Annotated in this window: 44 protein-coding genes and 5 pseudogenes (1 of these 49 running past the window's edge); 21 read left to right on the forward strand and 28 right to left on the reverse strand. The window is 64.5% G+C overall.

The features are described from left to right. Together CWO91_RS00005 and CWO91_RS00010 are read left to right on the forward strand one after the other, a co-directional pair. A pseudogene (locus tag CWO91_RS00005) lies at positions 1-448 on the forward strand (acetyl-CoA C-acyltransferase); the annotation flags it as partial. Positions 449-470: 22 nt separating this feature from the next. Then, positions 471-1,475: an NAD(P)H-dependent flavin oxidoreductase gene (locus CWO91_RS00010; protein WP_130211693.1), complete on the forward strand. Its 1,005-nt coding sequence runs from the start codon at positions 471-473 to the stop codon at positions 1,473-1,475. Between the two features lie 128 nt (positions 1,476-1,603). Here the strand turns inward: CWO91_RS00010 and CWO91_RS00015 are convergent, their stop codons facing one another. Further along, positions 1,604-1,783: a CsbD family protein gene (locus tag CWO91_RS00015; protein WP_130211694.1), complete on the reverse strand. Its 180-nt coding sequence runs from the start codon at positions 1,781-1,783 to the stop codon at positions 1,604-1,606. Positions 1,784-1,928: 145 nt separating this feature from the next. Then, complete coding sequence (locus CWO91_RS00020; RefSeq protein WP_130211695.1) at positions 1,929-3,527, reverse strand: alpha-amylase family glycosyl hydrolase; 1,599 nt, start codon at positions 3,525-3,527, stop codon at positions 1,929-1,931. 328 nt (positions 3,528-3,855) lie between these two features. Here CWO91_RS00020 and CWO91_RS00025 point away from each other — a divergent pair, with 328 nt between their 5' ends. Continuing rightward, complete coding sequence (locus CWO91_RS00025; RefSeq protein ID WP_130211696.1) at positions 3,856-4,632, forward strand: SDR family NAD(P)-dependent oxidoreductase; 777 nt, start codon at positions 3,856-3,858, stop codon at positions 4,630-4,632. A gap of 109 nt (positions 4,633-4,741) precedes the next feature. Here the strand turns inward: CWO91_RS00025 and CWO91_RS42585 are convergent, their stop codons facing one another. From CWO91_RS42585 to zigA, 3 genes are all read right to left on the reverse strand, one after another. Beyond that, positions 4,742-5,008 (reverse strand): helix-turn-helix domain-containing protein, encoded by a 267-nt coding sequence (locus CWO91_RS42585; protein ID WP_165405149.1) that lies wholly within the window; start codon positions 5,006-5,008, stop codon positions 4,742-4,744. A gap of 112 nt (positions 5,009-5,120) precedes the next feature. Then, complete coding sequence (locus CWO91_RS43940; RefSeq protein ID WP_130211698.1) at positions 5,121-5,309, reverse strand: hypothetical protein; 189 nt, start codon at positions 5,307-5,309, stop codon at positions 5,121-5,123. An 11-nt stretch (positions 5,310-5,320) separates the two neighbouring features. Then, positions 5,321-6,526, reverse strand: a complete 1,206-nt coding sequence (gene zigA, locus CWO91_RS00040; protein ID WP_130211699.1) for a zinc metallochaperone GTPase ZigA — start codon at positions 6,524-6,526, stop codon at positions 5,321-5,323. A 116-nt stretch (positions 6,527-6,642) separates the two neighbouring features. Here zigA and CWO91_RS00045 point away from each other — a divergent pair, with 116 nt between their 5' ends. Further along, the gene (locus tag CWO91_RS00045) at positions 6,643-6,831 is read left to right on the forward strand and encodes a hypothetical protein (RefSeq protein ID WP_130211700.1); all 189 of its coding nucleotides are present in this window, start codon (positions 6,643-6,645) and stop codon (positions 6,829-6,831) included. A 69-nt stretch (positions 6,832-6,900) separates the two neighbouring features. Here the strand turns inward: CWO91_RS00045 and CWO91_RS00050 are convergent, their stop codons facing one another. The 5 genes and pseudogenes from CWO91_RS00050 to dctP all read right to left on the reverse strand — a co-directional run bounded on the left by CWO91_RS00050 (position 6,901) and on the right by dctP (position 12,781). Next, positions 6,901-8,433, reverse strand: a complete 1,533-nt coding sequence (locus CWO91_RS00050) for a malonate--CoA ligase (RefSeq protein WP_130211701.1) — start codon at positions 8,431-8,433, stop codon at positions 6,901-6,903. Then, positions 8,430-9,839, reverse strand: a complete 1,410-nt coding sequence (locus CWO91_RS00055) for a malonyl-CoA decarboxylase (protein WP_130211702.1) — start codon at positions 9,837-9,839, stop codon at positions 8,430-8,432. Before CWO91_RS00055 ends, CWO91_RS00050 begins: the two co-directional genes overlap by 4 nt. 31 nt (positions 9,840-9,870) lie before the next feature. Then, a pseudogene (locus CWO91_RS00060) lies at positions 9,871-11,211 on the reverse strand (TRAP transporter large permease); the annotation flags it as partial. Further along, positions 11,208-11,765, reverse strand: a complete 558-nt coding sequence (locus tag CWO91_RS00065) for a TRAP transporter small permease (RefSeq protein WP_130211703.1) — start codon at positions 11,763-11,765, stop codon at positions 11,208-11,210. The gene CWO91_RS00065 and the pseudogene CWO91_RS00060, both read right to left, overlap by 4 nt. Then, the gene (gene dctP / locus CWO91_RS00070) at positions 11,762-12,781 is read right to left on the reverse strand and encodes a TRAP transporter substrate-binding protein DctP (protein WP_130211704.1); all 1,020 of its coding nucleotides are present in this window, start codon (positions 12,779-12,781) and stop codon (positions 11,762-11,764) included. Before dctP ends, CWO91_RS00065 begins: the two co-directional genes overlap by 4 nt. 123 nt (positions 12,782-12,904) lie before the next feature. Between dctP and CWO91_RS00075 the strand changes: the two genes are divergently transcribed. Further along, positions 12,905-13,591, forward strand: a complete 687-nt coding sequence (locus CWO91_RS00075) for a GntR family transcriptional regulator (protein ID WP_130211705.1) — start codon at positions 12,905-12,907, stop codon at positions 13,589-13,591. Between the two features lie 57 nt (positions 13,592-13,648). Here the strand turns inward: CWO91_RS00075 and CWO91_RS00080 are convergent, their stop codons facing one another. Continuing rightward, the gene (locus CWO91_RS00080; RefSeq protein ID WP_130211706.1) at positions 13,649-14,047 is read right to left on the reverse strand and encodes an alpha/beta fold hydrolase; all 399 of its coding nucleotides are present in this window, start codon (positions 14,045-14,047) and stop codon (positions 13,649-13,651) included. Positions 14,048-14,099: 52 nt separating this feature from the next. After that, on the reverse strand, positions 14,100-14,849 hold the full coding sequence (locus CWO91_RS00085) for an AraC family transcriptional regulator (RefSeq protein WP_245471078.1): 750 nt from the start codon (positions 14,847-14,849) through the stop codon (positions 14,100-14,102). Between the two features lie 206 nt (positions 14,850-15,055). Between CWO91_RS00085 and CWO91_RS00090 the strand changes: the two genes are divergently transcribed. The 6 genes from CWO91_RS00090 (at position 15,056) to acdA (ending at position 20,932) form a co-directional block, all read left to right on the forward strand. After that, on the forward strand, positions 15,056-16,375 hold the full coding sequence (locus tag CWO91_RS00090) for a tetratricopeptide repeat protein (RefSeq protein ID WP_130211708.1): 1,320 nt from the start codon (positions 15,056-15,058) through the stop codon (positions 16,373-16,375). Next, entirely contained in the window at positions 16,376-17,602 is a 1,227-nt protein-coding gene (locus tag CWO91_RS00095) for an MFS transporter (protein ID WP_130211709.1), read from the forward strand. Positions 17,603-17,691: 89 nt separating this feature from the next. Beyond that, a complete protein-coding gene (locus CWO91_RS00100; protein WP_130211710.1) occupies positions 17,692-18,369 on the forward strand; it encodes a cupin domain-containing protein in 678 nt (225 codons plus the stop codon). A gap of 104 nt (positions 18,370-18,473) precedes the next feature. After that, positions 18,474-19,130 carry an acrylate utilization transcriptional regulator AcuR gene (gene acuR / locus CWO91_RS00105; RefSeq protein ID WP_130211711.1) on the forward strand — a complete coding sequence of 219 codons (657 nt, stop codon included), beginning with the start codon at positions 18,474-18,476 and terminating at the stop codon, positions 19,128-19,130. 34 nt (positions 19,131-19,164) lie between these two features. Beyond that, entirely contained in the window at positions 19,165-19,737 is a 573-nt protein-coding gene (locus CWO91_RS00110; RefSeq protein ID WP_130211712.1) for a peroxidase-related enzyme, read from the forward strand. Positions 19,738-19,753: 16 nt separating this feature from the next. Next, on the forward strand, positions 19,754-20,932 hold the full coding sequence (acdA, locus tag CWO91_RS00115; RefSeq protein WP_130211713.1) for a 3-sulfinopropanoyl-CoA desulfinase: 1,179 nt from the start codon (positions 19,754-19,756) through the stop codon (positions 20,930-20,932). Positions 20,933-21,277: 345 nt separating this feature from the next. Here acdA and CWO91_RS00120 read toward each other — a convergent pair whose 3' ends face one another. Beyond that, positions 21,278-21,628 carry a RidA family protein gene (locus CWO91_RS00120; protein WP_130211714.1) on the reverse strand — a complete coding sequence of 117 codons (351 nt, stop codon included), beginning with the start codon at positions 21,626-21,628 and terminating at the stop codon, positions 21,278-21,280. Between the two features lie 241 nt (positions 21,629-21,869). Between CWO91_RS00120 and CWO91_RS00125 the strand changes: the two genes are divergently transcribed. Further along, positions 21,870-24,191, forward strand: a complete 2,322-nt coding sequence (locus tag CWO91_RS00125; RefSeq protein ID WP_165405150.1) for a molybdopterin guanine dinucleotide-containing S/N-oxide reductase — start codon at positions 21,870-21,872, stop codon at positions 24,189-24,191. A 362-nt stretch (positions 24,192-24,553) separates the two neighbouring features. Here the strand turns inward: CWO91_RS00125 and CWO91_RS00130 are convergent, their stop codons facing one another. The 3 genes from CWO91_RS00130 to CWO91_RS00140 all read right to left on the reverse strand — a co-directional run bounded on the left by CWO91_RS00130 (position 24,554) and on the right by CWO91_RS00140 (position 29,470). Then, positions 24,554-25,537, reverse strand: a complete 984-nt coding sequence (locus tag CWO91_RS00130; protein WP_130211716.1) for a helix-turn-helix domain-containing protein — start codon at positions 25,535-25,537, stop codon at positions 24,554-24,556. Positions 25,538-25,801: 264 nt separating this feature from the next. Beyond that, positions 25,802-26,509 (reverse strand): hypothetical protein, encoded by a 708-nt coding sequence (locus tag CWO91_RS00135; protein WP_130211717.1) that lies wholly within the window; start codon positions 26,507-26,509, stop codon positions 25,802-25,804. A gap of 117 nt (positions 26,510-26,626) precedes the next feature. Further along, complete coding sequence (locus CWO91_RS00140) at positions 26,627-29,470, reverse strand: ATP-binding protein (RefSeq protein ID WP_130211718.1); 2,844 nt, start codon at positions 29,468-29,470, stop codon at positions 26,627-26,629. 322 nt (positions 29,471-29,792) lie between these two features. Here CWO91_RS00140 and CWO91_RS00145 point away from each other — a divergent pair, with 322 nt between their 5' ends. The 3 genes from CWO91_RS00145 (at position 29,793) to msrA (ending at position 31,774) form a co-directional block, all read left to right on the forward strand. After that, on the forward strand, positions 29,793-30,482 hold the full coding sequence (locus CWO91_RS00145) for a VOC family protein (protein WP_130211719.1): 690 nt from the start codon (positions 29,793-29,795) through the stop codon (positions 30,480-30,482). Positions 30,483-30,656: 174 nt separating this feature from the next. Next, positions 30,657-31,079, forward strand: coding sequence for an OsmC family protein (locus CWO91_RS00150; RefSeq protein ID WP_130211720.1), 423 nt, complete (start codon positions 30,657-30,659; stop codon positions 31,077-31,079). 179 nt (positions 31,080-31,258) lie between these two features. After that, complete coding sequence (gene msrA, locus CWO91_RS00155; protein WP_130211721.1) at positions 31,259-31,774, forward strand: peptide-methionine (S)-S-oxide reductase MsrA; 516 nt, start codon at positions 31,259-31,261, stop codon at positions 31,772-31,774. A 29-nt stretch (positions 31,775-31,803) separates the two neighbouring features. Here the strand turns inward: msrA and CWO91_RS00160 are convergent, their stop codons facing one another. Then, positions 31,804-34,575 carry an ATP-binding protein gene (locus CWO91_RS00160; protein ID WP_433995539.1) on the reverse strand — a complete coding sequence of 924 codons (2,772 nt, stop codon included), beginning with the start codon at positions 34,573-34,575 and terminating at the stop codon, positions 31,804-31,806. 364 nt (positions 34,576-34,939) lie between these two features. Here CWO91_RS00160 and CWO91_RS00165 point away from each other — a divergent pair, with 364 nt between their 5' ends. Continuing rightward, on the forward strand, positions 34,940-35,929 hold the full coding sequence (locus CWO91_RS00165; RefSeq protein WP_130211723.1) for a Bug family tripartite tricarboxylate transporter substrate binding protein: 990 nt from the start codon (positions 34,940-34,942) through the stop codon (positions 35,927-35,929). A 6-nt stretch (positions 35,930-35,935) separates the two neighbouring features. Here the strand turns inward: CWO91_RS00165 and CWO91_RS00170 are convergent, their stop codons facing one another. After that, the gene (locus CWO91_RS00170; RefSeq protein WP_130211724.1) at positions 35,936-37,096 is read right to left on the reverse strand and encodes an MFS transporter; all 1,161 of its coding nucleotides are present in this window, start codon (positions 37,094-37,096) and stop codon (positions 35,936-35,938) included. Positions 37,097-38,876: 1,780 nt separating this feature from the next. On the opposite strand from CWO91_RS00170, the gene bamA reads away from it, so the two are divergent. Together bamA and CWO91_RS00190 are read left to right on the forward strand one after the other, a co-directional pair. Next, a complete protein-coding gene (gene bamA, locus CWO91_RS00185; protein ID WP_130211726.1) occupies positions 38,877-41,390 on the forward strand; it encodes an outer membrane protein assembly factor BamA in 2,514 nt (837 codons plus the stop codon). Positions 41,391-41,582: 192 nt separating this feature from the next. Next, positions 41,583-42,515: a helix-turn-helix domain-containing protein gene (locus tag CWO91_RS00190; protein ID WP_130211727.1), complete on the forward strand. Its 933-nt coding sequence runs from the start codon at positions 41,583-41,585 to the stop codon at positions 42,513-42,515. A 28-nt stretch (positions 42,516-42,543) separates the two neighbouring features. On the opposite strand, the gene CWO91_RS00195 is transcribed toward CWO91_RS00190, so the two are convergent. The 7 genes and pseudogenes from CWO91_RS00195 to CWO91_RS00225 all read right to left on the reverse strand — a co-directional run bounded on the left by CWO91_RS00195 (position 42,544) and on the right by CWO91_RS00225 (position 49,587). Continuing rightward, positions 42,544-43,470, reverse strand: a complete 927-nt coding sequence (locus tag CWO91_RS00195; RefSeq protein WP_130211728.1) for a catalase family peroxidase — start codon at positions 43,468-43,470, stop codon at positions 42,544-42,546. Positions 43,471-43,601: 131 nt separating this feature from the next. Next, positions 43,602-44,833: pseudogene (locus CWO91_RS00200) on the reverse strand (Zn-dependent hydrolase). Further along, on the reverse strand, positions 44,826-45,611 hold the full coding sequence (locus CWO91_RS00205; RefSeq protein WP_164939435.1) for an ABC transporter ATP-binding protein: 786 nt from the start codon (positions 45,609-45,611) through the stop codon (positions 44,826-44,828). Before CWO91_RS00205 ends, CWO91_RS00200 begins: the two are co-directional and overlap by 8 nt. Beyond that, on the reverse strand, positions 45,608-46,381 hold the full coding sequence (locus CWO91_RS00210) for an ABC transporter permease (RefSeq protein ID WP_130211796.1): 774 nt from the start codon (positions 46,379-46,381) through the stop codon (positions 45,608-45,610). The genes CWO91_RS00205 and CWO91_RS00210 overlap by 4 nt, the downstream gene beginning before the upstream one ends. A gap of 71 nt (positions 46,382-46,452) precedes the next feature. After that, on the reverse strand, positions 46,453-47,397 hold the full coding sequence (locus tag CWO91_RS00215; RefSeq protein ID WP_130211729.1) for an ABC transporter substrate-binding protein: 945 nt from the start codon (positions 47,395-47,397) through the stop codon (positions 46,453-46,455). A gap of 106 nt (positions 47,398-47,503) precedes the next feature. Further along, positions 47,504-48,232, reverse strand: coding sequence for a histidine utilization repressor (gene hutC / locus CWO91_RS00220; RefSeq protein WP_130211730.1), 729 nt, complete (start codon positions 48,230-48,232; stop codon positions 47,504-47,506). Then, on the reverse strand, positions 48,229-49,587 hold the full coding sequence (locus tag CWO91_RS00225) for a formimidoylglutamate deiminase (protein WP_130211731.1): 1,359 nt from the start codon (positions 49,585-49,587) through the stop codon (positions 48,229-48,231). Before CWO91_RS00225 ends, hutC begins: the two co-directional genes overlap by 4 nt. A gap of 81 nt (positions 49,588-49,668) precedes the next feature. Between CWO91_RS00225 and hutI the strand changes: the two genes are divergently transcribed. The 3 genes and pseudogenes from hutI to hutU all read left to right on the forward strand — a co-directional run bounded on the left by hutI (position 49,669) and on the right by hutU (position 54,117). Then, positions 49,669-50,883, forward strand: coding sequence for an imidazolonepropionase (gene hutI / locus CWO91_RS00230; RefSeq protein ID WP_130211732.1), 1,215 nt, complete (start codon positions 49,669-49,671; stop codon positions 50,881-50,883). Beyond that, a pseudogene (gene hutH, locus CWO91_RS00235) lies at positions 50,868-52,437 on the forward strand (histidine ammonia-lyase). The gene hutI and the pseudogene hutH overlap by 16 nt, the downstream one beginning before the upstream one ends. A gap of 9 nt (positions 52,438-52,446) precedes the next feature. Further along, entirely contained in the window at positions 52,447-54,117 is a 1,671-nt protein-coding gene (gene hutU / locus CWO91_RS00240; RefSeq protein ID WP_130211733.1) for a urocanate hydratase, read from the forward strand. A gap of 7 nt (positions 54,118-54,124) precedes the next feature. Here the strand turns inward: hutU and CWO91_RS00245 are convergent. The 3 genes and pseudogenes from CWO91_RS00245 to CWO91_RS00255 all read right to left on the reverse strand — a co-directional run. Beyond that, a pseudogene (locus CWO91_RS00245) lies at positions 54,125-56,093 on the reverse strand (putative bifunctional diguanylate cyclase/phosphodiesterase). Between the two features lie 271 nt (positions 56,094-56,364). Next, positions 56,365-56,640: a TonB-dependent receptor plug domain-containing protein gene (locus CWO91_RS00250; protein ID WP_130211734.1), complete on the reverse strand. Its 276-nt coding sequence runs from the start codon at positions 56,638-56,640 to the stop codon at positions 56,365-56,367. A 63-nt stretch (positions 56,641-56,703) separates the two neighbouring features. Further along, on the reverse strand, positions 56,704-57,671 hold the 3' portion of the coding sequence (locus CWO91_RS00255; protein WP_165405151.1) for a hypothetical protein. 274 nt of this gene lie beyond the right edge of the window; only the last 968 of its 1,242 coding nucleotides appear in the window; its start codon lies off the right edge, out of view; it ends in the stop codon at positions 56,704-56,706.

A 57,671-nucleotide genomic window follows, 5' to 3' on the forward strand; every position in this document is an offset into this window, starting at 1 on the left:
TGCCAGCCAGCTTTCGGACGGCGCTTCGGCCTGCGTCATCATGAGCGACAAGATCGCGGCGAGGAAGGGCCTCAAGCCGCTCGGCATCTTCCGCGGCTTCGTCGCCGCCGGCGTCGAACCCGACGAGATGGGCGTCGGTCCGGTCGCCGCGATCCCGCGACTGCTCAAGCGCCATGGCCTGAAGATCGACGACATCGATCTCTGGGAGCTGAACGAGGCCTACGCGGTCCAGGTGATCTATTGCCGCGACAAGCTCGGCATTGACCCTGACAAGCTCAACGTCAATGGCGGCTCGATTGCGATCGGCCATCCCTACGGCATGACCGGGGCGCGGCTCACCGGTCACCTCCTGATCGAGGGGCGGCGGCGCAAGGCCAAGTACGGCGTGGTGACCATGTGCATCGGTGGTGGCATGGGCGCGGCGGGACTGTTTGAAATCATCCACTGAGCGGAAACGCGGGAGATCATTCGTGAAGACAGCGATCACTGAACTGTTCGGCATCGAGCATCCGATCATCCAGGGCGGCATGCACTATGTGGGGTTCGCCGAACTCGCCGCGGCGGTATCGAATGCCGGTGGCTTGGGGATCATCACGGGCCTGACGCAACGGACGCCGGAACTGCTGGCCAAGGAGATCGCGCGCTGCCGCGACATGACGGATAAGCCAATCGGGGTGAACCTGACCTTTCTGCCCACCTTCAGCGCGCCGCCCTATCCGGAGTACATCGCAGCGATCAGAGAGGGCGGCGTCAAGATCGTCGAAACCGCCGGGCGCAGCCCCGAACAATACATGCCGGCTCTGAAGGCCGGCGGCATCAAGGTGATCCACAAATGCACCTCCGTGCGTCATTCGCTGAAGGCCGAGCAGATCGGCTGCGATGCCGTCAGCGTCGACGGTTTTGAATGCGGCGGCCATCCGGGCGAGGATGACATGCCAAACATGATCCTGTTGCCGCGTGCGGCCGAGGAACTGAAGATCCCGTTTGTTGCCTCTGGCGGCATGGCGGACGCGCGCAGCCTGGTTGCGGCGCTGGCGATGGGGGCCGCCGGCATGAACATGGGTACGCGCTTCATCGCCACCAAAGAGGCGCCGGTGCATGAGAACGTCAAGAATGCGCTGGTTCAGGCCTCGGAGCTCGATACCCGACTCGTCATGCGCGCGCTCCGCAACACCGAGCGGGTCCTCAACAACAAGGGCGTCGAAGATTTGCTCGAGATCGAGCGAGAGAAAGGTAGAAGCCTCAAGATCGACGACATCCATGACCAGGTGGCGGGCGTCTATCCGAAGGTGATGATCGACGGCGATATGGACGCGGGCGCTTGGAGTTGCGGCATGGTCGTGGGACTCATTCGCGATATTCCGACCGTGAAGGAACTGGTCGACCGTATCATGGCGGATGCCGAGCGACTGATCAGGGGCAGGCTTACGGGATTCCTGGACGCCGACAGCACGGCCGCCCTAAAGGTCGCATGAAGCGACGGCTAGCCGATTGGCACCTCGTAGGGCTTGTCGAGCGCGAAGTGCATCCCTCCAAAGCGGTTGCAAAACCCAGGAGAACGCCGCTTCACCTGATTGCTAAAGCGCCGGTTGCGACGGCGGCTTCACGTTAGCTGCTGGAGCTTCTTCAGCGGATTGAGTTCGCTCGGCTGGCCCTGTTCCTCGCGGCCGCGCTCCGCCTCGGCCTTGCCGTCCTCGTGAAGCTCCTGATCCCCGACGATCTCGCCGACGGCCTGTTTCGCCTTGCCGGCGATCCGCTGCTTAAGACCTTTCACCTTGCCCATGGCAGCCTCCAAGCACACGCCGCTGCCCCGGCGCCAAAGGGGATAAGCGCCGGGGCCTGCGGTTTCGTCCAAAGTGCTTCCGGCAGCAGGGGGCAGATGCCGGAGGCGTGGGTCAGACTCCCTGGCGCGCCGATGGTTCCTCCGCTCATCGCCGTGCGAGCTCGATGATCACGCCTTCATTGCCCCGAAGCAGGATCGATGCGTCCGGCCATGGCTCGCGCGGCCGGTCCAGATGTGTTGACATCAGCAGGCAGCCACGGCCGTGCCAGTGCCATCTCCGCGGCTCGGCGGCGATGTTGAGGGCGACCAGCAATTCGCCCGTGTCTGTCACGCGCTTGAAGGCGAGGACGTCGTTTTGCGATCGCAGCGGCGCGTGGCCGCCTTCGCGAAGACAGGCATGCTCGCGCCGCAGCGCGATCAGCGCGCGAAACAACGCCAGGATGGAGTGTTCGTCCCGTCTCTGCTGCGCCACGTTGGGCGCATCGCGCGGCCCCAGCGGTAGCCATGGGCTGCCTGTGGTGAATCCACCGCTCTCGCTGTCATCCCAGCGCATCGGCGCGCGCTCGGGATCGCGGCAAAGTTCATATCCCGGCACAAGCTTCTCGAAGGGATCGCGAACGCGATCGGCTGGAATGGAGACCCGTTTGCGGCCGATCTCGTCGCCCATGAAGAAAAACGGCGTTCCCCGCAGCGTCATCAACAGCATCGCGAGCACGCGCATCTGCGCCGCACCGATCTTGCTCGCGATCCGCTGCTTGTCGTGCCCGCCAATCACCCAGACCGGCCAAGCGTCCTTGGGAATGGCGTTTAGATAGGCGTCGATGGTCGCCTGGAGCGACAGCGCGTCCCATTGCGAGTCCAGCAGCGCGAAATTCAGCGGCAGGTGCAGGCGCGGTCGATCATTGCCGTAGAAGTGCCCGATCCGGTCGGTCTTGCCCTGAACTTCGCCGCACAATAGCCGGTCCGGATAGCCATCGATCACCTCACGGATGAATTCGATGCACGACATCGTCTCCGGACGGTCGTCGGTAAACGCGGACGTATGGCGTTGCGGCGGCGGCTTGTCCTTGGCTTGCGGGTTTGGTGGATTGTCGCGCAACAGATCGTCCTTGATCAGCACGGCGCTGGCATCGACGCGAAAGCCGTCGACGCCGCGATCGAGCCAGAAGCGCATGGCGTCGGCGATCGCTGCCCTCACGTCTGGATTGCGCCAGTTCAGGTCGGGCTGCTCGACCAGGAAAGAATGGTAATAATATTGCCGCCGCGCGTCACACCACTCCCAGGCGCTACCACCGAAACGGCTCAGCCAGTTATTCGGCGGCCCGCCATTCTCGGCCGGATCGGCCCAGATGTACCAATCGGACTTTGCGCTATGGCGCGAACTGCTGCTCTCGATGAACCAGACGTGGTCGTCGGCGGTGTGATTGGGGACCAAGTCGAGAATGAGCCGGATCCCATCCGCGTGCAGGGCGCTGACGAGGCGATCGAACTCGTCGAGCGTGCCGAAGCCCGGGTCGATTGAACGATAGTCGGAGATATCATAGCCGAGATCGCGAAAGGGACTGCGGTAGATCGGCGTCAGCCACACCGCATCGATGCCGAGCCATTTCAGATAGTCCAGCCGCGACATCAAGCCGGCGAGGTCGCCTTTGCCGTCGCCATTGGAATCCTGGAACGAGATCGGCGCGATTTCATAGATGACTGCGGATTGCCACCACGCGCGTTCGTCACGGGATTCGGTCATTGCCTCGATTTCACCTCGTTGCAGTTGGCCTCTTGATCAAGCTCAGGAAACGGACAGCGATGGCGCAGCTCGTGACCTTGATGATGGCGTCGCGCGGGCCTTGGATTTCCGGGTCGGTGACGCTGTCGCACCACCTCCTTGCCATGCCAAACCAGCGCCATCATCTCGGTCCTCCGCAATCAATCATGTGGCATCTAAATCCAGGCATGAACGATGGTTGCTATGCGGCGCGAAATTCTTCGCACTGCACGGGCCCCGTGCGAGAATAGGAACAGCTAGCCGGTCGAGCGATTGGGCATCATCATCCGAACCCGCGAGGATACGCCCTATGGCCGCCAATCAACTCGCCGTCGTCACCGGCGCCTCAACCGGTATCGGCCGGGAACTTGCCAGGTGCTGCGCCCAAGCAGGTTTCAATCTTGTCATCGCCGCGGACGAGGCCGCGATCGAGGGGGTGGCCGTCGACCTGCGTCGGTTTGGCGGCAGCGTGGAGCCGGTCGAGACCGATCTCGCCACCATCGAGGGCGTCGACAAGCTCTGCGCCGCAGTCGCCGACCGGCCGATCGACGCGCTGCTGGCCAATGCCGGAATTGGCCTCGGCAGGGCCTTCCTCGACCAGGATTTCCAACGCATCAGGCACGTCGTCGATACCAACATCACCGGCACGCTCTACCTGATCCATCGCGCCGGCAATGCGATGCTGCGACGCAACTCTGGGCGCATTCTCATCACGGGCTCGATCGCCGGCCCCGGCAGCTTCGAGGCGGTGTACAACGCCTCCAAAGCTTTTCTCGACTCGTTTTCCTTCGCTCTGCGCGAAGAGCTGCGCGATAGCGGCGTCACCGTCACTTGCCTGATGCCTGGCGCCACCGACACCGAATTCTTCCGCCGCGCCGACATGATGGACACCAGGGTTGGCACCGAGCAGAAGGATGGCGCCTACGAGGTCGCCAAGGCTGGCTTCGATGCAATGCTGCGCGGTGAGGCCGACATCGTCACCGGGCTGAAGAACAAGATCCAGGCGACGGTCGCCACCATCACGCCGAACGAGATGCTGGCCAAGCAGCATCGGAAGCTGGCCGAGCCTGGCACGGCGAAATCGTAGCGCGAGAGTGCGCCAACTCTCGCGGCAGGCCGTAAACGGCGCCTCTCCCTCCGGTGCCAAAAAGCCATAGCAAGCTCCGGGCCCTGGGAGACGTCTTGCAGGGAACGTATTAGCCCCTATGCATTTTCACGGCCCACTTCCGCAATAATCGCCACTGAGCCACGTCCTCGGCCAACGGGAGGACCAGCGCGCCCGCCGCGGTGAGGCTGTAGCCGCTTGGCGATCGCTCGACCAATCGTAACCCAAGGCGTCCTTCCAGTTCGGTCAGGCGCCGCTGGACGGTGGACTGGTTCACTCCCAGATGGCGTGCGGCCGCGAGCGTGCTGCCGTGATGAGCCACCGCCAGCAGGTACTTGAGATCATTCCAGTCGAACATCACAGATCCCCAACGCGCGCAGCCATTCTGCATCCTTGCGGCTCCCTTCCGCAATCGTCTTGACTGCCGCGATTCGCGCTCGACCCTCACAGCGTAACGTAAAGGATCTACATCATTCGCCTTCGAGCGCATTCCTGAGGGAATCGGATGAGCCTTGCGTGCTCTGTGCGGGGCGACCATATGGCTGCTCGTCGACCAAAGCAGTTGGCGGGAATATGCTGTCGTATATTGCGCGAGCTTCCCGAATGAGACGAATTCGCTCGAGCTCGGATTTCGGGACAAATCGAATGACGTCGCCCATGTGCGCTCCCGCTAGGCTGCTTCGTGCGCGCGCCGCCATATCGGAAACGGGTCTGCGAGCTTTGCCCATCGCGCGACGTCCATGGCAGGTTTTCCCGTGACGAGACATGCGTCCAGGCGGGCGCGGATCGCGTCTTCGTCCATGCCGGTGCCGATGAACACGATTTCCTGACGGCGATCGCCGTAGATGCTGCTCCAGTTTTGTCGAAGCTTCTTGCGCCAGAAAGGATCATCCGGCCATCGTTCTGCCGGCACGCTAGCCCACCAAAAACCAAGGGCCTGGGTGCGAATGATCGAACCCGCCTGGCTGAGTTCACCGAGCCATTGCGGCCGTGTCGCGAGCCAGAAGTGCCCCTTGGCGCGAATGACGCCAGGCCAAGGCTCCTTGATGAACCTGTCGAACTTGGCGGGGTCGAACGGTCGGCGCGCGCGATAGACGAAGTTCCTTACGCCGTATTCTTCCGTTTCCGGCACGTGATCGGCAAAGCCGTAGAGCTCCTTGTACCAGAGGGGATGCTGCTGAGCCTTTTCGAAATCGAACCGGCCGGTGTCGAGAATGCGATCGAAAGCGACCCGGCTGTGGTTGGCTTCGATCAGGTCCGCTTCCGGATTGAGGGCGCGGATGATCTTTCGCGCCGCCTCGCGCTGCTCGGGCGAGGCGTCATCAACCTTGTTCAGGACGATCACATCGGCAAATTCGATCTGCTCGACGAGGAGATCGACCAGCGTGCGCTTGTCGTTATCGAGCGCTTCACCGCGTTGCTCCAGAAAATCCTTCGACGAATAGTCCTTGAGCAGGTTCACGGCGTCGACCACGGTCACCATCGTGTCGAGGCGCGCCACGTCGGCGAGGCTTTCGCCGTCTTCGGAGCGAAAATCGAAAGTCGCAGCGACCGGCAGCGGCTCGGAGATGCCCGTCGATTCGATCAGCAAATAATCGAAGCGACCGTGTTCGGCGAGTGCGCGGACCTCCTTCAAGAGATCGTCGCGCAGCGTGCAGCAGATGCAGCCGTTCGTCATCTCGACGAGCTTCTCATCGGTCCGGGATAGATTCGCACCGCCATCGCGAACCAAATCCGCATCGATGTTCACCTCGCTCATGTCGTTGACGATCACCGCCACCTTCAGGCCGTCCCGATTGTTCAAGACGTGGTTCAGCAAAGTGGTCTTTCCAGCCCCGAGGAAGCCGGACAAGACGGTGACGGGGAGTTTCTGCATGGAGATCGAAGAGCCTTTTCAATGGGATAGGACGGCGCTTGGGGCTGGGCATTTCGGCTAGTGAATGTAATGTTATAACATTACATCTCTGAAGCCTGGCCGTCTGTCAAGGCGCTTTGGATCACCGCACGATCGGAACCACCCTGAACGCGCTGGTGCGGTCCGGGTTTAGCATCGAACTCGTCGACGAGTTCGCCCTGTCGACTGAGCAGATCAAGGAGATCCCGGCGCTCGCGGAAGAGCTGGAGCGGCCGAGGAGGCTGCTCGTGTCGTCGAGGCGATCGGGTGCCGATCCCGCCAATTGATCTGCATCATGGCGGCAGACGCGAGGCTTCGCGCTCGTTCTGCGGAGCGGACCGTTCAAGCCGTCCGTATCAACTCCCCTGGCCGGCCTTGGCCGAATAGAGTTCTGCAAAGCGCTCCCGCAGCAGGTTCTTCTGTACCTTGCCCATGGTGTTGCGCGGAAGCGTCTCGACGAAGATGATGCCCTTGGGCTGCTTGAATTTCGCCAGCCGTCGGGACAGCGCCGCGAGAATGGTGCGTTCGTCCACGGACGAGCCCGGCGACCGGACGACGGCAGCCGTGACGCCCTCGCCGAAATCGGCATGCGGCACGCCGACGACGGCACTTTCGGAGACCCCCGGGATGGCGTCGATCTCCGTCTCGATCTCCTTCGGATAGACGTTGAAGCCGCCGGTGATGATGAGATCCTTGCCGCGGCCGACGATGTGCAGATAGCCATTTGCATCGAGCTTGCCGAGGTCGCCGGTGATGAAGAAGCCGTCGCTGCGGAATTCGGCGGCGGTCTTGTCCGGCATGTTCCAGTAGCCGGCGAACACGTTCGGCCCCTTCACTTCGATCATGCCGACCTCGTCCGCGGGCAGCGCCACACCGCTTTCGGGATCGGCGATCCGAACTTCGACCGCGGGCAGGGGGCGACCCACGGAGCCCGGAATGCGCTGGCCGTCATAGGGATTGGAGGCGATCATCCCGGTCTCGGTCATGCCGTAGCGCTCCAGGATCGCGTGTCCGGTCCTCGCCTGCCAGGCGCGGTGAGTCTCGGCAAGGAGCGGCGCCGAGCCGGCGACGAACAGCCTCATGTTGGCGGTCGTGCGCTCGTTCAGCTCCGTGCTCTCGAGCAGGCGTACATAGAAGGTCGGCACGCCCATCAGCACGGTGCTGCGCGCCATCGTCGCCAAAATGCGCTCGGCGTCGAACTTCTGCATGAACAGGATGCGCCCGCGCGCGGCGAACGTGACGTTGCAGGCCACGAAGAGCCCGTGAACGTGGTAGATCGGTAGCGCGTGGATCAGCACGTCCTTGCTGGAATAGCGCCACTCTTCAACCAGCGTCAGGGCGTTCGAGGCCAGATTGCCGTGCGTCAGCATGGCGCCCTTCGAGCGGCCGGTCGTGCCGGAGGTGTAGAGAATGGCGGCGAGGTCGTCATTCCCCCTGGCTACGGTGTCGAATGCAATCGGGAAGTCCGCCGCGGAATCGGCGAGCGAGCCCTTGCCGTGGTGATCGAGCGTCTCGACCCGGCCGCCTGCTTTGGCAGTAATGGCGCGCAGGTCGGCTTCTTCTTTCGGATCGCACACGATCAATGTCGGCTGCGCGTCGCGAACGAAGTACTCGGTCTCGGCCGGTGTATAGGCGGTGTTCAGTGGCAGATAGACGGCACCGGAGCGGAGCGTTGCGAGATAGAGGGCGATGGCCTCGACGGATTTCTCGACCTTGGCAGCGACACGGTGGTTCGGCCCGATGCCGCTCCTGGCGAGGAAGTTCGCAAACTTGCCGCTGAGGGCGGCGAGTTCGGCGTAGCTTAACGTCGCGCCGTCCTCCTTCTCAATGCAGATGGACTGATCGGACTCCGCAGAGGCAAGCAGGCGGTCGTACAGGTTCCAGGTCATGACGAGATCTTCCGTTGGGAATTGGTGTGAGGGCTGGGAACGAGGTCGCGCGACGACAATCTGGCGCGGAGCGCCTTCTTCACCTTGTCGGACGCCACCACGGTGCCGGCTTCCGCAAACGCTTCGTGGTTCGCCTCGATATGGTCGAGCGCGTAGAGATAATTGACCATCAGCCCGTAGGACTGCTTCATGCCCTTGGCCGAAGCATCCCCCAGGAAATTCAGCCGCTCCAGGCGCGCGCCGTTGCCGAGATGGAAGCGGGCGACCGGATCGACCGGCTTGCCTGACGGCAGCTTCGCCTTCAGGAAGTAGTAGGCCGCAAGCGCGGTGATGGCCTCCTTCGCCTGCGCGATGTCGCCGCCGTCATCGAGCGCGGCCAGCGCGCGTCGCGTCTCCTCATCGATCGCGCCGGAGGCCTCTGTCTTGAGTTCGCGCCGCACCCAGCCGGCAAAGCCGGGAACGGGCGACAGCGTGACGAAGGTCTTCAGGTTCGGCAGCTCGCGGGCGAGATCCTGCACCACCTGCTTGATCAGGAAATTGCCGAACGAGACGCCGGCCAGGCCCTTCTGCGTGTTCGAGATCGAGTAGAACACGGCGGTGGTCGCCTCACGCGCGGTAATCGCCTGGCGCGATTTGTCGAGCAATGGGCCGATCGCGCCGGGAATCTCCTTGGTGAGTGCGACCTCGACGAAGATCAGCGGCTCGTCGACCAGCTGCGGATGAAAGAACGCGTAGCAGCGGCGATCCGGCGGCTCGAGCCGGTTGCGTAAGTCCTCCCAGTCCTGGATGGCATGGACGGCCTCATACTTGATGATCTTCTCGAGGATGTTGGCGGACGTCGTCCAATCGATTGGCCGTAGCACGAGGAAGCCTCTGTTGAACCAGGACGAGAACAGATGGACGAAATCGTCGTCGACCGGCTGGAGCTCGGGATGCTCGCGCAGCAGCGAGAGCAGCACCTCCCGCATGCGAACCAGCGACGAAGTGCCGCCGGGCGCCAGATTGAGGCGCCGGATCAACTCCTGCCGGCGCGGCTCGGCTGCGGCATGGAGCGCCTCGAGCTTGCTGCCGTCGCCCCCCTCCTTGCGCTGGTAGGCCGCTATCGCGAGCTCGATCGCGCGACGGTCGGGCCCGAACCGATCGGCGAGCGAGGCGAGGAATTTCAGCTGCTCCGGCTCGCCCGCCTGCTCGAAAGCCGCAAGCAGCGATTGCGCGATCGCAACGCCGGAGGCTTCGCCGCGCCTGGAGAGCAGCGCTTCACCCAGAAGGGCGAGATCGCGACCCTCGCCTGCCTCGCGATCCGGCTTGATGCCCAGAACCGCGCGGCCACGTTGCGTCAAGGTATCGATGAGCCCTTGCAGGAATTCGGGCGCCGTGATGCGTCCGGATCTCGTGTCGTTCAGCATCGTTCATGCCTCCTCGGTTAACGCGACGGGCGCCCATCACCAGGTTGGGCAGCCAGGTGGAGATCGAGGGCGCCAGGCAAAGCAGGACGACCGCGAACGCCATCAGGAGCACGAAGGGCAGCGTCCCCCAGATCACGTCCCGCAACGGGATGTCCGGCGCGATGTTCCTGATGACGAAGATGTTGAGTCCGACCGGCGGATGAATGAGGCCCATCTCCATCACGATCGTCATCACCACGCCGAACCAGATCAGGTCGAAGCCTGCGTCCTTGAGCGGCGGCAGGATGATCGGCGCAGTCATCAGAATGATCGAAACCGGCGGCAGGAAGAAGCCGAGCACGACCACCAGCACCAGGATCGCTGCCAATAGTACCCATCGCGACAGCTGCATCGCGACGATCGCCTGCGCCGCCGCCTGACTGATGTGGAGATAGCTCATCACGTAGGAGTAGAGCAGCGACATGCCGATGATCAGCATCAGCATGGTCGATTCCTTCAGCGTCGATTCCAGGATCGGGCCGAGATCCCGCGGGCGCCACACGCCATAGATCGAGGCGATCAGGACCAGCGCCAGGATGCCGCCGAGGCCCGCGGTTTCCGAAGGCGTGGCATAGCCGCCGTAGAGTGCGATCATGACGCCGCTGAGCAGCACGACGAAGGGGAGCACCCGCGGCAGCGCACCGAATCGCATCGCCATCGTGAAGCGCTCATTCGAAAGGATCGGATGCTGCGCAGGGTCCGCGGCATAAGCGCGCTCTGCCGCGGCGTATTCGGACTTGAATCTCAACACCGCATACGTCGCAAACAGCAGCACCAGGAGAAGGCCCGGGCCGATGCCGGCGAGGAAGAGACGCCCGAGCGACTGCTCCGCCGCGACCGCGTACAGGATCATGGTGATCGAGGGCGGCAGCAGGATGCCCAGCGTGCCGCCGGCTGCGATGACGCCCGCAGCAAAGCCGCCGGAATAGCCGCGCTTGCGCATTTCGGGAATGCCGGCCGAACCGATGGCCGAGCACGTCGCCGGAGATGATCCGGCCATCGCAGCGAACAGCGCGCAGGCGAAGACATTGGCGATGCCGAGCCCACCGGGGATGCGGCCCATCCAGACGTGCAACGCGCTGTAGAGGTCCTGTCCCGCCTTCGACTTGCCGATCGCGGCGCCCTTCAGGATGAAGAGCGGGATCGCCAGCAGCGTGATCGAGGCCATCTCCTCGTACACGTTCTGCGTCACCGTATCGAGCGATGCGGCGGGCATGAAGAAATACATGAAGATGACGGCGACGGCACCGAGCGCCAGCGCGATCGGCATGCCCGAGGCCATCACGGCGAGCGTGGCCCCGCCATACATCAGTCCGACGGCAAACGTGCTCATTTGCTCCTCCATCCGTCGACGCGCGAGGCGAGCTGAAGCGCGATCTGCACCGTCATCAGCGTCATCCCGAGCGACATCATGCTGTAGGGAATCCATAGTGGCGGGGCCCAGGTCGATCCGGACACCTGTCCGTCGACCCATGCCTCGTGGAATAGCGTCCAGGATTTCCAGGCGAAGAAGCAGCAGAACAGCAGGCTCGCCATGTCGACCACGAGCATGCGGATCGCATTGCCGCGCTTCGACAGATAGCCGGTGAGAGCCTCGATGCCGATGTGGCCGCGTCCGGCTTGCACGAACGCGGTCGACAGGAACGTGGCGCCGACCAGCAGGAACACCGCGGCCTCGTCCTGCCAATAGGTTGCCGCGTTGAAGAAGTAGCGCGCAGCCACGCTGTAGCTCAGGATCGTACTCGCGACGATGAGTGCGATCGAGCAGAGGACGACGATCGTCCTGTTGAGCAGGGTCATCGCACGATTGATCCGTCCCACTGTGGAGCCGGGTCGCGCAGCCGTCACGATGACGGAGTGGCCGAGATCGACGCCGTGCGCGCTCATGACCCGGCCTCCATGGCAAGCTTGATCAACCGGGCGCAGTTCTCGTTCTTGTTGGCGTAATCCTTCCAGGCGGTGTCGCGCGCAAGCTCCCGCCACGCCTGAACCGTCTTGTCGTCGAGATCGTGCACGCTCGCGCCGGCGGCCTGGTAGACCTTGGCCACGCGGACGTCATCGTCCATCGCCGCGGTGCGGCCGAACGCTTCCAGCTCAGCGCCGACCGAGACGATGATGTCGCGCTCCTCGCTCGAAAGCCGGTCGAACACCGCCTTCGACATCACGAGCGGCTCGAGCATGAACCAGTAGCTCTTGGCCCGGCCGGTCGTCAGATGCTTGGCGAGCTCCTCCAGACGGAACGAGGTCAGGCTGGTGGAGGAGGTGAGGGCGGCATCGCAGGCGCCGGTCTGCATCGCCGCATAGAGTTCGTTGGAGGGGAGCGACAGCACCGAGGCGCCGGCGGCCTGGAGCACGAGATCCATCTCGCGCGAGCCGCCGCGGATCTTCATGCCCTTGGCATCCGCGACCTCGACCAGCGGTCGCGCACGGCTGGCGACGCCGCCCGCCTGCCAGATCCAGGTGACGATGACGATGCCTTTGGCGGCGAGAAACTTGCTGAACTCCTGGCCGATCGGCTTGTTCTTCCAGCCGAGCCCTTCGTCGTAACCGGTGACGAGGCCCGGCATCAGGCCGATGTTCAGTTCGGGAAGATCTCCGCCGGCGTAGGAGATCGGAATGAGGCTCATGTCGAGCGCGCCTTTGCGCATCGCCGAGACCTGTGCGTTGGTCTTCATCAGCGACGAGCCCGGATAGATCTCGGCGGTCATCGCGCCCTTGCTGCGCTCCTGGATCAGGGCCGCGAAACGCCGGCAGAGCCGGTCGCGGAAATCGCCCTCGGTCGCCGTGCCGCCCGGAAACTGGTGCGAGATCTTCAGGGCCGTGGCCGCGCGCGCTTCCCCGAACCGCAGCAGCGCCGGGGCCGCGATTCCCAAGGCCAGGGCTTGGCGTCTTGAAATCCTCATTCCATACCTCCCGTTGCTAGATTGCATTTTTTATTTCTAATCTTGCATACAATTAATATATGAACTGCATGCTGTTTGTTTTGTCAAGTATATGGTATGGAATTGTGGGATCAGGTGTATGCAATGAGCCAGGCCTTCAGACTTAAGCAGTCGATCGAAGACGCTGTAATTGCAGGAGAATTCCTGCCGGGCGATCGCCTGGACGAGGCCTCGCTGGCGGAGCGATTCGGGGTGTCGCGCACCCCCATCCGGGAGGCGCTGCTTCAGCTCGGCGCCGAGGGCTTCATCGATGTTCGCCCGCGCCGCGGCGCGATCGTCAGCGTCCCGTCACCGACCAGGCTGTTCGAGATGTTCGAAACGATGGCGGAGATCGAAAGTGCTTGCGGACGCCTGGCCGCGCGTCGGCTGACCCCGGAGAACGATGCGGCAATGGAGACTGCTCATCGCGCCTGCGAGATTGCCGCGCGCGAAGGCGACAGCGAGCAGTACTACGCTGACAACCGCAATTTTCACGAAGCGATCTACCGCGCGAGCCGCAACAGTTTTCTCGCTGATCAAGCCTTTGCTCTGCACAAGCGGCTGAGCGCCTATCGCCGTATCCAGCTTCGTGCGCGCAACCGCCTGCTGCAATCGCTCCAGGAGCACGCCGGGATTCTCGAAGCGATCCGCGCCGGCGATGAGCAACTCGCGGCAACGCGACTTCACGACCATGTTCTGGTCCAGGGTGAGCGGTTCTCGGACATGGTGCTTGGCCTTGCCGCAGATCGACGATCCGACACGACCGGAAGCAGGAGCGGAACGGCGAAGTAGAGGCTGCGTCAGCGCCAGCGAGAGCGTTGCTCTCGCCGTAGCCGTAGGTCACTCCATTCAGGGTGTCCGCGCCGTGCTGCCGGTCGTGCCGCCAGCGAAGAATGCCAGGAGATGTTGAGAGGCATAGGTCGAATTCTCATCCGGCAACCAATGCCCGGTACGTGGCGCAACATCTCCGCGCACATTCGTGGCGAGTTCCTTCGCCATCTCCGTTTCGGCCCAGCCGTTGCTCTTCTCGCCGGCCAAGGCGAGGACGGGCATCGGGAGCTTCTTCTGCATGAATTGCTTGAAGTGCCGTTCATCCTCGGGAAAAGCCCGATAGAGCTCAAACCCTGCCCGAAGGCCACCGGGGGCCGCATAGGCATGCGCATAGACCGCGATGTCTTCGTCAGCAACAGGCGCTGCGAGCCTCTTCTTGTAGAAATCCGAGATGTAGGCTTGCTCGTGACCGCTCACGAGGAAGCCCGAATGCTGCTTCGCCGAAACTCCCCGCTTCAGATCTTCCTCATCAGCGAATGTCGGCGGTACGACGCTCGCCAGTTGCTCTTCGCATGTAGGCGTGCGGACTGGATCCCATTTCCGTCCGGAATGCGTAGACGAACGCGGATGCGGATCCGTAGCCCAGTTGCATCGCGGTCTCCGTGACTCCCGTGCCGCCGCTCAACAGCTCGATGGCGCGCAGCAGCCGCACCCGTCGCCGCCATGATCGCAGGCTCGAACCCATTTCCGCTTCGAACTGGCGCGTCAGTGTACGTGACGACATGCCGAGCGCCTTGGCCCAATCATCCGAACTTCGGGAATCGGCTGGATCGACGTAGAGCGCTTCGCAAAGGCGCAGCAGGCGTTCGCCGCGCGGCCACGGCAATCCCGCCGTCAGCGCGCGAGCCCTGCCGAGCTGATCGAGAATGAGTGTCGCGACACGATCGGGGTAGCCGTCGGTATCCTGGCTTCCTTCGATGGCTGCGGCCTCGACGATCAACGCCTTCAGCAGGGGAGACACGGCGAGCACTGTCGGAGCCGATGGCAGATTGCTCCCGGCGTCGACGGCAATCCACAGGCTGCGAAACTCGGCGCCGAGAAGGGAGCCCACCCGATGGCGAACGTCGCGCGGCAGCCAGACGGCCTGTTCGGGCGAGATGACGAAGGAACGATTCTCCGCGGTCACCATCAGCACGCCGTCGATGGCGTAGACCACCTGGTGCCAGTCATGCGCGTGCTCCGGAAATTCGTGCCGCGCCGGGATCGACTGGGCGCGCATGGTGATGGGGCGCGGTGGCAAGGCATCCGGCGGAGCCGATAACGGGGTCCAGGTCATGTCGTTTCCCGATTGGCCGATATTCTATATAAATTGGCAAAACGTCGAAAGACAGCCGCTTTTCGCTCTGCTAGCGCTCCAGTTCAGGGCCGGCCACACCACGGACTTCGTTCGCCGGACCGTCTCGTCCCTCGTATCAGGAGCGGAGCATGGCCGAGTGCGATAGCCGGGGCCTGCCGATGTCGACAGATTCGCCGAAAGCCGCCGGTCAATATCGCGCCGGCATCGATCTGCTTCTGTCGGCGTGGCCGGGCGCAGATGAGGCGCTGCGGCAGGCCGCGGAGCACGATCCACATTTCGCGCTGGCGCACGCCGCCCTCGCACGTCTGCACGCGATCAAGGCCGAGCCCGCGGAGGCGCGCGCAAGGACCGCGATTGCACAGGAAATCGTCGCGCGAAACGGCTCGCCGCGTGAGATTAGCCATGTGGCGGTCCTCGCGCTCGCGGTGACTGGCCAATCCGTCAAGGCGTTGGAGAGCGCGCTCGCGCATCTGGACGCGTGGCCGCGCGACGTCCTGATCCTCTCTCTGCCGCTCGGCGCGTTCGGCCTGTTCGCGTTCTCGGGGATGATCGGTCACGACCAGGCGCGCGTGGATCTCTGCGAACGCGTGGCGGATCGCTACGACGCGGATGACTGGTGGTTCCTGACCTATCGCGGCTGGTCACATGCCGAGAACGGATCGGTCTCGAGAGGTCGCGACCTCGCGCAACGTGGTCTCGAACGGCGTCGTGCCAACGCGAATGCTGCGCATGCGGTCGCGCATGCGATGTTCGAGCAGGGGGCCAAGGACGAAGCCGAAACGCTGCTCGAAGGCTGGTTGCCGGAATATGATCGGGCAGGAATGCTTTACGGTCATCTGGCCTGGCACGCGGCGCTCTCGGCGCTGGAGCGCGACGATCCGCAACACACCCTGGCGATCTACTCCAAATACGTTCGACCTTCGGCCTCCCTCGGTCTGCCGATCAACGTCGTGAGCGACACGGTTTCCTTGTTGTGGAGACTGCAGGCGTATGGCCATGAGGTGCCGTCCGGCATGTGGGAGGAGGTCGAGAGCTACGCCGGATCCCGCTATCCGAATCCCGGTCTCGCATTCGTCGAAGTACACATGGCCTTGTTGGCCGCCGCGACCGGAAAACACGCCGATGCGGCCGACCGCATCAAGGCGAATGCGCAACGTGTCGCGGACGGCGCCCTGCCGGCTGGCCCCGTCGTGGCGGCCATCGGCCGGGCGGCACTCGCGTTCGCGAACACTGACTACGCCGAATGCATGCGGATTCTCGAGCCCGTGGCCGCAGACGTCGCGCGGGTCGGCGGCAGCGGCGCCCAGAGGGAAATCATCGAAGACATGTTGTTGCTCGCTTTCATGCGAAGCGGCGATTCCGCCAAGGCACGCGATCTGCTCAATCGCCGCCTTCACCGCCGTCCGTCGCAGCGCGATGCGCGTTGGCGCGGCCAAATCGAGGTCTGAATGTCAGAAGTTGCCGTGCAAGGGCGGGTGGAGGCTCCGCCCGCGTTCCGTTTCGAGCGCAGCAATGTCGCAAGGCTCGCCGTCGCGCAGGCACTGGCCGGCGCGAATTCGACGATCGTCTACGCCACCGGCGCCGTGATCGGCGACATGCTGGCGCCGACCAAGGCGCTGGCAACTCTCCCGATCTCGATCTTCGTGGTCGGGATGGCCGCCTGCACCTTGCCCGCTGGAGCGGTCGCGCAACGTTACGGGCGACGCGCGACCTTCATGATCGGCACCGGCTGCGGTGTCCTCTCCGGTCTGATTGGATCGCTCGCGATTCTATACGCCTCGTTCGGCTTGTTCTGTGCGGCAACGTTTCTCGGCGGTATCTACGCCGCGGTGGTGCTGTCCTTTCGCTTCGCTGCCGCCGATTGTGCGGCGCCGGAGCGGCGGCCGCGCGCGCTATCGGCGGTGATGGCAGGCGGTGTCTTTGCCGGCGTGATCGGGCCGCAACTCGTCACGTATACGATGGGTCTGTGGCCGCCCCATCTCTTCGCGGCCACCTATCTGGCACAAGGCGCGGTCGCCGCGATCTCCTTATCGGTTCTCGCCGGGGTCCGTCTGCCGATGCCGATCGCGGCCGACAGGGGCAGAGGCCGTCCTCTTTCCGTGATCGCGCGCCAGCCGCGTTTCATTGCCGCGGTGGTCTGCGGTGTCGTCTCCTATCTGCTGATGAACTTCCTGATGACGGCGGCGCCGCTCGCGATGAAGTTCTGCAATCTGTCGCAGGAGTCTGCCAATCTTGGTCTGCAATGGCATGTGATCGCCATGTATGGACCGAGCTTCTGGACCGGCAGGTTGATCACCCGGTTCGGCGCATCGAGGGTGGTGGCGACCGGGCTGCTGCTCACCGCCGCCTCTTCGGCCGTCGGTCTGTTCGGCATTCAGGTCGGGCACTTCTGGGCGACGCTGATCCTGCTCGGCGTCGGCTGGAATTTTGGTTTCGTCGGAGCTTCCGCGATGGTCCTGGAGTGCCATCGCGCGGAGGAGAAGGCGCGCGTCCAGTCGCTGAACGACTTCATCGTGTTCGGCACGATGACTTTCGGCTCGTTCCTGTCGGGTGGACTGCTCTCCGCCTACGGCTGGAATACGGTCCTATGGGTCTCGTTTCCGCCTCTGTTCTTGGCCGCAGCCGCGCTGGCGCTGGCAGCTCCGCGATCGCGCTGCGGCGATGCAGCGTCGTGATATGCTCGAGCGCGCCGCGGAGGCCGTCGCACCGATGCGGTCCGGCCAGGCCCATTTCAGAATGGTGTTGACCATGAGGGAGAAGAGCCATGCGCATCAATGATAACTTGACGGTTCCGGTGATCGTCCAGGCCGGGCAGCTGCCGTGGACCCAAAGCCCGGCGGCGGGTGTCGACCGGCGCATGCTGTTCCGCATCGGCGACGAGGTCGCGCGCGCCACCTCGATCGTGCGGTACGCCCCACACAGCGCGTTTCCGCGCCATACGCATGGCGGCGGCGAAGAGATCGTCGTTCTCGATGGCGTCTTTCAGGACGAGCATGGCGATTACCCTGCGGGCAGCTACTTCCGCAATCCGCCCGGGACCTCGCATGTCCCTGCATCGGAGGCTGGCTGCACGATCTTCGTGCGCCTTTGGCAGTTCCGGGATGGCGATCGCGACCAGATCGTACGACGGCCCGCGGAAGGTCGTCAGCGCGAGCCGCGATCGGGGGCGGCGAGCGCGCTCGAACTGTTCGACGACGGATTTGAGAACGTGCGTTTCGAGAGCTGGATGCCGGGCAGTTCCGTCACGGTCGAGAATGCACGCGGGCTCGAAATGCTCGTTCTCGCCGGGAGCTTGTCGATCGGTGATCAGACGCTGCTCCCGCAAGGCTGGGTCCGCTTGCCGGCCGGACAGCCCCTGCGTGCCGTCTGCGGTGCGGACGGCGCGAACGTCTGGCTGAAGGACGCTCCCCTGCTGCATCCGGACATCTGCCAGATGCCGTGAGCGCGAGGTGATCCGCACGTCCTGGAAGGCCCGATCGACAGATGCCGGGCCGCGATGACAACGCGGCGATTGATTTTGCAAGACGATCGGTCTAATAAATCGCCATGAGAGCGATTTCGCCGTCAGCCGAACCACGTCGCCGTGGCCGTCCGCCCAAGGACCAGACACGGCCAGACGCGCCGCGCGCACGGCTGCTGCGTACCGGCGTTGCGATCCTGACCGAGAAGGGCTTCAGTGCCGTCGGGGTCGAGGAGATCCTGGACGCCGCGGAGGTGCCAAAAGGCTCATTTTACCACTACTTCGACAGCAAGGAGGCCTTTGGTCTCGCACTGATCGACGCCTATGCCGACTATTTCGCGCGCAAGCTGGACCGATGGTTCGACGACACCGAGCGTGCTCCGCTCGACTGTCTGCGTGATTTCATCGCGGACGCGCGCTCGGGCATGGCGAGACATCGCTACCGGCGCGGCTGCCTCGTCGGCAATCTCGGACAGGAGATGGGTGTTCTGCCCGAGCCGTTCCGGAAACGCCTCGTCGCCGTGTTCCGGGATTGGGAAGCGCGGACGGCCCGTTGCCTGCAGTCGGCGCAAGAGGCAGGCGAGATGTCCAGCGAGCTCGACTGCGAGGATCTCGCGCAGTTCTTCTGGATCGGCTGGGAGGGCGCGGTGTTGCGCGCCAAGCTCGAACGGCGCCCGGACGCTCTCGACGTCTTCGCCGAAGGCTTTCTTGCGATGATCCAGGCGAAAGGTGAGGGGCGATGACTGTCGTGCCAATCTCCAACGAGGAGCCAAACTCATGACCGAAACACGCGCCGTCAGCCGCTTCCCTGTCCCCGATCTCGCCGATATGCCGGACGATATCCGCAGCCGCATCCTGGCCGTGCAGGAGAAGTCCGGATTCATTCCGAATGTCTTTCTCGTGCTCGCGCACCGGCCGGAGGAGTTTCGCGCGTTCTTTGCCTATCACGATGCGCTGATGGACAAGCCCGGCAATCTGACCAAGGCCGAGCGCGAGATGATCGTCGTTGCGACCAGCAACCTCAATCAGTGCCAGTACTGTGTGGTGGCGCATGGCGCGATCTTGAGAATCCGTGCCAAGGACCCGCTGATTGCCGATCAGGTCGCCGTCAACTACCGCAAGGCCGACATCACCGATCGTCAGAAGGCGATGCTGGATTTCGCCGTTCGGGTCTCGACCGAGGCGCACAAGACGTCTGAAAGCGACTTCGCGACGCTGAAGGCGCACGGATTCACCGAAGAGGACATCTGGGACATCGCGGCGATCTCGGCCTTTTTCGGCCTGTCGAACCGGCTCGCGAACGTGACGAGCATGCGTCCGAATGCCGAATTCTATGCCATGGGCCGCTGAGAGAAGGAGCGACGCCATGGAGCTGTCATCCCGGCAATTGGCTTTGAAGGAAAGAGCCGCCGCCTTCTCGAACGGGCTGCTGCGCAAGCGCGGCGCCGAGATCGATCAATCGCGCGAGTATCCCTTCGACGTTGTCGAGGCGCTGAAAGCCGAGCGCTTCATGGGCATGACGATCCCGAAGGAATATGGCGGGCAGGGCCAGAGCTTCCTCGACACCGTGCTGGTGATCGAGGAGATGGCGCGCGCGTGCACGGTCTCGGCGCGCATCGTCGTCGAGGCCAATATGGGCGCGATCTCCACCGTCATGGCCTACGGCACCGATGCACAGCGCAGGCGCGCTGCCGATCTCGTCCTGGCGGGCGACAAGCCGGCCATCTGTATTACGGAGCCGGACGCGGGCAGCGATGCGAGCGGCATGAAGACCCGGGCCGACAAGCGCGGCAATCGCTACGTGCTCAACGGCAGCAAGCATTGGATCACCGGCGCCGGCGTGTCGCGCCTGCACCTGATCTTCGCGCGGGTCTTCGATGAGAGCGGTGAGGAGCTTGGCGTCGGCGGCTTCCTCGCCGTGCGCGGCGAGGCCGAAGGGCTGCGCATCGGCAAGCGCGAAACGACGATGGGGCTCTGCGGCATGCCCGAGGGCGAGCTCGTGTTCGAGGATCTGGAGATCTCGCCGGAGATGGTGCTGCTGCCTCCGTCGGGCTTCAAGCGCGGCTTTGCCGACCTCATCAATGCCTACAACAGCCAGCGTGTCGGCGCGGGTACTGTCGCGATGGGGATCGCTGCGGGTGCGCTGGAGCACGCCGTCGAATGGGTCAAGACACGCGAGCAGTTCGGGCGCCCGATCGGCGAATTCCAGGGGCTGCAATGGATGCTCGCCGACATGCAGACGCAGCTCACCGCATCGCGCTTGATGCTGCATGCAGCCGCCGCGTCGCGAGGCCCAGGCGGCAGCGCATTTCCCGATCCGACCCTCGCAGCCCAGGCGAAGATCTTCGCGTCCGAGGCGGCGATCAAGATCGTCAACGATGCACTTCAGATGTTCGGGGCCCGCGGCTATTCGCGCGACTTTCCGCTCGAGCGCATGGCGCGCGACGTGCGCATGTTCACGATCGGCGGCGGCACGGCGCAGGTGCTGCGCACGCTCGTCGCGAGCAAGGTTCTGGGCTGGAAGCTGCCGCAGACCCGTCATTGAGCAGGGTCATCCAGACTGCTTCAGCCAGTTCTGGGCTCGGCTCGCGGTCGGCTTGCGTCTGCGATCACTAGCTCGCGTCATCATGGCCGCTTCAGCGGCCCTGACGCGCCGACGCAGCTCTAACAGTTCGCAATATGCGGCACGAAGCGGATCGTCAGAATCGAGCGTCGGCGATTGCTTTGAAGAATTCGTCGTGCCGTAGGATGAGTATCTGATCATCTTGAACACGCTGCGTTTGATATGCGCAGAGCGTATCAGGGCATTCCCTTCGCGCAACGAAAGCCGCTCGTTAACATTGATGTCGGCGCAAAAAGTTAAGACCGGAACAAGGATGCCGTGGCACCACTAGTGTCGCGCAGCGATGGCGGTCATCTCGAGCTTGACGCCCGGGCCGAGATCGGCGACGCCGATTGCCGCGCGCGCCGGCAGATGAGCTTCCGCAAAGTGCGCCTTCCAGGCGGCGTTGAACGCGGCCTTCTCCTTCAGGTCGGTCATGTAGATGGTCACCTGCAAGACGTTGGCCAAATCGGATCCGAGGGTCTTCAGCAGCTGCGCCAACTGCCGGAGGACGTCGTTTGCCTGGCCCGACATATCGAGGCTCGTGTCCTCGGGGACGATTCCACCGATGTAAAGCACGCCATTATGCTCGACCACTTCGTGGAGCAGACCTTCGTAGGGCAAGACGCGCTTGATCATGATGAGACCGATGTTGCTGGTGAGGGGAGGGACGCATATCGCACATCTTCACCACCATTACGAGGCCCTGTGACCTACCGAGCGGCACCGTCGACATCGCCGTGAGTCTTGACCTCGCTATTCGGCGGCGTCGGGTGCAACAGAGTGCACGGGAGCCCAGCGTTTGCGTCAGCCCAGATCTCGATGACATCGGGAGGTGGATCGGTATACTGCCACCACGCACTGGAACAAGGATCAGGCGATGGACGATACGATTGGATTCCCCGACCCCGGCCTCGACCTGTCCGACGGCTTCAAGCCGCACACCTCGCATTGGGGCGTGTTTTCCGCGCGTCAAGGTAAAACCGGACTCGAGGTCAGGGCCTATGCGGGGGATCCCGATCCCAACGGCATCATCGACAATTTTCCCGGCGCGCTGCGCCATCAGGCGCGCATCGCTCAGCCGGCGATCCGCCGCGGCTGGCTCGAGCGCGGTCCCGGCCCGGACGATCGCCGCGGCCGCGATGAATTTGTCTCGGTGAGCTGGGAGAAGGCGCTCGACCTGCTCGGCGACGAGCTGGCGCGCATCCGCGACACGCGTGGCCCCGGCGCCGTGTTCGGCGGCTCCTATGGCTGGTCGAGTGCGGGCCGCTTTCATCACGCCCAGAGTCAGGTGCATCGCTTCCTCAACATCGCAATGGGCGGCTATGTGCGTTCGGTCAACACCTATTCTTCCGGCGCGTCCTCGGTGCTGCTGCCGCAGATCCTGGCGGGATACGAGGACATCACCAAGCGCAACGTCACCTGGGAGCAGATCGCGGCTGATACCGAGATCGTGCTGGCGTTCGGCGGCATGGCGCTGAAGAACTCCATGGTCGCCGGCGGATCGATCAGCAAGCATGTCGAGCGCGGTGCCATGGCGGCGGCGCGCCGGCACGGCTGCGAGTTCGTCCTGGTCAGCCCGCTGCGCGACGATCTGCCGGTTGAAGCTGGCGCTGAATGGATGAGCTGCGTGCCCGGCACCGACACCGCGCTGATGCTCGGCATCGTCCACACGCTGGTGAGCGAAGGCCTGCACGACCAGGCCTTCCTTGATCGCTACACGGAAGGCTGGCCCGTCTTCCTGCGCTATCTCACCGGCGAGAGCGATGGGCAAGCAAAGCATGCCGGGTGGGCCGCCGCGATCTCAGGCGTCGACGCGGACAACATCCGCGCGCTGGCGCGTCGCCTCGCCGGAAAGCGCGCGCTCATCACCGTCTCGCATTCGCTCCAGCGCGCCGAGCATGGTGAGCAGCCGGTGTGGATGGGCCTGGTATTGGCGGCAGCGCTCGGCCAGATCGGGCTTTCCGGCGGAGGCTATGCTTATTCGCTGGGGGCGATCGGCTATTACGGCCGCCGCGTCAACGACGTGCCGGGGCCGACGCTGGGGCAGGGCCGCAACGGCGTTGCCGATTTCATTCCGGTGGCGCGCATCGCCGACATGCTGCTCAACCCTGGAAGCACCTATCGCTATAATGGCGAGACCCGCACCTATCCGGACATCCGCCTCGTCTACTGGGCCGGCGGCAATCCCTTCCATCATCACCAGGACATCAACCGCCTGCGCAAGGCGTTCGCGAAAGTCGACACGCTGATCGTGCATGAGCTCGGCTGGACCGCGACGGCCCGGCACGCCGACATCGTGCTGCCCGCGACCATGACGCTGGAGCGCGAGGACATCGGCTATTCCAGCAACGATCCCCTGATGGTCGCGATGCACCGGATCGCCGAGCCGTTTGGGCTCGCGCGCGACGACTATGATATCTTCGCCGATCTCGCCGAACGTCTCGGCGCGCGCGAACCCTTCACGGAAGGGCGCACCTCCCGGGAGTGGCTCGAACATCTGTATGAGCCGACCCGCGCCTCGCTCGCCAAGCGTGGCCTGGAAGCGCCCAGCTTCGACGAATTCTGGCAACGCGGCAGCCTGGTCGTGCCGCAGCAGCCCGATGACGGCGGCCGGCTGCGCCGCTTCCGTGAGGATCCCGCAGGTCACGCCCTGCCGACGCCGAGCGGCCGCATCGAGATTTTCTCGGCGAAGATCGCGGGCCATGGCGATGCGGATTGTCCGGGCCATCCGGTCTGGCTCGACAAGACCGATATGCCGAGGCCCGGCGCGCCGTGCTTCCTCGTCGCCAACCAGCCAGTGACGCGGCTGCACAGCCAGCTCGATTTCGGCGGCCATTCGCTCGGCTCAAAACATCGCGGCCGTGAGATCGCGCGCATGAACCCGCGCGATGCGGCCGCGCGCGGGATCAAGGATGGCGACATCATCCGCCTCTTCAACGGCCGCGGCGCCTGCCTTGCCGCCGTCCATGTCACCGACGGCATCGCGCCCGGCGTCGTGCAGCTTCCGACCGGAGCCTGGTATGACCCGATGGATCCCGAGGACGACGCGCCGCTCTGCGTTCACGGCAATCCGAACGTGCTCACCCGCGACATCGGCACCTCATCCCTGGCGCAGGGCTGCACGGGGCAGTTGACGACGGTCGAGGTGGAGAAGTTCACGGGCAATCTGCCCCCGATCCGGGCGTTCGATCCGGTGTAGGAGACGCCGTTACGTCGTAGCGCGGATGGAGCCAATGGGTCGCGCGAACGCGCGCCCGATGAACCGAGAGGCGTCGGCGTACTGGATTCCCCGCTTCGCGGGAATGAAAGTGGCATTTGGAAGACGACGGCGATGCCCCTTGCTCCGTCATTGCGAGCGCAGCGAAGCAATCCAGAGTCTTTCCGCGGAGGCATTCTGGATTGCTTCGCGGAGCCTGTCATCGGGCCGCGCTTTGCGCGGACCCGGTGACTCGCAATGACGATGGGGAGGGAGTGTACGCTGCACTTTCCCCTTCGTACCTCGGATGCAGCAGCGTTTCTTTAGCGCTGTGCTGCACAGCCGGGGGTTATCTCGCCGCATCGCTACGCGGCTGCGCTGGCGATCCAGTGCCTATCCGACGAAGAACGCCGCCGCGAGCCTGATTCGATCTCGAGACGCTCACCCTTGCTGGCGAGGCGCCAGCGTGCCGGAGACTGGCCGCTGATGCGCTTGAAGACGGTGGAAAAATGCGCCTGCGTGCTGAAGCCGACGGCAAGCGCGATCTCTGCCAATGGCCGCTCGGTGGTCGTGAGCAGCGCCTTCGCACGTTCGATCCGGTGATTGAGAAGATATTCGCGGGGACGGTAACCGGTCGCGGCGCGGAATTGGGCCGCAAAGTGCATTCTGGACAGGCCGGCGACATTGGCGAGCTCGGACAGGCTGATGCAGCGGTCGAAATGATCGGCGATATAGTGTTCGATCCGCCGCAGCCGCCATTTCGGCAAGGCATTGACCCTGACGCGCGGCGGCTCCAACCGGGCGAGATACATCGCAAGAGTCTGGCCGAGGCAGCGCATGAACTGGTGGTCCGCGGCGTGACCACGTTCGATCAGCGCCTTGGCAAGCTCCGCAGCGAGCGGGTCGCGCAACAGGACGAGGTCATTCAGTCCTTCGGTCGCGCGGAATTGCGCCGGAAAATGATCCGTGGAGATATGAAAGTGCAGGAAAGCGCACGGCGACTGGAATTGCGCGCAGAGAGGCTTCGACGGTGCGGTGACATAGAGCGTGCCTGCAGGCATGGTGCCATCGAAAACGATCTGACGGTCCCGGCTCAGTCTTGCGCGCGTGGTCTTCAAGGCGATGCCGACGAAATAGCGATCCTCGGGCGTCGTCGTTTCGTGCGACGAAGCGCCGCGGGATTCTTCCCATCGCGAGATCGTGATGTCCTCGCTGGACGTCTCCGCGCTGCGATCGATCTGACGCCATCGGCTTTCCCGGGCGAATGCCTTTGTCGTCTGCGGAGTCTCGCGATTCCGGTTGACGGCTCGAAGATCGGCCCAGGCGTGTGCCTGCATGTCGGTGAACATCGTTCGCTCTCTCTCGTCTCATCGGCGGCTTGCGATGCGCAAGTTCGCTATGGTCCGAGAGTACGCGTGTGCGCGCCAGGACGCCCGTTAGTGGTGATTAGGAGTTGTTAGTTGTTGTGTGAGTGTGAGTCCGAGCGGTGTGACAGCTCGCCGCAGGAGACTCTACTTTATGAACGTCTCAATTCGTCGCATCGGTTGGCAATCGTCGGCGCAGTCCAGGCCTCGTTCGAGCACGTGACGTCGTTTGCCCGTGCGTATGCGTCGCTACTCGAAGACGGCGTCGAAGATCTCGACGTCCATCAGCACGGGCTTGGCGATCACGGTTCCGTCGGGCCGCAGCGTCTGCGCCCGTCGAAGCGTCGGCACCACGATGCCGCCGAAACTGTCATGGGCCCAGGAGGAATGTGCGACCTTCATCCCGAACAGATCGTGATCCGTCCGCCGTTGCAGGGCGCTCTCGTCGAAATAGAAGATCTGCTCGGGAGCGAGCGTGACCAGGCGCGGGGGGAATTGCGCCCGCAGCCGCCGCCAGGTCTGGGTGCTCTCGCGCCACGGCGTCAGCTCTTCCAGCACGACATCGGGGTCGGCGAGCAGGAATGGAGTCGTCAGATAATTCCAGATCGCGACGCCGCAGAAGAAGACGAGGTGCAGTTCGTCCGCGAGCGCAGCAGAGCCGGCCTCGGCAGACGCGAAGCTCGGGTTGCGCCAGGTCCGCAGGATCTCACCGTCCAGGCTCTCGATCGTGATCGCGTCCGGTTGAAACGACCCGGAATGTTCGCCCCCCGTGATGCCGGTGAAGCGGATCGATTGGGTCCGGGTCGAGCCTTCTGCGGTCACGTCCTTGAATTCCCGGGCGTGTCCGGCGCTGGAGAACAGCGTCCCGCCGACGGAGAGGTGGAGCGTGAACCCTTTCAAGCTGTTCCAACGGGCCATACCGCCGTTGGCATCGATTACGTCGTCAAGAAGCGCCATGTCCCGCCATATCCACCATGAAGTGCCTCACCATGGCGGGGTGTGTACGGCTTGGCGTGTTAGAAGTTGTTAGGACTTGCGAGCGCGCAGGATGGCGGTATCTCGTTGAAGATGCTCTCAATTCAGGGCGGCAAGGAGGCCCCTTGCGGCAACCAGATCGCGGGTCTGGAGGCCCTCCTGATACTGAGCGACGAGTGGGGTGAGCAGGGCGCCCGCGTCGGCGGCCTTGCCGGTGCGCTCCCAGATGCGGCCGAGGCTGATCGCGCCGCGGAGTTCCCAGCCGACCGCGCATTGGCGCCGCGACAGATCGAGCGATCTGCGCAAGACGTTCTCGGCCTCCGCGATATGGCCTGCCCTTACGAGGATGTCGCCTTTGACCCTGAGCATCTCCGGCATGTCGAACGACTCGCCATGATCGGGGATTTGCGCGATGGCCTCATCGATCGTCCGCAGGGCCTCGTCGGGCTGGTTCTGGGCCAGCAGCCCCTCCGCGAGCGCCGTCGCAAACACCGTCGTCATGATCCGGTGCCGCGTGGTGTACAGCGTGGCCTGGCTGCGGCGAAGATGCTCCATGCCGGCGGCGACGTCGCCGCGGCGTAGCAGCAGCTCGCCTTTCTGGCCGATGCCGACCGCATGATAGGGGCCGAGGAAGTGGCGCGCGGAATGTTCGATCAGCCGCTCGATCAGGATTTCGGCATTGGCCCAATCCCCGACCCAGAGGAACACGTAGATCGTCCAGATCAAGGAAATACCGAGGGTCAGCGGTTGCTCCAGCAGCTCGGCCTCGCGAACGGTGTACCTGGCCGCCTCGATCGCACGATCGGGCCGGCCGGTAAGCCAGAGCCCGCGCGCCAGTGCCACCAGCGCCACGATGCGGTCGTCATAACCGAGATGCCCGATGTTCAGCCGCTGCGAGCCGGGATTGTGCATCATCGCGCTCTGGCAAAACTGCACGGCCTTGTCCTGATTGCCGATCAGATGATGTGCAACGCCCAGCATCCATTCCACGTTCAGCGCGGCGGCGGGATCGTTCAGCCTGCGCGCAACGCTTTCGCCCTGTTCGCCCGTGCCGAGCGCGCCGTGAAAATCTCCAACCCTGGTGAGATAGATGTGCAATCCGCGCAGCAGCCAGAGCTGCCAGTGCAAATCCTCCAGCTCCCGTGCAAGCTGGAAACTGCGCGTGAACGCCGCTCGGACCGCTTCCGTATTACCCTGCGTGAACATCACGGAGACGCCGAGCGCCGCCTGCAACGTCATCTCCTGGCGGCTGTCGATCGAATCCGTGTCGAGCGAGGCCAGCGCCTGCCGGGTCCAACGGTAGCATTCCGTCAGCAATGTCAGCTCGAGGAAGAACTGGGCTGCCGAGGCCGCCAGATCCACGCCGATTGTCCGGTCGCCGCCGTCCGAAAAGCTCCAGGTTAGCGCGGCCCGGACATTGGGCAGGTAGTCGGCATAAGGAAGGAAGCCGCCGGCGCTCTGCATGCCCGCTGATTTGACCGCGATGTCGCGCAGGACATCGCGGAAATATTGGGCATGGGCGCGCGCAGCGCGGGCCGCTTCTCCGTTCTCGACGAGCTTGTCCGCGACGAAGGCGCGTGTCGTGTCGAGCAGGCGATAGCGCAGCCGCCGCTCCGCGGGCGACGTTGCGATCAGTGATTTGGAGAGCAGGTTCGAGATCGTCTCGACAGCTTCGGACTCGCTGATGCCCTGGCTGGACGCGACAGCAATTGCGGCTTCCAGCGTGAACGGGCCGACGAACACCGACAATCCGCGCAGCGTCGCGCTTTCGGCCGGCGGTAGCAGGTCGTAGCTCCAGGCGAGTGCCGCGCTCAGGGTCTGGTGTCGCGGAATCGCGGTACGTCGTCCCCGCCACAACAGCGAGAAGCGGCTGTCCAGCAGCGAAGCGGTCCCGGCAATGCCATAGGCGTTCACCCGCCCGGCCGCGAGCTCGATCGCGAGCGCAATGCCGTCCAGACGCCGGCAGATCTCGGCGACGAGCGGGGCATCCTCCTCGCTGAGCTCGAACTCGCTCAGGCTCTCGGCGATGCGCTCCACGAAGAGCTGGCTTGCGGGATAGGCAAGGATGTCGGCGATGCCAAGGCCGTCGCGCTGCGGCGGGCAATCCAGTGGAAACAGCCGGTGGACGCGCTCGCCTTCGGTGCGAAAGGATTCGCGGCTGGTGGCGAGAATGTGCAGCTCTGGCGCCTCCTGGACGATGCGTTCGGCCAGGGGGGCGAGCTCATCGAGCATATGCTCGCAACTGTCGAACACCAGCAGCATCCGTTGGCTGCGCAGGAACGTCAGCAGGCCCGGCACGGGATCGTCGGAGTTGACGGTCAGGCCGAGCGCGGCCGCAATCGTCCCGGGCACGAGGCGGGCATCCGTCAGTGCACCGAAATCGACGAAGCTCACCCGACCATCGAAAGGCTTGAGCTCGCGGTGCGCGACGGCAAGCGCGACCGAGGTCTTGCCGATCCCGCCGGGGCCGACGATGGTGACGAAGCGGTGCTGAGCCAGCTCTGCGGAGATCTTCTCGACCGCATCGTCGCGCCCGATCATCTTCGCAAGCGGCGAAGGAAGCGCGTGGGGCGAAGCGCCAGGCTGGCTGGTCCGGTCCTCGAATGGTGCTGTCCGGAGCAGCGGGGCCGCGAAGCAATAGCCACGTCCGGGGACGTTGACGACGTAGCGGGCGCCTTCGCCGGCATCGCCCAACGCTTTGCGAAGCGTCGTGATGTGGAAGCGCAGGCTGCCTTCGTCGACGTTCACGTCGGCCCAGACGCGCCGCATCAGCTCCCGCTTGTCCACGACCTCGCCGGCGCGCTCGGCGAGAAAGATGAGGATATCGAGCGCGCGGCCACCGAGGTGAAGCGGCGCGCCGTCCTTCTCAATCAGCCGCGACTTGGGAAACAGCCGGAACGGCCCGAACGCAATGGCCGAATCCTGGTCGTTAGTGTCCGGCACGAGCAATGGTCCGTTGAAAAAGGCTGATGTCTGCACGTTGATCTATCAGAACGAGACATCAGTAAACTGGCCGAAAGTGGCGAAATCGCGTGGCGGTCACCGAATGCAGGGGGAATAGCCGTCGCAAATTTTGCTTAAAGGCGAGCGGTTACGACGGTGACTGCGACAATTCGTCATGCTTGACCGTCGAGGTCGCGGTGTCCGCCGCCAGAGTGCGATGCCGCCGATCATAACAGAATCTTGCAACGTCTAACGGGCAAAACGCGAGCAATGCATTCAGTATGACCTTCGAGTTAAATCCTACTCCAACGGGGAGGCTACCATGGCCACTATCGAAATCGACCGCGACGTCGCGACCAAGCCTTCGACATCGCGTAACCTTGACCTGAAGCTCGAAGTCGTCGTTATCCCCGTGTCCGATGTCGACCGCGCCAAGGCGTTCTACACGCGCCTCGGCTGGCGACTCGACGCCGACTTCGCGTCGGGCAGCGAGTGGCGCGTGATCCAGTTCACGCCGCCTGGCTCGGCCTGTTCGGTGATTTTCGGCAGGAACGTCACGGCGGCCGCGCCTGGTTCGGCGCGCGGCCTCTACCTGATCGTCTCCGATCTGGAGGCTGCACGACAAGATCTGCTCGACCGCGGCATCGCGGTCAGCGAACCCTTCCACGGTGCCGGCGATGTTCATGCCGGTCCGGACGAGCCGTATCTGTTTGGCAGCGTCCGGGTCAGCGGTGCTGACCCGGAGCGCGGCAGCTACAGCTCGTTTGCCTCGTTCAGCGATCCCGACGGCAATGGCTGGCTGTTCCAGGAAGTCACGACACGATTGCCCGGACGCATCACGGCAGACGGCACGACGTTCGCCTCGCAGAGCGATCTGGCGGCGGCGTTGCGCCGTGCATCGGTTGCGCATGGTGAGCACGAGACGCGAATCGGCGGACACGACAAGAATTGGGCGGATTGGTACGCCGACTACATCGTGCGCGAGCAAGCTGGTCTGCCGCTGCCGTCCTGAGTTGAAGGCAGTCTTCCATCTTGCGCCAGTCATCGGACAAATCGGCAATTGACGGAACCTCGGTGCCGCGCGACCGGTTGGAGAGGTGGCAGGCGCGAGGCCGCCGCCGTCTTCCACTGGCACGGGGTGCCGCGACCGGGCTGAACGATCTGCACACAAACAAGGAGAACCAGGATGATCCGCAAGGCAAAAGCAGTATGGAAGGGCACTGGTCGTGATGGCACGGGCCATCTCTCAAGCGAATCCGGCGTGCTCGCTGAGACGCCCTATTCGTTCAAGACCCGCTTCGAGAACGAGAAGGGGACCAATCCCGAGGAGTTGATCGCGGCGGCCCATGCCGGCTGTTTTACGATGGCGTTGGCCTTCGGCCTTCAAATGGCAGGTTTCACGCCGGAGGAGCTCTCGACGGAAGCAGCCGTCACGCTCGAGCCCGAAGGCAAGGGCTTCAAGATCAGCAAGTCAGCGCTCACCTTGCGCGCGAAGGTGCCGAACCTAGATGAAGCAGGTTTCGCGCGCATCGCCGGCGAGGCCGAGAAGAACTGTCCGGTGTCCAAGGTGCTCAACGCCGCGATCACGCTCGACGCCAAGCTGGGCTAGCGGCGAGCTTTCAACTCATGTCCATCCGGTTCTGGTTGGGAAACTGAAGCTGTCGAAGCGTTGGGCCCAAGATAGGACCGGGTGGACATACCGGCAATGCTTGCCTTTCGGCCGGGCGGCCGAAAGCATATGATGCGACAGGCGCAGAACGGACAGAGCGATCAATTGGGAGCGGACAGATGACGACAGAGCGCGCAGTTTTGGCCGGAGGCTGCTTCTGGGGCATGCAGGATCTGATCCGCAAGCAGCCAGGCGTGGTCTCCACACGCGTCGGCTACACCGGCGGCCAAGTGAAGAATGCCACCTATCGCAATCACGAGGGCCACGCCGAAGCGATCGAGATCATCTTCGATCCCGCGAAGACGAGCTTCCGGACCATGCTGGAGTTCTTCTTCCAGATCCACGATCCCACCACGCTCAATCGCCAAGGCAATGATCGGGGCACGAGCTATCGCTCTGCGATCTTCTATACCAGCGAGGCGCAGAAGCGGATTGCCGAGGACACGATAGCGGACGTCGAGGCGTCGGGCCTGTGGCCCGGCAAGGTGGTGACAGAGATCGCGCCGGCAGGCGAGTTTTGGGAGGCCGAGCCCGAGCATCAGGATTATCTCGAACGCTATCCGGACGGCTACACCTGCCACTTCATCCGGCCGGGCTGGAAGCTGCCACAGCGCGCGGCTGCTGCCGGAGGCTAGGCCGGTCGCCGCGGGCTCAGCGCGTGTGGTCAGGCGCGCAATTGGGCGATCAGATCGCGAGCACTGCGCATATCGGCGATGTCTGCGCCCTCGGTGAACGTCCCGCAGACAGGGTCGAGAACCGCAAGTGCTTCTGCGCTTAGGCCAGCCCTGAACATGTATCGCGCGAGACTGATCGCGCAGCGCAGCGCCCAGAAGCGGGCGCCTTGCGCAACGGCCATGTCCATGGCCTCGCGCAAACGTTCCTCGGCGCCCCCCGGGTGCCGCACGCTCCTGAGCATCAATTCTGCCTTGATGCGGGTCAGTTCTGGCAGATACCAGAGCTCCTGCCGGTCGTTGCAGCGGGTCAGGACGTCGTCGATCACGTCGAGGCCGCGGTCGATCTGGTCGGCCTCCAGGAAAGCCGCCGCGAGTTCGCCGAGCAAGGGAAGAAATCGCGGCAGGAAGCGCGCATCGCCGGCGCGATTGAGCTCCTCGCGCAGCAGCGGCAGGCCCGTCGCGACGTCGCCTCGCTTGACAATGACCGCTGCGTTGAAGGCTTTTGCCCACAAGCGCCACAGCCGGATCGCATGGCGCTCGGTGTGTTCGAGCAGCTCGGTGCCGTGGCGCTCGGCGGCGTCGAAATCGCCGGCCCAGAACGCGATCGGGCAGGCGGCCTGTCCCAGCACGCTACAGAAGGTCAGGGCGTGACCATTGGCGCGGCCTTCCTCGATGTTCCTGGCGGCGAGCGCCTTGGCCTGATCGGCCAGGCCTTGCAGCCACAGGATGCGGGCGCGGAAATATTGCGTCGATATCCTGAGGTCGAGCGGGAAGATTTTCGGCTTCTCCGCCAGCACATGCAGCGACACGTTGACCCGATCGATGCGCACGCGCGCCTCGTCCTGATCGCCGAGATAGTGCAGCGCGACGGCCATCAGCCGGTCGCCCAGCATGACATCGGTCTTGTCGGGTGAGTTCGCTGCCGCGTCGGCAAAGCGCTCGGCAAGCGCGCGGGCCTTGCCGAACTGCCCGTTGTTGAACTGATCGATGCACAAGCCCCAGAGCGCGCGCAGCCGGAAATCCTTGTCGTCGAGCCTATCCGCCAGCTCAAGGGTCGTCTCCAGGATCGGACGCGCCTCGCGCGCGCGGCCTTCGCCATACATCAGCGACCAGCCGAGCGCCGACAGCAGCTGCATGCGGACACGGTCGTTGTCGCCGGCATCGCCGAGCGCGGCGAGGGCCGTTCTGGTGCGCTCGCGGCATTCGGCGAACAACGAACGGCGCACCCACAGCGTGACCGCAGCTGCGGTCAGGGCGATTCCCAGTGCAGCGTCGCCGTCGGGCGCGAAGGCCCAATCCAGCGCCGCGCGCACATTGTCCAGCTCTGCGCCGTAGATGTTCAGCCATTCGGGCAGCGGCGTTGTCGTGTCGGCCTCGGCGCGCTCGAAGAAATCGCGGAAATGCTCCGCATGGCGCCGCGCGAACTGCCTGTTTTCGCCGAGCTCGTGCAGCTTCGCGAGCGCATAGGTGCGCGTGGTGTCGAGCAGGCGATAGCGCAGCGTTCGCGAACCGGACGGCGAGATCAGCGATTTGGTGACCAGGCTGTCGATCGCCTCCAGCGTCTCCGATTCGCTGAGGCCGTCGCCGGCCGCAACCGCGGCGGCCGCTTCCGGTGCAAACGGCCCGGCGAAGACGGACAGCCGCCGCAAGGTGGCGCTCTCCGCCGCGGGCAGCAGATCGTAGCTCCAGTCGAGCGCGGCGGCGAGGGTCTGGTGTCGCGGCACGGCGGTGCGGCGCCCCCGCCATTGCAGCGAGAAGCGGCTGTCGAGCAGGGACGCGGTGCCGGCAATGCCGTACGCATTGACGCGGCCTGCCGCGAGCTCGATCGCCAGCGCGATGCCGTCGAGGCGCCGGCAGATGCTGGCGACGAGCGGGGCCTCTTCGGCGCTAAGCTGGAACGGACCCGAGCTCTGCGCGATGCGCTCGACGAAGAGCTGAGCGGCGGGGTAGGCAAGGACATCGGCGACATCAAGGCCCTCGCGCTCCGGCGGACAATCCAGCGGGAAGAGCCTGAATATCCGCTCGCCTTCGCTGCGGAACGACTCGCGGCTGGTCGCGAGAACGCGAAGCTGCGGTGCTTCGCGAACGATGTGCTCGACCAGCGGCGCGAGCGCATCCAGCACGTGCTCGCAACTGTCGAAGATCAGCAGGGCTGGGCCGGTCTTCAGAAATGTCAGCAGGGCCGGCGTCGGATCCTCCGAGCTGATGGTCAGGCCGAGCGCCGAAGCAATGGTGGTCGCGATGTGGCTGGCGTCCCGCAACGGACTGAAGTCGACAAAGAAGACGCGCCCACCGAAATCCTGGGAACGGCGATGCCCGACGGTGACGGCGACGGCGGTCTTGCCGATGCCGCCCGGGCCGACCACGGTCATGAAGCGATGCAGCGAAAGTCCATTGGAGATCTTCTCGATGACTTCCTCTCGTCCGACCATCTTCGCGAGTTGAGCGGGCAGGGAGCGAGGAAGCGCGGTTTCGGCGGAGGGTGGGGCGACCTGCGGCGCCGCCTGCGCGAACGAGGCGACGAAGCAATAGCCGCGGCCGGGCACATTGACGACATAGCGGGCCGACTTGCCGGTATCGCCGAGCACCTTGCGCAGCGCTGCGACATGAAAGCGCAGACTGCCTTCGTCGACATTGACGTCGGCCCAGATGCGCTTGACCAGCTCGCGCTTGTCGATGACTTCACCGGGACGCTCGGCCAGGAAGATCAGAATGTCGAGCGCGCGGCCGCCGACGTGAAGCGGCGCACCCTCCTTCTCCAAGAGCCGGGACTTGGGAAACAGCCGAAATGGCCCAAATGAAATGGCTGAGTCTTGGTTACTATGTGCTGGCACGCGCCATTGCCCCCTCGCGGGAGTCAAAAGGTATTTCGTTGTGGTCTAGCAGAACGAGGCGCCGAGTAAACTGGCCGAAAGCCGCATGACTGGCAGACCTGCGCAGATGGCTTGGGTCGCCCTCGGCTCATCGAAATAATTCTTGAAAAGGAATGGGTTAGACCAACATGATACGGCGGTGATGCTGCCGGCCGATCGGACCGGAGCATTGACGGCGGTTACGGATTGCTGCGATGGGATGACGGGGAGCCGGTCCCGCCTCGACAGTAACTACCGCTTCCGGAATTCGAACATGCCTTCCTTCTCGCGGCGATGGTTCGTCTCTGCGCTATCGGGCGCAGCGGCGCTGGCGACCATCCCACGCAACGGACAAGCCGCCGATTATCCGTCCCGTGCCATTCGACTGGTGATTCCCTACGGGGCTGGCGGATCGGGTGACCAGATCGGGCGCCCATGGGTCGACAAGATGTCAGCGCTGCTCGGGCCGACCTTCGTCGACTATATCGGCGGCGCAGGCGGCGCGATCGGGACTGCCGCGGTCGCGCGCGAGGAGCCCGATGGCTATTCGCTGCTGCTGGGAAACGGCAGCACGCAGGTCATCATTCCCTTGACCTCGGCAAATCCCGGCTATTCCGTCGGCGATTTCCGCGCCATCTACCGCCTGATCAACAGCGCGCTGGTTTTCGCCGTCCATCCTTCCGTGCCCGCGGCCAATCTGCGTGAATTGATCGCCTATGCGAAGACCAATCCCGGAAAGCTGTCCTACGGGACGCCCGGCGTCGCCACCGGAAATCACCTGGTCGGCGAATCCTTCAAGCAGCAGGCCGGCGCGCTGGACATCGTCCACGTGCCCTATCGCGGCATCGCGCAGGCGACCAATGATCTCGTCGGCGGCCAGATCTCGCTCGTCATTGCCGTGATGTCGGTCCAATTGCAGCAGCTGAGCCAAGCCGGCAAGATCCGGTTGCTCGCGGTCACCACCGAAAGGCGGCTGAGTGGCGCGCCCGATATCCCGACGGCCGTCGAATCCGGCATGCCGGATCTCAGATATGAGGGCTGGTTCGGCCTGTTCGCGCCCAAGCGCACCGATGATGCGATCATCGATCGGATCGCCCAGGCCACGCGGTTGGCCATGGCCGATGCCGCGCTCCAGGCAAGCTACCGTGCCCAAGGCATGGAGCCGGACGCCGATTCAAGCCCCGAAAAATTCCAGCGCATCGTCGAGGCGACAACGGCAAGCCTGGCGCCCGTGATCAAATCGATCGGACTGAATCATCTGTAAGGCCGCTCACGCGCTGACGCGCGATGTCCGGCGCTGCTCTTTGGTGACGACGCCTGCCGACAGCGTGACGAGACCCATCAGCGCCGCCAGCAGCCAGAACGCCGTCGGCAGCCCACTGACGCGAGCAACGAAGCCGACGCCGGCGGGGCCGATGAGGATGCCGGCATAGCCGGCGGTCGTGATCGCCGCGACCGCGAGGCCCGTGGGCATTGCTTTCTGCTTGGCCGCCCGGCGGAACAGCACCGGCACCAGGTTCGATGCGCCGAGGCCGATGAGCAGGAAGCCGGCTATGGCCATCGCCGCGACGGGAGCCGTGAGCAGGACCACGAAGCCCGCGATGGCGATGAGGCTTCCCCACAACAGCGTCGTACGGTCGCCGATGCGCGCGACGACGGCGTCGCCGCCGAGCCGCCCCACCGTCATCGCGATCGAGAACACGATATAGCCGGCGCCGCCTTGCGCCTCCGAGACGAGGCCCGCGCCGATCACGAGCAGTGCTCCCCAATCGAGCATCGCGCCTTCGACGAGGAAGGTGATGGCGCCGAGCAGCGCGAGCAGCAGCACCGATCCATGCGGCAGCACGAACAGCGGACCCTCCTGCACCTGGGCCGAACGCAGCAGGCGCGGCCAGGTTACCAGCATCGCGATCAGCATCAGGATCGAGCAGACCAGCGTGCAAGTGAGCGCGCCGAGTTGCAGCGAGAGCAGTGCCGTCATCAGCGCGGAGCCGGCGAAGCCGCCGATGCTGAACAAAGCGTGGAAGCCGGACATCAGCGGACGTGCCGCAGCGCGCTCCACCTCCACCGCATGGATGTTCATGGCGACGTCGATCGAGCCGAGCGCGGCGCCGAACGCAAAGAGCGCCAGCGCCAGCGCTGTGGGCGAGCTCGCGATCGCGAGCAGCGGCAGGACCAGGGCGAGACCGAGCCCGCCCGCAATGATGATCGGCCTGCTGCCGTAGCGCGCACTCAGGACCCCGGTCAGAAGCATGGCGAGGACCGAGCCGATGCCGAGACTGAGCAGGAGCAATCCGAGGATGCCGTCGTCGACGCCGAGGCGCGTCTTCGCGAACGGCACCAGCGGCGCCCAGCACGCGATGCCGAAGCCCGCGACGAGGAAGGCGAGCCGAGTCGCAAGGCGCGTCGCCGGCCGGTCGGCAGAATGCATGGGAACTCCGGGGAAGCAGTCGGGGGTAAGGTGGTCCAGAAGCCCCAGAATTGCCGCGCCTTTATGTCCGAGGCTTGCCCGAATTGTCGCAGGCTGCGCCCGAAAGCTGCAAGCGGCTGCCATCGTTCCGTGGAAGAGGTGCTGATGGCTCGCGGACGGGCTGGGCGAAGCGAGACCAGGCCCCGGCTGGCGCTCGGCAGGCGGAGTGTTGCTGGATTATGAACAGATGTTGCCCGACATCTCGGCGCCGGGCGAGACTGCCCGTCGGGCAAAACACCCGACCATTTCCACATGGGTCGGCGTCAAGCCCTATGCGCAAAAATATTCCACTTTACCGAAATTCGGAAATGGCGTATGTGTCACTCATCCCGGCTCCCCCTTGAGGGGCGATCATGTGTCGTGATGATCGTGGAGCCGGGCTTGCGGTGGACGCGGCAGCGTCGGGCGCGAGAGCTGAGGGCAGGCGGATTGCTCTCCGTGAGCCCTAAAGCTTCGCGCGGACGGACGGCGCTGTCAGGTTCGTCGCGCCAGCATTTCGATGGCAACGTGCACAACGCCGTCGAACCCTGTGGCGCAGGCGAGCCGCGCGTACGGCAAAACCGTGTGGTCCTGGCCGTCGTTGCTACGGTCAAGCTCTTGCGGAGGCGGCATTGGCGTCAACCGGCGTGGTGTCCGTGAATTTCGCGAGAGTGAGGGAGGCCAGAAGGAATTCGGCTCCCGGGAGAGCGCGGCATAAGCCGTCAAACCACTGCGCAGGGAAGGCCGTGTGTTGGGCTTCACCTGTATGCCGCTGTGCAGTTCTTTCTGCGTGTGCCTTGGCACAGCGGACCGTGGGTGCCAGCCGGCACCCGGCCTTCCCTGCGCCCTCTTGGATTTAGAGGGTGGAGCGATCAAGCAAAGCTCGGGCGAAATCCGTCGCGAGAATGCAAAGGCGTGTCTGCGACCAGCCACGCGCTGTCATCGCCCGGCTCGACCGGGCGATCCAGTACTCCGAGACGGCAGTGATTGAACCGAGAGGCCGCGGCGTACTGGATTCCCCGCCGGAGCCTGTCATCGGGCTCGCCGAAGGCGAGACCCGGTGGCGCGGAATGACAGTGGCAGTTGGAGGACGACGGCGGTGCGCCATACTCCGTCATTGCGAGCGAAGCGAAGCAATCCAGAAATGTATCCGCGGAAAGACTCTGGATTGCTTCGCTGCGCTCGCAATGACGAGATTGGAGCGAGCGCTAACCACACACACGCTGTCATCGCCCGGCTTGACCGGGCGATCCAGTACTCCGAGACGGTTGTGGTTCAATCGAGAGGCCGCGGCGTACTGGATTCCCCGCCGGAGCCTGTCATCGGGCTCGCCGAAGGCGAGACCCGGTGGCGCGGAATGACAGTGGCAGTTGGAGGACGACGGCGGCGCCCCTTGCTCCGTCATTGCGAGGAGCCCTTGCGACGAAGCAATCCAGAGTCTTGCCGCGGAAAGACTCTGGATTGCTTCGCGGAGCCTGTCATCGGGCCGCGCTTCGCGCGGACCCGTTGGCTCGCAATGACGATGTGGAAGCAGCGTGAACAATCTCCGCTCTCGTGCCCCGGACGCAGCGCAGCGCTACTTCAGCGGTGCGCTGCAGAGCCGGGGCCCATGTCGCGGCATCGTACGCGTTCTGGGTCCCACATTCACGCCACTGATCAGCCAATCAAATTCAACGACCGGAAACACTATAGCAATCTCAAAGCCACACCGCGGCCACAGCCGTCTCGTTTCAGAGCAGGCGAGGTACTGTTGAGGTGTGGAATGTCGTTTTTGCGGGCCTGGCTGGTCATTGCGGCGGTGAGTGGCGTGTCGATTGCAAGCTCACTGCCGCTTGTGCTGTTGCCGCGGCCGGCGGCCGCGCAGGCGGTCGAGACGATCGTCGTCGAAGGTAATCGTCGCGTGGAGGCCGAGACGGTCCGCTCCTACTTCAGGCCGGGGCCCGGCGGGCGCTTCGATCAATCGGCGGTCGACGAGGGCCTCAAGGCGCTGATCGGGACCGGACTGTTTCAGGACGTGAAGATCAACCGGGCCGGCGGCCGCATCGTGGTGTCGGTGGTCGAAAACGCCGTGATCGGTCGTGTCGCCTTCGAAGGCAACAAGAAGATCAAGGACGAGCAACTCTCGGCCGAGATCCAGTCCAAGCCGCGCGGGACCTTCTCGCGGGCGCTGGTGCAGTCCGACACGCTGCGCATCGCCGAGATCTATCGGCGCTCCGGCCGCTACGACGTGCGCGTCACGCCTGAAATCATCGAGCAACCGAACAATCGCGTCGACCTGATCTTCACGGTCGAGGAGGGCGTCAAGACTTCGGTCAAATCGGTCGAATTCATCGGCAACAGCGCCTTCTCGGCCTCGCGCCTGCGCGACGTCATCAAGACGCATGAGAGCAATCTGCTCAGCTTCCTCGGCAACAACGACATCTACGATCCCGATCGCGTCGAGGCCGACCGCGACCTGATCCGTCGCTTCTATCTCAAGAACGGTTTCGCCGACGTCCAGGTCGTGGCCGCGCTCACCGAATACGATCCGGAGAGGAAGGGATTTCTCGTCACCTTCAAGATCGAGGAAGGGCAGCAATATCGTGTCGAAGCGGTGAATTTCCGCTCCAGCATTCCCAATTTCGACGCGGCCTCGCTGCGCACCTATTCGCGCGTCAATGTCGGTTCGCTCTACAACGTCGAATCGGTCGAAAAGTCGGTCGAGGAGATGCAGATCGAGGCCTCGCGCCGCGGTTATGCCTTCGCCGTGGTCCGTCCTGGTGGCGACCGCAACTTCGAAGCGCATACGGTCTCGGTCGTGTTCAATGTCGACGAGGGGCCGCGCACCTATATCGAGCGCATTAACCTCCGCGGCAATACCCGCACGCGCGACTACGTGATCCGCCGCGAATTCGACCTCTCCGAGGGAGATGCCTACAACCGCGCGTTGATCGACCGCGCCGAGCGGCGACTGAAGAACCTGGACTACTTCAAGAGCGTCAAGATCGTCACCGAGCCGGGCTCCTCCAGCGACCGCGTCATCCTGATCGTCGACATGGAAGAGAAATCGACCGGCGATTTCTCGATCTCGGGCGGTTACTCCACGACGGATGGCGCACTGGCCGAGGTCTCGGTCTCCGAGCGTAACCTGCTCGGCAAGGGACTCTACGCCAAGGCGTCCGTCAGCTATGGCCAGTACTCGCGTGGCATATCTCTGTCCTTCGTCGAGCCCTACCTGCTCGACTACCGGCTGGCGCTCGGATTCGACACCTATTGGCGCCAGCAATTGTCGAACAGCTATACGAGCTATGGCGTGACGACGCTGGGCTTCTCGCCGCGCCTCGGCTTTGCGTTGCGCGAGGATCTCTCACTCCAGCTCCGCTACTCGCTCTATCAGCAGAGCATAACACTCTCCAGCGCGTACAATAATTGCAACAACAACGCATCGAACACGTCACTGGCCTTTAACCCGACGCCGGCCTACATCAAAAGTGTTCTGGGCGGCGTCGACCCGACCAATTCCACGGACTCCGGCGTTTATGGATACGGCTGCTACGGCGACGGCGAATCGAGCTTGCCGGTCCGGAAAGAGCTGGCGAACGGCGCCACCTGGACGTCGGCGCTCGGCTACACCTTGAACTACAATACGCTCGACAACACCAAGAACCCCACCGACGGCTTGCTGATCGACTTCCGGCAGGATTTCGCCGGGGTCGGCGGCGATGTGACTTATCTGAAGACTGCGATTGACACGAAGTATTACACGCCGCTCGTGTCCGAGATCGTCAGCGTGATCCACCTTCAGGGCGGCATCCTCAACAAGATCGGCGACCAGGATTTGCGCATGCTCGACCATTTCCAGATGGGACCGAACCTCGTGCGCGGATTCGCTTCGAACGGCATCGGTCCGCGCGACATCACTTACTGGAGCCTGGGCGCGAGCGGCGATGCGCTCGGCGGCACGAAATACTGGGGCGCGTCGATGGAGTTGCAGATGCCGTTCTGGTTCCTGCCCAAGGAGGTCGGCCTGAAGGGCGCGATATACGCCGATGCCGGCTCGCTCTGGGGCTATCAGGGGCCGACGTCATGGACGGCCACCGGCGAAGTCAACACGGCGGCCTGTCCGACCTGCGGGCTGCAATATGATGACGGCAATGTGGTGCGATCGTCGGTCGGCGTCGGCCTGATCTGGGCCTCGCCGTTCGGGCCGCTGCGCTTCGACTATGCCGTGCCGATCACCAAGGGCAAATACGACATCGTCCAGGAGTTCAGGTTCGGCGGCGGCACGTCGTTCTAGCGATGCGGCGCCGGCACCGCGCTTCTCGTGTCGCGTGAAGCATGTTCGCCATTTGATCGTGCGTTTGTGAAAACGTGTGAAGCTCGCCTCGTGCGCGCACGTGGACAGTCGCTTCCGGATGTTGGATAATGCGCGCCTCGAATTGCAGGACACTGTGGCCTGCACTCGGACTTCCACAGAAAGGCTAATCTGATGACGCAGGCAGGCGCCTATGGACAGAGGCTCGGGCAGTTCCTGCGTCTGAAGGAGGCGCCGCCCGCCCTGGTCACGCGCTCGCTGCGCAGCGCCGAGCTCGCGGTCACCGAAACGCGGAATGATCACCCGGTGCCCGGTCTGTCCGGTTCGCTGACCGCCGAAGACGCCTTTCTCGTCAGCCTGAAGCTTCACGACTACCCGGATTGCGAGCTCTGGGAGCGCGGCAAGTGCATCATGAAGGCGGACGTCCACGCCGGTACGACCTATCTCTACGACCTCAAGCGCGATCCGCGCTATGTGATCGACAAGCCGTTCCACTCGCTGTTTTTCTACATTCCGCGTTCGGCACTCGACAGCATCTCCGAGCAGTGCAATGCGTCGCGGATCGACGAACTCGACTGTCGGATCGGCGTTGGCCATGACGACGGTATCATCCGCCACATCGGCGCGGCGCTGCAGCAAGGCCTGCGCAGGCCGGGCGAGGCCAACCAGCTTTTCATCGACCACATGATGCTCGGGCTGACCGCCCATGTCGCCCAGACTTATGGCGGGCTCCAGCGCACGGCCGGACCCACCCGCGGCGGGCTCGCTCCGTGGCAGGCGAAACGTGCCTGCGAGAGGTTGGAATCCGACCTCGGCGGCAAGCTCTCGCTACAGAAGATCGCAACCGAGCTCGACCTCTCGGTCAGCCATTTCTCCCGCGCATTTCGAATTTCCGTCGGCCTGCCGCCGCACCAATGGCTGCTTCAGCAGCGGGTGAAGGCCGCCAAGCAGTTGATGACCGTTCGCGACCTGCCGCTGACGGAGATCGCGATCTCGGCCGGGTTCGCCAACCAGAGTCACTTCACGCGCGTGTTTTCCTCGATTGTCGGCGTCAGCCCGGCCGTGTGGCGCCGCGAGGCGCTCGGCGCCTTGCGCGCGGGCACGTGAACCCCGGTGATGTGGGGCGCCCGTGCCCTCAACGGCGTTTCGCCAGCGAAATGGCATAGGCGGTGCGCCGCGCCGCAAAGATCTCGTCCGGGGGATGACCGATGCCATCGGCGAGATTGGCTGGATTGAAAATGGACGCGTCGCAAGCCTGGTTCGGTTCGAACCCCGTGATCACGATCGTGCCCAGGCGTACCTCTTCGCGATTGTCCTCGTCCGGCCAGCGTATGGTCACGTCCATGACGGGGTCGCCGGGTCGGTCGAGCAGCGCCATCACGTTGAAGCGGACATCGCCAGTGGCGATTCGTGTGTTCAGGTCGTCGTGCAGGAAGTGGGCCGCCTTCGTCTCGGCTTCCTGCTCGGTCAGCGTGATGTCGTCGCCGACCGGGGCGACCTTGAACTTGATGAAGCGCGTCTCGCCTCGCGCGCTGGTCGCCGGAAAGGCGTGTACGCCCCAATAGGTCGTGCCGGCAAAACTCCCGGGCAGCCGGCGCGCGGCGACATAGTTCGCCTGATTGAGCGTTTCGGGATTAGCCGCCGAGAAAGCTGCGACCTTCGCCTCATCTGGCCTGCCGTCCGGTCCGGGGATGCGCACCTCGAGGAAGGCCAGCATCTGGTCGGGCGTCCTTGCAAAATGCACGGGAGCGCTTTCCGTGAGGATGTCGGATCGATGATCCTCGTCGCCGAGTCTGAAGCTGAAGCCGCGCAGCACGCGGTTGTTGGTATCAGCCACGTCAGGATTGCCGCCGCCCACCGAGAAGCGTGCCAGCACGCGCGATGGTCTCGTGAAGCTCTGCGATCTCGTGATGTCCCCCGCCCGGTCCGACGGGGTGTAGGTGCCGCGAACGCAGCAGCCCTTGGCGAAGCTCGCGCGCACCTTCGGCGGATTGCCGGCGACGGCTTTCAGGGCGTCGACGATCGAGGCGGGCGTTGCGACGTCGTTCGGGCTCTCTGACAAGGCGGACCTCTCGCATGCGAGCCCCGCTTCTAGGCACGCTTCGGGTCATGAGTCTTTCCCAAAGCGGGCAAGATTTGCCCGATCCCGCCACGATCGATGCCCGATCGATCGAGCAGGGACGGCCCGTATGCTCAGCCGCCGAGGATGCGGCGGCAGGCGTCGACGAACACCTCCGCGCCGGTGACGATGTCGGCATCGGCGGTGTTCTCGGTCCAGTGATGGCTGATGCCGCCGATCGACGGGACGAACAGCATCGCCGCGGGCATGATCGTTGCCAGCATCTGCGCATCGTGGCCGGCGCCGCTGGGCATGCGGATCGACCGTCCACTAGCCAGGGCCTTGCTCGCGGCTTCGATGGCATCCTGAAAGCCGACATTCATCATGGCCGCGCGCCGGTGCGCAGTTTCTCCACGGTGACGGTGCAGGGCCCCTTCGCGTTGACCTCGTCGGCCATGGTCCGCAGCAACTGTTCGAGCCGCGCGATGACCGCCGGGTCGTCGTCGCGGATCTGGAACAGCATTTCTGCTCCACCCGGAATGATGCTCGGAGCGCCGGGATCGAGCGTGATGCGACCGGTGGTCCACACCGTGCGGGGGCCGCAGGCATCAGGGAAACGTTCGTCGATCGCGACACAGAATTTGGCCAGCGCCAGGCCGGCATCCTTTCGCACGGCCATGCGGGTGGTGCCGGCGTGGTTCTGCTCGCCGACGAAATTGATCCGGTATTGCCAGATGCCGACGATGGAGGTCACGACGCCGATCGCGAGGCGGCCGCTTTCGAGCGTGTCGCCCTGCTCGATATGCGCCTCCAGATATCCGACGTGCCGGCCCGGCGGGGCGATGATGCGCGGGCGTCCCGAGAGCCCCATCTCGGCGAGTGCGTCGCGCATGGTGCGGCCGCTGGTGCGGTCGCGGGCAGCATCGATGTCGGCCTCCGTCACCTGGCCGACATAGGAGCGCGAGCCGAGGAAATGCCCAAAATGTCCTTCCTCGTCGCACCAGGCAGCGACCTCGACCACGCCTTTGAACGAGGGATCGGCATTGAGCACGCGCGCGGCTTCGAGCGCATAGACGACGCCAAGCGGACCGTCGAGCCAGCCGGCGTAATTCTGGCTTTCCAGATGCGATCCCGCCAGCAGCTTCGGTCCCGGCTTTGCGCTGGTACCGAAGACATTGCCAATGCCGTCGATCGTGGCGGAGAGGCCGGCGTCGGGCAGCTTCTGCACCAGCCAGTCCAGCGAAAGCCTGTGCGGCTCGGAGAAGGTCGGCTTGTGCACGCCGGTCTTGTAGGCGCCGATCGAGCGGAGTGCGTTGAGGTCGGCGAGGACGCGCTTCCCGTCGGCGCGGAGCTGGGTGTCAGGCATGTTCGGCAACTTTCAGCGCCTCGGTGCGGATCTCCTCGACCAGCCGCTCCTTGAGCTGGACGAATTCGGGCGTGGTCTTGATCTTGTAGGAACGCGGATGCGGCAGGTCCACATGGATCTCGGCCTTGATGCGGCCGGGGCGCGCGCTCATGACGATGACGCGGCTGCCGAGGAAGATCGCCTCCTCGATGTCGTGGGTCACGAACAGCACGGTCTTCTGGTCGCGCTCCCAGATCCCGAGCAGCATCTCCTGCATCAGGGCGCGGGTCTGGTTGTCCAGCGCACCGAAGGGCTCGTCGAGCAGCAGGATTTTCGGATCGTTGGCGAGCGCACGGGCGATCGCCGTGCGCTGCTGCATGCCGCCGGAAAGCTGCTTGGGCCAGTGGTTCTCGAAGCCGGACAATCCGACCTGGCGGATGAAAGCGTCGGCGATCCTGTTCCGCTCGTCTTGCGACACGCCGCGCTCGCGCAGGCCGAAGGCGATGTTCTCGCGCACGGTCAGCCAGGGGAACAGCGTATAGGACTGGAACACCATGCCGCGATCGGCGCCCGGGCCGGTCACTTCGCGCCCATCGAGCGTGACGCGCCCGCTGGTCGGACGATCGAGCCCCGCGACGATGCGGAGCAGTGTGGACTTGCCGCAGCCGGACGGGCCGAGGATGGTGACGAAGTCGTTGTTGCCGATGACGAGATCGGTCGGCTCCAGCGCCCTGGTCGGCGCGTTGCCGTGGCGTGCAGGGAAGGTGCGCGAGACCTGTTCGATCTTGAGGATTGTCATGCGAGCCTCCACGGAAACAGCCAGGCGTTGAACGCCTTGAACATGAAGTCCGAGAGGAGGCCGATCAGTCCGATCACGATGATGCCGAATATGATCTGGCCGGTGTTGAGCAGCGCTTGGCTGTCGGTGATCATGTGGCCGATGCCCGAGGACGAACCGATCAGCTCGGCGACGATGACATAGGTCCAGGCCCAGCCGAGCACCAGCCGCAGGATCTCCGCGATTTCGGGGGCGGAGGAAGGCAGCAGCACGCGGCGGATGATGCCGCGGTCGCTGGCCCCGAGTGTATAGGCCGCCTCCACCAGATCGCGCCGCGTTGCGCCGACGGTCACGGCAACCATCAGGATGACCTGGAACACCGAGCCGATGAAGATGACGAGCAGCTTCTGCAATTCGCCGATGCCGGCCCAGAGGATCAGAAGCGGAATGAACGCGGACGCGGGCAAGTAGCGCGCGAAGGAGACGAACGGCTCCAGGAACGCTTCGACCGGCTTGTAGGCCCCCATCAGCACGCCGAGCGGCACCGCGATGATCGCGGCGAGCGCGAAGCCGCCGACGACGCGCCAGATCGTCATGCCGATGTCGTAGACGAAGCCCTGCTTCGTCAGCAGGTCGTAACCTTCCTGCACCATGGTCAGCGGGTTTGCGAGGAATGTCTTCGACACATGGCCGCCGAGCGTCGCCCAGGACCAGAGGGCAACGAACAGCACGAAGAATGCAAGGCCGTACGCCATGCGTTGCTTCGATGTCACGGGATCCAGGGGACGCATCAAACTGTCTATCCGAATAGTCGATCATGCGCCGGCTCCGCCTCCTGGCGGAACCGGCAGCTTGCAGAAGTTTACTTGATGTAGCTCGCGTCGAAGAGGTCCTCGACCTTCGGTGCGGTCTTGATGATGCCGATCTCGAGCAGGAGGTCGGCGGCCTCCTTGTTGAAGGTCAGGAAATCGCCGGCGAAGAACTTCTGGTTCGCGGCCTTGTCCTGCCAGCGCAGATATTTCGCCGAGTTGCCGAACTGCTCGCCGCTTTGCTTCACATCGGCGCCCATGATCTCGTAGGCCTTGGCCTGATCCTTGGCGATCATGTCGAGCGCCTCGAAATAGCTGTCGGCGAGCGCCTTCGCGGCCTTCGGGTTCTCGGTGAGGAACTTCGGCGTGCAGCCGAATGTGTCCATGACCATCGGGTAGTCGAGCGTGGTTGCGATGATCTTGCCCTTGTCGGGCGCGGCGCGAACCGTCGAAAGATACGGTTCATACGTCATCGCGGCATCGTTCTGGCCGGAGACGAATGCCTGCGCAGCCGCAGCCGGCTCGAGGTTGACGACGGTGACGTCCTTCACCGACAGACCATTCTTCTTGAGCATCCAGGCCAGCGCGAAATAAGGCGAGGTGCCGGGCGCGGAGGCCGCGACGGTCTTGCCCTTCAGATCCTTGATCGAAGCCAGATCGTTGCGGACGGCCATGCCGTCGGCGCCGTAGCTCTTGTCGAGCTGGAAGATCTGCTTGGTGGCAACGCCATTGGCGTTCCAGGAGATCCAGGTCTCGACGGTCGTTGCCGCGCACTGGACGTCGCCGGAGGCAATCGCGAGGTGACGATCCTTCTGCGGGATCTTCTTGATGGTGACGTCGAGGCCGTTCTTCTTGAAGATGCCGGCCTCCTTCGCCAACGTCAGCGGCGCGAAGCCGGTCCATCCGGAGATGCCGATGCCGACCTTGACGTCGTCGGCGAGCACCGGAGTGGAGGCCGCGAGGGCAATGATTGTCGCAAATACTTTTGAACTACGCATGATTGTCGTCCTCTTGCCGATCGATGGATTGACGTCCTGTTGATCCTTGTCGGTCCATTTGGACCGTTGCCCGAAGCATTGCACGAATTGTGCCGACACTATTCTCTCAGCCTCCCTTGAATCGGGCGACAAGGCGGTGAGAGTCACCAGGATAGAGCAACCGCACCGCGGTGATCGTGCGCGCGCTGCGCCAGGTATAGCGGTCGATCACGAGGCAGGGCGCGCCGATCGCGATGTCGAGCGCCTTCGCCGCGCGATCATCCGCAACGATGGCGCTGATGGTATGCTCGGCCTCCGTCCATGGCACATGGTGGAGCAGCCACGAGCCGGGCGGCTCGCGCGAGAAGTCCGCGGTCGCAGCACTCGGCACGGACGACAGATCAATCAGCCTGTCCTCGACGGCGAAGGGCACGTTGTCGGCGCTGTGCCGGCAGGCGATCGCGACCACCCTGCCGGCCTTCTTGACGCCGAGGCGGTCGCGGTCAGTGGCGGTCGCCGTGCGTAGCTTGCGGCCGATCAGCTCGTAGCCGTAGCTGCGGCCGAGCGCGATGATTTCGGCCCGGATGTCGGCGATCTTGAGCACGGCGGACTGATGCTGCGGCCGGCGCACGAAGGAGCCGGCGCGCCGCCGCCGCTCGATCAGATCGGCTTGCGCCAGCTCCGACAGCGCCTTGTTCACCGTCATGCGCGAGCAGCCGTAACGCGCGACCAGCTCGTGCTCGAAGGGGATGCGATGCCCGGGTGGCCATTCGCCGGTCAAAATGCGCTTCTCGATGTCGGCGCGGATTCGCTTGTAGAGCGTCGGCTTGTCGGCCGCATCGGTCGCGAGGCTCATGCGACGAGCCTCCGCATAGATGCGTTGAAGCGCGCGCGTGCGGCTTGGCGCAGCTTGTGCCGGCCATTCTCGACGACCCTATCGCCGCCGGCCCAGACGCAATCGATCGCGCCGCCGCCGGCCGCAAAGATCCAGCCGTCGATGATGGCGTCGCGTGCGCGTCCCGCCAGCGACGGATGTGCTTTGTCGAGCGTGACGATGTCAGCGCGCGCACCCGGCGCGAGGCCGACGGTCGTCTGCGCCATCGCCTGCGCGCCGCCTGCGAGCGCATGATCGAACAGCGTGCGTCCGGTCGAGCGCCCCGCGCCGCTGGAGAGTACGTTACGCTGACGATGCTTCAGACGCTGACCGTATTCGAGCTGGCGCAACTCGTCGGCGACACCGATCAGCACGTTGGAATCGGTGCCTACACCGAACGCGCCGCCGGCGGCGAGAAATTCGCGCGCCGGAAAGATGCCGTCGCCGAGGCTCGCTTCCGTGATGGGGCAGAGACCGGCGACCGCGCCGGCTTTGGCGAATGCGGTGACTTCCTCATCCGTCGTATGGGTGGCGTGGATGAGGCACCAGCGTTGATCGACGGGCGCGTGCTCCAGCAGCCATTGCACCGGCCGCTGGCTCGACCATGCCAGGCAATCCTCGACTTCCTTCACCTGCTCGGCGGCATGAATGTGCACCGGTCCGCCATCGGCCAGCGGAATGATCGCGGCGAGTTCGTCCGGCGTCACCGCGCGCAAACTGTGCGGCGCGATGCCGATATTGGCGCCCGGCAATGTTGCGATGGCCTTGCGTGATGCGGTCATCAGGGCGGCGAACTGATCGACCGAGCAGATGAAGCGGCGCTGGCCGGCATGCGGCGCTGCGCCGCCGAAGGAGCCATGCGCATAAAAACTCGGCAGCAGCGTCAGCGCAATGCCTGAAGCTTCGGCAGCCTGTGCAATGCGCGCGGCCATCTCGCCGAGATCAGCGTAGGGCGAGCCGTCGCGATCATGATGGAGATAGTGAAATTCGCCGACGCGGGTGAAACCCTGCTCCAGCATCTCGACATAGAGCAGCGTCGCGACGGCGGTAACGTCGTCCGGCGTCATCGCCAGCGCGAAGCGATACATCGTCTCGCGCCAGGTCCAGAAGGTATCGGTGCTGTCGCCGCGCAACTCGGCGAGGCCCGCCATGCCGCGTTGGAACGCGTGGCTGTGCAGGCTCGCCAATCCCGGAAGCGCGATTGCGTGGCACTCGTCGCCGGCCGCCGGCGCCACATTCGGCGTCACTGCCGCGATCGCGCCGGCGGTGATGACCACCTGCACGTCATTGGCCCAGCCCGAGGGCAGGAGCGCGGAAGCGAAATGCAGTCGGGTCATGATTACACGCCGGCTGGACAGAACCGCCCCACGATTATATGTCTAGACATATAAGTCAAGCATCCCACGAAGGGGCCTTTCATGGCAGAGCGCTTCGACCGGATCTGGCACAATGCCCGGCTCGCCACGATGCGGGCTGACCGTCCTGACCTTGGCGAGATCGAGCGGGGCGTAATCGCCACGCGCGGCGGCCGTATCGTCTATGCGGCTGCGCAGATCGATTTTCCGTCGGATGCCGATGCGGCCGAGCGGATCGATTGCGAGGGACGCTGGATCACGCCCGGCCTCGTCGATTGCCACACCCATCTGGTCTATGGGGGCAACCGCGCGCACGAGTTCGAGCTGCGCCTGAAGGGGGCGAGCTACGAAGAGATCGCGCGCGCCGGCGGCGGCATCGTCTCGACGGTGGCTGCGACGCGGAAGGCGAGCGAGGCCGAGCTCGTCGCAGGCGCGCTGCCGCGGCTCGATGCGCTGATCGCCGAGGGTGCAACCACGGTCGAGATCAAGTCCGGCTACGGCCTCGATACCGAGACCGAGATGCGTCAGCTTGCCGCTGCGCGCAGCCTCGGTGGCCAGCGGCCGGTTGCGATCCGCACCTCCTTCCTCGGCGCGCACGCACTGCCGCCGGAGGCGGAGGGCAACAAGGATCGTTACATCGATCTCGTGTGCAAAGAGATGCTGCCCGCGGTCGCTAAGGCAGGCCTTGCCGATGCCGTCGATGCCTTCATGGAGGGCATCGCGTTCTCCGCCGAGCAGACTGCGCGGGTGTTCGAGACGGCGAGGGGACTTGGACTGCCGGTCAAGCTCCATGCCGACCAGCTCTCGAATCTCGGCGGTGCTGCGCTTGCCGCGAAATTCTCGGCGCTCTCTGCCGATCATCTCGAGCACACCGACGAAGCTGGTGCTGCCGCGATGGCCAAGGCCGGAACGGTGGCGGTGCTTCTGCCCGGCGCCTTCTACTTCATCCGCGAGACACAAAAGCCGCCGGTCGAGACCTTTCGCAAGCTTGGCGTCCACATGGCGCTGGCGACCGACTGCAATCCCGGCAGCTCCCCGCTGACCTCGCTCCTGCTCGTGATGAACATGGGGGCGACCCTGTTCCGGATGACGGTGGCCGAATGCCTTGCCGGCGTGACGCGCGAGGGGGCGCGGGCGCTTGATGTGCTGGATGAGACCGGCACGTTGGATGCCGGCAAATGGTGCGATCTCGCGATCTGGGACATCGAACGGCCGGCCGAGCTGGTCTACCGCATCGGCTTCAATCCGCTGCACGAGCGGATATGGAGGGGGCAGTGACGGAGCAGGACACAGCGATCGTCGTCAGACCAGGGACGGTCGGTCTCGATGATCTCGCGTGCGTGCTCGATGGTGCGCCCGTCGTGCTCGAGCCCTCGTTCTGGCCGCGAGTCGAAGCCGCGGCGGAGATCGTCGCAAGAGCCGCGCGCGCGGATGTCCCGGTCTACGGCATCAACACCGGATTCGGGAAGCTTGCGTCGAAGCGCATTCCGCCGGCCCAGACCACGCTGCTCCAGCGCAACCTGATCGTCTCGCATTGCTGCGGCGTTGGCCCGGCGACACCCGAATCGATCGTGCGGCTCATGATGGCGCTGAAGATCGTCTCGCTCGGCCGCGGCGCCTCCGGCGTCCGCCGCGAGGTGATCGAGCAGCTGCAGGACATGCTGGCGCAGGGTGTCTATCCGCTGGTGCCGCAGCAGGGCTCCGTGGGCGCCTCCGGCGATCTTGCACCGCTTGCGCATATGACGGCAGTGATGATCGGCGAAGGGCAGGCGATCGTTGACGGGAAAACTGTATCAGGCGCTGAGGCACTAAAGGCCGCCGGTCTCGCGCCGCTGACGCTTGGCCCTAAAGAGGGCCTCGCGCTGATCAACGGCACGCAGTTCTCGACCGCCTACGCCATCTCGGGCGTGCTGCGCGCATTTCGCCTTACTCGCGCCGCGCTGGTCACTGGGGCGCTGTCAGTCGATGCGGCGATGGCCTCGACGGCGCCGTTCCGTCCCGAAATCCAGGCGCTGCGCGGTCATGCCGGGCAGATCGCGGCGGGCGCGACGCTAACGGCGCTGCTCGACGGCAGCGACATCCGCCTGTCGCATCTCGAAGGCGACGAGCGCGTGCAGGACCCCTATTGCCTGCGTTGTCAGCCGCAGGTCGCGGGCGCAGCGCTCGACCTGATCACACAGGCAGTGCGCACACTGATCATCGAGGCCAACGCCGTCACCGACAATCCGCTGGTGCTGGTCGAGACCGGCGAGATCGTCTCCGGCGGCAATTTCCACGCCGAGCCGGTGGCCTTTGCCGCCGATGCGATTGCGCTCGCGCTATCGGAGATCGGCGCGATCAGCGAGCGGCGCATCGCGACGCTGGTCGACCCCGCGCTCAATTTCGGCTTGCCGCCGTTCCTGACGCCCGACCCCGGCATCAATTCCGGCTTCATGATTGCCGAGGTCGCGGCGGCCGCGCTCTATGCAGAGAATAAGCAGCGCGCGCTTCCCTGCTCGATCGACTCGACGCCGACCAGCGCCAACCAGGAAGACCACGTCTCGATGGCCGCGCATGCCGCGCGGCGCCTGTCCGACATGGCCGACAATCTCGCTGCCATTCTCGGCATCGAGCTTCTGGTCGCCGCCCAAGGCATCACGCTGCGCGCCGCATGCGACGAGCGCGCCGCTCGTTGCCGTGATTGCCGCGCTTCGTGAGCAAGTGCCCGCACTCGGTGCCGACCGCTACATGGCCGGCGATCTCGCCAAGGCAGCTGTACTGATCGAGGCCGACGCGCTGCCGGCCATCGCGATCACCGCACTTCCATCCGATCCGTTTCCGAGACTTGACTAAGAGGTCCGCATGAACCGCCGACTGGACAATGACCGCACCATCCGCGCGCCCCGCGGCAGCGACATCAGCGCCAAGAGCTGGCTGACGGAAGCGCCCTTGCGCATGCTGATGAACAATCTCGATCCCGACGTGGCGGAGCGGCCGAGCGAGCTCGTCGTCTATGGCGGCATCGGCCGCGCCGCGCGCGACTGGGAGAGCTTCGACCGGATCACGGCGGTCTTGCGCAAGCTCGAAAACGACCAGACCTTGCTGATCCAATCCGGAAAACCGGTCGGTGTGTTCCGCACTCATGCCGACGCGCCGCGCGTGCTGATCGCGAACTCCAACATCGTGCCGCACTGGGCGACGCTCGATCATTTCAACGAGCTCGATCGGAAGGGCCTGATGATGTACGGCCAGATGACTGCGGGCTCCTGGATCTATATCGGCAGCCAGGGCATCGTGCAGGGCACCTACGAAACCTTCGTCGAGGTCGGTCGTCGCCATTATGGCGGCAGCCTCGCCGGCAGATGGATTCTCACCGCCGGCCTCGGCGGCATGGGCGGTGCGCAGCCGCTGGCCGCGACCATGGCCGGCGCTTCGATGCTCGCGGTCGAATGCCAGCCGAGCCGCATCGAGATGCGCTTACGCACCGGCTATCTCGATCGCCAGGCCGCAACGCTCGACGAAGCGCTCACGATCATGGAAGAGGCCGCGAAGACGAAGAAGGCGGTCTCGGTCGGCCTGCTCGGCAATGCGGCTGAGATCTTCCCGGAACTGGTCCGCCGCGGTGTCAAGCCCGACATCGTCACCGACCAGACCAGCGCGCATGATCCAATCAACGGATACTTGCCGAAAGGCTGGACGCTGGCCGAGTGGGAAGCCAAGCGCGCCGCCGATCCGAAGTCGGTCGAGCGTGCCTCGAAGACGTCGATGGTCGATCACGTGAAGGCCATGCTGGATTTCCACGCGCAGGGCATCCCGACGCTCGACTACGGCAACAACATCCGCCAGATGGCGCAGGACATGGGTCTGAAGAACGCCTTCGATTTCCCGGGCTTCGTTCCCGCCTATATCCGTCCGCTGTTCTGCCGCGGCGTCGGGCCGTTCCGCTGGGCCGCGCTCTCGGGCGATCCCGAGGACATCTTCAAGACCGACGCCAAGGTCAAGGAGCTGATGCCTGACGACAAGCATCTGCACAACTGGCTCGACATGGCCAAGGCGCGCATCAAGTTCCAGGGCCTGCCGGCGCGGATCTGCTGGGTCGGCCTTGGCGATCGCCATCGCCTGGGCCTTGCCTTCAACGAGATGGTGGCGCGCGGCGAATTGAAAGCGCCGATCGTCATCGGCCGCGATCATCTCGACAGCGGCTCGGTGGCAAGCCCCAACCGCGAGACCGAGGCGATGAAGGATGGATCGGACGCGGTATCCGACTGGCCCTTGCTCAACGCGCTGCTCAATTGCGCCAGTGGCGCGACCTGGGTGTCGCTGCATCACGGCGGCGGCGTCGGCATCGGCTATTCGCAGCACGCCGGCATGGTGATCGTCGCCGACGGCACGCCGGAAGCCGCAAAGCGTATCGAACGCGTGCTCTGGAACGATCCTGCCAGCGGCGTGATGCGCCATGCCGACGCCGGTTATGACATTGCGATCGACTGCGCCCGTGACAAGGGTCTCGATCTGCCGAGCTTGGCGAAGTAGTCGCGCCTCAGGCCACGACCTTGGCCCCGGCGCTGTCGAGGCGCAGCTGTTCCTTGACGAGATAGTCGCCGATCGCGTCGCCCGGCATGGGCTTTGCGAAATAATAACCCTGGATGAAGTCGCATCCCAGGCGGCGCAGGGTATCGAGCTGAGCACGAGTCTCGACACCCTCGACGACGCAGGCGATCTCCATGTCGTCGCACAGGCCCGTGAGCGACTTGATGATCTTGTAGCTCACGGGATTGTCGTTGATGTCGGCGACGAAACTCCGGTCGACCTTGATCTTGTCGAGCGGCAGCCGGTGCACGTGGCTGAGTGAGGAATAGCCGGTGCCGAAATCATCCAGCGAAATGCCGCAGCCCATCGCCTTCAGCGTCGCGATCGACTGCTGCGCGCGCACGAAGTCGAAAGTGACGGCGGTCTCGGTGATCTCGAAATCGATCCGGTGCGGCGGCAGCCCGCTCTTCTCGATGATGGCGATCAGCTGCAGGATGCCTTCGGCCGCGCAAACGTCGTGGGCAGAGAGGTTGAACGACAGGCGAATGTGGTCGGGCCAGGTCCTGGCGGTCGCGAGCGCGCGAACCAGCAGCGCCTGCGTCAGCGGCCGGATCAGGCCGATGCGCTCGGCGGCCGGAATGAAATCGGCCGGCGAGACCAGGCCGAGGCGGGAGCTGTGCCAACGCGCCAGGACTTCGAAGCCGGCGGTGTGCTCGCTCATGGCGTCCACGATCGGCTGGAACACCAGGTCCATCTCGGTGCTGAAATCGGCACTGCGGAGCAAATTCTCGATGACGCCGCGGCTGCGGATCTCGGCCTCCAGTTCGCTCGAGAAGATGACGGTGCGGCCGCGCAGATGGCGCTTGGCGTGATACAGCGAGTAGTCGGCGCATTCATAGAGCGCTTCCGACGTCGTCGCCGACTTCGGGAACAGCGCAAAACCAATCGAGCAGGACAGCCCGGTATGGGCGGTGTCGAGCTGGTAGGGCAGCTTGACATGGTTACCGATGCGCTCGCCGAGCCGCATCAGATCGGCATGATCGGGATCGCCGCACACGACGAGGCCGAACTCGTCGCCGCCGAGCCTTGCGAATTCCACGCGTCGCGGGCCAAAGCCTTCGCAGACTTCGCGGATGCGGCGGCCCGCCTCGATCAGGACGCGGTCGCCGACGGTATGGCCATAATTGTCGTTGATCGGCTTGAAGCCGTCGAGGTCGATGATCCCGACCGCGACGCGAACGCTCCTGCGCTCGGCATCGGTAAAGGCGCTCGACAGCTCGGCGAAGAAGCGGCGGCGGTTCGGCAGCTCGGTGAGGGAATCGAGATTGGCAAGGCGGAAGTTCTCGTCGGAGAGCGCCTGTGTCGCCGCCTGCTGCGCGAGCAGCGACTTGCGGCTCGCGACGAGATCGGCGAAGTCGCGGTAGTAGATGAACAGCACCGTCACCATCGCGCCCGAGACACGTAGCGAAGAAGAACAGCACATAGGGCACGTCGACGATCAGCGTCACGATCAGCGCCGCCGAGCGTAGATGCATCAGCGAGAAGATGCAGCCGATCACGGTGACCGCCATGTAGAAGGCGACCTGGCTCTTGGCGAACGGATCGCCGTAGGGGTAGAGCGCGAAGGACCAGACGGTGAAGCCGGCGCCGATCGGCAGTGTCAGCCAGTTGGTGGCGCGCAGATTGCGCAGGATGTCGGCATCGCTGCGCACGAGGTGGCGCTGACGCAGCCACCAGAAAGTGCGCAAGCCCGCGAACACGGTCAGCAGGCTCGGCACGATCATCGTCAGCCAGTCCGGCGCCACGTTCACATACGTGTAGGCGACGGCGATCGTGTTGCTCATGAGGATGAAGTAGAGCAGCGGGACTTGCTTGGAGAAGGCGTCGAACTGCGCGCGCATCAGATCGGGGTTGTCGGCCGGGACGTGAAACAACCGTATTGCGGCGGCGAAATGAGACTTCAAATCGGCAACAGGCATTGAAATACGAGCCCCGGATCCCTGAAAAATCGGGCGATCTTGCACGGCGCGGTTAAAGGACGCGTTAGATGGGGCTCGGCGCGACAGGGTGGCGCAGGTTGCATGCGGTCGCGAATTCTCCGGACGCGTGTTCTGGTCAGACCCTGTTAGGATATGTGGCGGCGGAGCCAGGCGCTTCTGGCGCTGACATGCCGCTCGCGGTTACGAGTTGCTAACCATGCGTATCGGCGCAGCACATTGCCGCACGTCGGCCGAAAGCGGTGCGAGACGCCTAGCGCCCGATCGTCACGCCGGCGGTCGAGCGCATGGCGTCCCGGAGGCTCGTCGCGTTCATGTCGTCGAGAACCTGCCGCGTCAGCACGGTGGTCTGGCCGGGCGTGTTGAGGATCGTCTCGCCGCGCGAGGAAGAGAGCCGATCGGCCTTGTAGGGCGTGACCGGATCGGTGGCAGGAGCGGTCGCATGACGTGGCCGTTTGCCCGCGGCCAAAGCGGGCTGCGAGATGCAGAAGGCGGCGATCAGGATCAGAGACAATGACCTTGCGCGCATATGCGATCTCCCATGTCGGGACATCAACCTAGCACATCGCACCGGTGGCCGCAGAAGAAAGGATCAGGCGAGAGCGGCCTGAAGTTCCCGCACCGGCTCGCGGGCGCGGTCGTGTTTCCCGGGCTCGGCGAGCCGGGTGAAACTGCGCTGGCTCGCAAGCGCAGGCGCCTCGACGATGACGCCCTCGCAGACGATCTGCCCGCCGAGTATCTTGAATTCCAGCTTGTCGTAGCGCGGCATCGTTTCGCCGGGCGCGGGCGGCAGCAGTCCGACACTGCCCTGGATGTTGAGCGTGGCGTCGCCGGTGCCGTGCAGGCGCGGATTCCACATCCTGATCCCGGTCTCGGCCCAGCGCTGCCGGATCAGCGCTGCGCGGTCGGTGGGCTCTGCGACCTTTGGCCGAGGCTTCCGCGTGCTGGGTGTCTTCGGAGCGGGAGACTCGAGGATCGGCTCCGGCGCGACATCCGTGACGACGCTCGGTGTGTTGGCGGAGGCGTCCGCTGCGATGATCGTTGCGACAAGCGCGGAATCGCTGGCGAAGCCGGGCTCGATCTCTACGGCGACACTGGGAGACGGAGCCCTGTCGATGCTGCCCTCGGCATGCTTCGCCGAGACTTCGCTATCGGCAAGCGCGTCGACACGCGAGTCGTCTACGACGGCTAGCTCAACATCCCCTGGGTGGCCGGTGGAAGTGTCATCGTTGATGATGAGAACGGGTGTGTCAGCCGAGGCAACCGCGACGTCGGCGGCCGCGACCGGCGCCTCCTCCGCGATGGGTCCGACGTTGGCCCGGAGTTCGCAAGCTGGATTGCTGCTGATGAGGGGCTCAGGAACATCGACCGGCTCGACCTCGACGGCGGCTGCGACCGCTGCCTCTTCCACGACGGCGGGTTCAATCCTTGCCGGGAGATCTGCGGGCGGATCGTTGCTGATGAGTTCAGGTGCATCAACCGGCTCGCTCTCGGTCGACGAGACCGCAACCTCTTCGACGACGCCCGGTTCGACGTCTGCCGGCATCTCCAGGGGTGGAT

Origin of the sequence: Bradyrhizobium genosp. SA-3, assembly GCF_004212635.1 — a bacterium.
Classification (GTDB): domain Bacteria; phylum Pseudomonadota; class Alphaproteobacteria; order Rhizobiales; family Xanthobacteraceae; genus Bradyrhizobium.

Bases quoted from the DNA above. Each gene is read 5' to 3' on its own strand.
- CWO91_RS00015 (WP_130211694.1), bottom strand. From the start codon at position 1,783: ATGGGCAAGGTGAAAGGTCTTAAGCAGCGGATCGCCGGCAAGGCGAAA.
- CWO91_RS00020 (WP_130211695.1), bottom strand. From the start codon at position 3,527: ATGACCGAATCCCGTGACGAACGCGCGTGGTGGCAATCCGCAGTCATC.
- CWO91_RS00025 (WP_130211696.1), top strand. From the start codon at position 3,856: ATGGCCGCCAATCAACTCGCCGTCGTCACCGGCGCCTCAACCGGTATC.
- CWO91_RS42585 (WP_165405149.1), bottom strand. From the start codon at position 5,008: ATGTTCGACTGGAATGATCTCAAGTACCTGCTGGCGGTGGCTCATCAC.
- CWO91_RS43940 (WP_130211698.1), bottom strand. From the start codon at position 5,309: ATGGGCGACGTCATTCGATTTGTCCCGAAATCCGAGCTCGAGCGAATT.
- zigA (WP_130211699.1), bottom strand. From the start codon at position 6,526: ATGCAGAAACTCCCCGTCACCGTCTTGTCCGGCTTCCTCGGGGCTGGA.
- CWO91_RS00050 (WP_130211701.1), bottom strand. From the start codon at position 8,433: ATGACCTGGAACCTGTACGACCGCCTGCTTGCCTCTGCGGAGTCCGAT.
- CWO91_RS00055 (WP_130211702.1), bottom strand. From the start codon at position 9,839: ATGCTGAACGACACGAGATCCGGACGCATCACGGCGCCCGAATTCCTG.
- CWO91_RS00065 (WP_130211703.1), bottom strand. From the start codon at position 11,765: ATGAGCGCGCACGGCGTCGATCTCGGCCACTCCGTCATCGTGACGGCT.
- dctP (WP_130211704.1), bottom strand. From the start codon at position 12,781: ATGAGGATTTCAAGACGCCAAGCCCTGGCCTTGGGAATCGCGGCCCCG.
- CWO91_RS00075 (WP_130211705.1), top strand. From the start codon at position 12,905: ATGAGCCAGGCCTTCAGACTTAAGCAGTCGATCGAAGACGCTGTAATT.
- CWO91_RS00085 (WP_245471078.1), bottom strand. From the start codon at position 14,849: ATGCGCGCCCAGTCGATCCCGGCGCGGCACGAATTTCCGGAGCACGCG.
- CWO91_RS00090 (WP_130211708.1), top strand. From the start codon at position 15,056: ATGGCCGAGTGCGATAGCCGGGGCCTGCCGATGTCGACAGATTCGCCG.
- CWO91_RS00095 (WP_130211709.1), top strand. From the start codon at position 16,376: ATGTCAGAAGTTGCCGTGCAAGGGCGGGTGGAGGCTCCGCCCGCGTTC.
- CWO91_RS00100 (WP_130211710.1), top strand. From the start codon at position 17,692: ATGCGCATCAATGATAACTTGACGGTTCCGGTGATCGTCCAGGCCGGG.
- acuR (WP_130211711.1), top strand. From the start codon at position 18,474: ATGAGAGCGATTTCGCCGTCAGCCGAACCACGTCGCCGTGGCCGTCCG.
- CWO91_RS00110 (WP_130211712.1), top strand. From the start codon at position 19,165: ATGACCGAAACACGCGCCGTCAGCCGCTTCCCTGTCCCCGATCTCGCC.
- acdA (WP_130211713.1), top strand. From the start codon at position 19,754: ATGGAGCTGTCATCCCGGCAATTGGCTTTGAAGGAAAGAGCCGCCGCC.
- CWO91_RS00120 (WP_130211714.1), bottom strand. From the start codon at position 21,628: ATGATCAAGCGCGTCTTGCCCTACGAAGGTCTGCTCCACGAAGTGGTC.
- CWO91_RS00125 (WP_165405150.1), top strand. From the start codon at position 21,870: ATGGACGATACGATTGGATTCCCCGACCCCGGCCTCGACCTGTCCGAC.
- CWO91_RS00130 (WP_130211716.1), bottom strand. From the start codon at position 25,537: ATGTTCACCGACATGCAGGCACACGCCTGGGCCGATCTTCGAGCCGTC.
- CWO91_RS00135 (WP_130211717.1), bottom strand. From the start codon at position 26,509: ATGGCGCTTCTTGACGACGTAATCGATGCCAACGGCGGTATGGCCCGT.
- CWO91_RS00145 (WP_130211719.1), top strand. From the start codon at position 29,793: ATGGCCACTATCGAAATCGACCGCGACGTCGCGACCAAGCCTTCGACA.
- CWO91_RS00150 (WP_130211720.1), top strand. From the start codon at position 30,657: ATGATCCGCAAGGCAAAAGCAGTATGGAAGGGCACTGGTCGTGATGGC.
- msrA (WP_130211721.1), top strand. From the start codon at position 31,259: ATGACGACAGAGCGCGCAGTTTTGGCCGGAGGCTGCTTCTGGGGCATG.
- CWO91_RS00165 (WP_130211723.1), top strand. From the start codon at position 34,940: ATGCCTTCCTTCTCGCGGCGATGGTTCGTCTCTGCGCTATCGGGCGCA.
- CWO91_RS00170 (WP_130211724.1), bottom strand. From the start codon at position 37,096: ATGCATTCTGCCGACCGGCCGGCGACGCGCCTTGCGACTCGGCTCGCC.
- bamA (WP_130211726.1), top strand. From the start codon at position 38,877: ATGTCGTTTTTGCGGGCCTGGCTGGTCATTGCGGCGGTGAGTGGCGTG.
- CWO91_RS00190 (WP_130211727.1), top strand. From the start codon at position 41,583: ATGACGCAGGCAGGCGCCTATGGACAGAGGCTCGGGCAGTTCCTGCGT.
- CWO91_RS00205 (WP_164939435.1), bottom strand. From the start codon at position 45,611: ATGACAATCCTCAAGATCGAACAGGTCTCGCGCACCTTCCCTGCACGC.
- CWO91_RS00210 (WP_130211796.1), bottom strand. From the start codon at position 46,381: ATGCGTCCCCTGGATCCCGTGACATCGAAGCAACGCATGGCGTACGGC.
- CWO91_RS00215 (WP_130211729.1), bottom strand. From the start codon at position 47,397: ATGCGTAGTTCAAAAGTATTTGCGACAATCATTGCCCTCGCGGCCTCC.
- hutC (WP_130211730.1), bottom strand. From the start codon at position 48,232: ATGAGCCTCGCGACCGATGCGGCCGACAAGCCGACGCTCTACAAGCGA.
- CWO91_RS00225 (WP_130211731.1), bottom strand. From the start codon at position 49,587: ATGACCCGACTGCATTTCGCTTCCGCGCTCCTGCCCTCGGGCTGGGCC.
- hutI (WP_130211732.1), top strand. From the start codon at position 49,669: ATGGCAGAGCGCTTCGACCGGATCTGGCACAATGCCCGGCTCGCCACG.
- hutU (WP_130211733.1), top strand. From the start codon at position 52,447: ATGAACCGCCGACTGGACAATGACCGCACCATCCGCGCGCCCCGCGGC.
- CWO91_RS00250 (WP_130211734.1), bottom strand. From the start codon at position 56,640: ATGCGCGCAAGGTCATTGTCTCTGATCCTGATCGCCGCCTTCTGCATC.